The sequence below is a fragment of the Pedobacter sp. BG31 genome, assembly GCF_042464845.1.
Classification (GTDB): domain Bacteria; phylum Bacteroidota; class Bacteroidia; order Sphingobacteriales; family Sphingobacteriaceae; genus Pedobacter; species Pedobacter suwonensis.
Map to the genome: position 1 here is coordinate 1 of NZ_JBHNZK010000013.1, position 57,671 is coordinate 57,671.

The window sequence follows — 57,671 nt, forward strand, 5'->3', positions numbered from 1 at the left end:
AAAACAAAACTCCAGAAATCTTAAGGTCATGCAATCTTTGCACATCGCTAAGCGCCTGGTTTAACCCATATAAATTTGGAACACGTAAATTGGGTGTTCTTAGCGAGACGCTAAGACGAGAGAAGAGCCCTGCCATCCGCTTTACTCGCACCAATTGAAAAAATTGATGCTCCTGCTCGCTCCTGTCAGGTCTAACTGACTCGGGTTAACCTAGGTAACCTAGACCCGACAAAAACGGAAAGCCCGGAGGTTGAGGAACGAAGCCGAGGACTTGAAGTGATGGCGGGACTGCGGTAACCGATAAATACAGGTTTTGCTCTCCAAAAAACAAAACTCCAGAAATCTTAAGGTCATGCAATCTTTGCACATCGCTAAGCGCCTGGTTTAACCCATATAAATTTGGAACACGTAAATTGGGTGTTCTTAGCGAGACGCTAAGACGAGAGAAGAGGAAATTATTCTGATCATAATTAAATTGTTAGATAAATCAAATATCATCATATCCAGACCTTGCAGGTTTTTAAAACCTGCAAGGTCTAAATGCAAAAAAGGCCTGAAGAAAATCCCCAAGCCTTATTCAGTAAATATTAGTTGCACTTACTCTGCCATATTGTGGTAAACTGCCTGCACATCATCATCTTCCTCCAACTTATCAATCAATTTTAATACATCAGCAGCCTGCTCTTCAGTAACCTCATGGTGAGATAAAGCAATGCGCTCCAATTTTGAACTTTTCAACTCAATACCTTTCTCTTCCAGCGCTTTCTGCAAAGAACCAAAGTTTTCGAAAGCACCCTGCGCCACCACGATATCGTTTCCTTCCTCATCGGCCTCCACATAAAGCTCTTCCAAACCAGCATCAATTAATTCGAACTCTAATTCTTCCAGATCCAAACCTTCTACAGGTACAAAACGGAAAATAGATTTACGGTTAAAAACAAAATCAAGCGATCCGGTTTTCCCCAGAGTACCGTTCGTTTTATTAAAATAACTACGTACGTTTGCGACCGTACGGTTGGTATTGTCAGTAGCTGTTTCAATTAAAACGGCTACACCATGTGGTGCATACCCTTCGTATACAATTTCCTCATAGTTAGCCATCGATTTATCAGAGGCACGTTTAATTGCAGCCTCTACCCTATCTTTCGGCATATTTACCGCTTTGGCATTTTGTATCGCTGTACGTAAGCGGGAATTGGTTTCCGGGTGAGGTCCCGATTCCTTTACCGCCATTACAATATCTTTACCAATACGCGTAAACTGAACCGCCATTTTGGCCCAACGCTTAAATTTTCTCTCTTTTCTAAATTCGAATGCTCTTCCCATTATTTTAGTATTGAGATATAAGAGGTGAGAGGTGAGACCTTACGCCTTCAACTTTCCAACCCTCCACCTATATCTTATTTTTTTAAATTATTTAACATATCAATTGTAAGTTTCGATAAATCGAATGCTGGTTTCCACCCCCAGTCTTTTGCTGCATAACTATCATCGATCGAACGTGGCCAGCTGTTTGCAATTTGTTGACGGGGATCGCTATCGCTGTAAGTCAGCGTAAAATCCGGAATATGTTTTCTGATTTCAGCGGCCAAAACCTCAGGTGTAAAACTTACCCCCGCAAAATTATAGCTGCTACGCACTGAAATCTGGTCTGCCGGAGCATCCATTAGCTCAATTGTTCCGCGAATCGCATCATCCATGTACATCATAGGCAGCTCTGTTTCTGCATTTAAAAAACTTTGATAACTGCCTTTTTTTAATGCGTCATGAAAAATGTGGATCGCATAATCAGTTGTTCCACCTCCCGGAGCAGCTTTCCAGCTAATGAGTCCCGGATAACGGATGCTACGAACATCCAATCCGTATTTTTGGTTATAATATTCACACCAGCGCTCACCTGCCAGTTTACTGATTCCGTAAACCGTATTCGGATCCATGATACAATATTGTGAAGTATGATCTTTTGGCGAATTTGGTCCGAATACAGCGATAGAACTTGGCCAATATACTTTTGCCGTTTTATATTCTAAGGCTAAATCTAACACATTTAGCAAACCGTTCATATTTAAATCCCAGGCTAGTTTTGGGTTTTGCTCACCGGTTGCCGATAATAATGCCGCCAGGAGGTAAACTTGTGTGGGTCTGTATTTATGGAAAATGCCATTGATCATTTCTTTATCAAGTACATTCACAAATTCGAAAGGTGCAGAGTTTTTGATATCATAATCCGGCCTGCGTATATCGCACGCAACAACGTGATCATCACCATATATTTTACGTAACGTCGTTACTAACTCGGTACCAATTTGACCGTTAGAACCTAAAACAACAATTTTTTCCTGCATATTTTTTTTGAGATTGAGCAAAGGTAAAAAAATGAGATAAAAGGCAATAAAATATTTTAAGATGACGTTTAAACCTTTAATATCTAAACCGGGAAGTTTATTAACCGGATAAAGGATCAGATCAAGAAAAAATGCTAACCAAAAACTACCAATGCAGTCTGATGAACTTTAATCAATTGTGATTGCTCAAACCGCTAAATTGAAAGCCACGTTATACCTGATTTTTGACTGAAAAAACTTCATTTTTAGATTTATAGGTCAAAAACCCATTTATATATACTAAATGTATTTTTTACACCAAGTAAAATTTAAATAAAAACGCCGTTTAAAACGTCGTTGAGCCACAAATTAATCACTATTTAGAATAATTCTACTCAGTAACAATCATATTTCATACTGTTAATTTAATTTAAAAAATTCATTCTTTACACTATATTTTTGCTAATATTACTAACTCAACACATAAGTAACCAAAATATAAAATCATAAATACGATGCACAGAAGAGAAGCACTCAAAAACGTTGCATTTTTGCTGGGTGGAGCAATCTCGGCAAGTACAATGGGCGTGTTATTTGAAAGTTTTACGCTCCCCGAAAATGAAAAAAACTTTGTAAACTATTCACTGGAAGACGAAAAGATTTTTGCTGAATTTGCTGATATTATCGTTCCTACTACCAAATCATCTGCAGGTGCCAAAGCAGCTGGATTAGGTAAGTTTATTCCGATGATGATGAAAGATTGTTACCCTGCCACCATGCAAACTTCCTTTGCAAAAGGCTTTAAAGATCTTCAGGCAAAATCGATGAAAGATTTTGGCAAAAGTTATCTTGCGTTAACACCTGCCGACCGCACAAAGTTAATGATCGATTTGAGAGCTATTGCACTTGCTCAGAAAGAAAGCAAATCAGAAGACAATAAAGATTTAGCTTATTTTTTCATCACAGCAAGAGATTTAACCCTGCTCGGTTACTATTCTTCAGAAATTGGTTGTACCAAAGCGAGGGAATATGTCCTTATTCCGGGCCGCTATGATGGCAACGCGCCTTTAAAACCTGGCCAAAAATCCTGGGCTACCTCCTAACAACAACTACAAAACATCATGAATTTAAATACGAATTTAAAAGCAGAAAATACTTACGATGCTATTGTTATAGGATCGGGGATTAGTGGCGGCTGGGCTGCAAAAGAACTTACCGAGAAAGGTCTACGTGTACTGATGCTCGAAAGAGGAATGAACATTGAGCACATTACCGGTTACGAAAATGCGATGAAAAATCCATGGGATTTTAAACATGCAGGCAGACTTACCGAAGAGCAAAAACGTACCCACCCGGTACAAAAAAGGGATTATCCATACCAGGAAGCAAACGAAAAATGGTGGGTAAACGATTTAGAATGCCCGTATACCGAAGATAAACGTTTCGATTGGTACCGTGGTTTCCATGTAGGAGGTAAATCATTGATGTGGGGCCGCCAAAGTTACCGTTTAAGTGACCACAATTTTGAAGATAATGCAAAAGATGGGCATGGAAACGACTGGCCGATCCGCTATGCAGAGCTTTCTCCCTGGTACGATTATGCAGAACGTTTTGCGGGTATCAGTGGTTCTAACGAAAACTGGCCAACTTGCCCGGACGGGCAGTTCCTGCCTCCGATGGATTTAAACATTGTAGAAAAATCGGTAAAAGCACGGATAGAAGAACATTATAAAAGAGAACGGATTATGATGATTGGCCGTGTGGCTAACCTCACCGTTCCGCACAAAGGCCGTGGCAATTGCCAATACAGAAACCTGTGCAGCCGCGGTTGTCCGTTTGGCGCTTACTTTAGTACGCAGTCTTCAACCCTGCCTGCGGCAATGGCAACCAAACGTTTAACTTTGCGTCCATACTCGATCGTAAATCATATCATATATGATAAGGATACCAAGAAGGCTAAAGGCGTAATGGTTATTGATGCAGAAACCAATAAAACGATGGAGTTTTATGCAAAAATCATTTTTGTAAACGGTTCTACATTAGGCTCTACATTTATCTTATTGAATTCAACATCAGAAGCACATCCTAATGGACTAGGCAATGGCAGCGGGCAGTTGGGCCATAACTTAATGGATCACCATTTCCGTTGCGGAGCTTCCGGAGAGGCTGAAGGCTTTGACGATAAATACACTTATGGTCGCCGTGCAAACGGTATTTATGTACCAAGATACCAGAACATCGGTAAGGATAAACGTGACTATTTACGTGGTTTCGGTTACCAGGGCGGTGCGAGTAGAAGCAACTGGCAAAATGATGTTGCTGAATTATCGTTTGGTGCAGATCTGAAACAAAAAATGACCACTCCGGGAAAATGGACCATGGGATTGGGCGGTTTCGGGGAAATGTTGCCTTACTACGAAAACAAGGTTTATATCGATAAAACAAAAAAAGATAAATGGGGTCAGCCTGTATTGGCAATTGATTGCGAATACAAAGAGAACGAGAAAAAAATGCGTGTGGATATGATGAATGACGCTGCTGAAATGTTAGAAAGAGCAGGCATAAAAAATATCAGAACATATGATAACGGCTGCTATCCGGGCATGGCGATCCACGAAATGGGTACTGCCAGAATGGGTAACGATCCAAAAACTTCAGTGCTCAACAAATGGAACCAGATGCACGAAGTGAACAATGTTTTTGTAACCGATGGATCGTGCATGCCATCAATCGCTTGCCAAAACCCTTCGTTAACATTTATGGCGCTAACTGCGCGTGCTGCTGATTATGCAGTAAAAGAACTAAAGAAAAAGAATATCTAGAAAGGGTTTAAGGTAGAAGGTTTAAGGTGTAAGGTTAAAAACCCTATGCCCTAAACCTTTAGCCCTATACCCCATAATTCAAACATGAAAAGAAAATTAAGAATGGGCATGATAGGCGGTGGAAAAGACGCCTTTATTGGTGCCGTACACCGTTTGGCCGCTAACATGGATGGCCTGATCGAATTATCTGCCGGAGCGCTAAGTGTAAATCCTGAGGTTGGATATGAATCCGGAAAAATGCTTTTTCTTCCCGATAACAGGATTTACAACAACTATGAAGAAATGCTGACCAAAGAAAGTGAGTTGCCAGCAGACGAAAGAATAGATTTTGTAACCATTGTTACCCCAAACTTTGCCCACTTTGCCCCAGCAATGATGGCATTGGACAAAGGATTTAACGTTGTGATTGAGAAACCAATGACGTTAACTTTAGAAGAAGCAAAAGAACTTCATGCTAAAGTGGAAGAAACGGGATTAACCCTTTGTTTAACCCACACCTACTCTGGATATCCGATGGTTAAGCAAGCCAAACAAATGGTAAGCGAAGGCAAATTAGGTGCTATCCGTAAAATTGTAGTAGAATATCCGCAAGGCTGGTTAAGCACACTTTCTGAACGTGAAGGCAATGCGCAGGCAGCCTGGCGTACCGACCCTTCTAAAACTGGTAAAAGTGGTTGTATGGGCGACATTGGTACACATGCAGCACACCTTGCTGAATATATTTCGGGATTAAAAATCACTAAAATTTGTGCCGATTTAAATATTGTAGTACCCGGCAGAGCCATTGATGATGACGGTAACGTACTCTTAAAATTCGATAATGGCGCCAATGGCGTATTGGTGGCCTCACAAATTGCTGCCGGCGAGGAAAATGCACTGAAAATCAGGGTTTATGGTGAAAAAGGCGGCTTAGAATGGCACCAAATGGAACCCAATACCATGATTGTAAGATGGTTAGATGCACCAGCCCAGATCTACAGGACCGGTAACGGCTATATGGATAGTTTTGCAAAGCACAATACCCGTACACCGGGCGGCCATCCTGAAGGTTATTTAGAGGCTTTTGCCAATATCTATAAAAACTTTGCGCTTACTGTAGATGCAAAATTAAACAATGAACAACCTACGGCAGAAATGCTTGATTTCCCCGGAACCTCAGATGGAATCAGAGGAATGGCATTTATTGAAAATGTAGTGGCTTCTGGCCAATCAGACCAAAAATGGTTCGACTATAAAATATAACAACCCGGCATGACAACAATAAAAGGACCAGCTGTATTTTTAGCACAGTTTATCAGCGACGAAGTACCATTTAATTCACTAGACAGCATTTGCAAGTGGGCTGCAGATTTAGGATTTAAAGGCATCCAGATGCCGACCCTTGATACCCGCTTTATTGATCTTAAACAAGCAGCAGAAAGTAAAACCTACGCTGATGAGTTAAAAGGTAAGATTGCAACCTACGGTTTGGAAATAACCGAACTGTCAACACACCTGCAAGGTCAGTTGGTTGCCGTTCATCCTGCTTACGATGACTTATTTGATGCTTTTGCACCAAAAGATGTACATAAAAACCCAAAAGCCAGAACGGAATGGGCTGTACAACAGATGAAATATGCTGCACAGGCATCGCAGAACCTGGGTTTAAATGCACATGCAACGTTTAGTGGCTCGTTATTATGGCAATATTTTCACCCATGGCCTCAACGTCCGGCCGGATTGGTTGAAGAAGGTTTTGCAGAACTGGCAAAACGGTGGACACCGATCTTAAACGAATTTGACCAATGTGGTGTAGACGTTTGCTACGAAATCCATCCCGGAGAGGATTTATTTGATGGTGAAACTTACGAGATGTTTCTTGCGGCAGTGAATAATCATCCGCGGGCATGCTTATTGTATGATCCATCTCACTTTGTGTTGCAACAATTGGATTACATTCAGTACATCGATTTTTACCACGAACGCATCAAAGCTTTCCATGTAAAAGATGCAGAATTTAATCCTACAGGCAAACAGGGCACTTTTGGCGGATACCAGAGTTGGGCAAACCGCGCAGGTCGCTACCGCTCGCCAGGTGATGGACAGGTTGATTTTAAAACCATTTTTAGTAAATTAGCCCAGTATGATTTTAAAGGTTGGGCTGTAATGGAATGGGAATGCTGTATTAAAAACCAGCAGGATGGCGCCCGGGAAGGTGCAGAATTTATCAAAAAGCACATTATTAATGTAACTGATAAAGCATTTGATGATTTTGCTGCATCGGGCAGTGACAGCGCTTTCAATAAAAGAATATTAGGATTATAAAAATAACAACACACAAAACACACACAACATGAAAAAAACATTTTTAATTTTAGGCGCTGTAGTCATTTTTATGGCGTCGTTTTCAAAGGCTGATTTAGCAAAAGAGAAGGCTGTGCTTGCAACAGCCACTACAACAACCCACGCTGCCTTTCAATCAAATCCGGGCGAAAAGCTGATCAACAAATCAGACTGCTTAGGCTGTCATAATAAAACCAATAAAATTATTGGCCCTGCGTACGTAGATATCGCAAAAAAATATCCGGCTACAGAAAAAAACATCAACATGTTGGCCGATAAGATTATTAAAGGTGGAACAGGTGTTTGGGGCAATATGCCGATGACCGCACATGCTACGCTTAAAAAAGATGATGCCAAACTTATGGTAAAGTATATTTTATCTTTAAAGAAAAAATAGTCGAATTTAGCTAGCAAATCGATTTACTAAATATGAAAACAGAGCATGAAAATAAAAACACGAGTAACCGCCGTGATTTTATTAAAACTTCAGCAATCGCTGCCGCTGCCTTTATGATTGTTCCGCGCCATGTTTTGGGCGGAACCGGCTATTTAGCACCGAGCGATCGCCTATTGGTTGCCGGCATTGGGGTTGGCGGAAAAGGCCAAAGCGATTTGGATATGTTTCACAAAAGCGGAAAAGCAGATATTGCTTTCCTGTGTGATGTAGACGATCGTCGCGCGGCAACTAGCGTAAAAGCTTTCCCTAAAGCAAAATATTATAAAGATTGGCGCGAAATGCTGGATAAAGAGCATAAAAACTTCGATGCTGTCTCTGTTTCTACTCCCGATCATAACCATGCCATACAGGCTTTAGCTGCCATGCAGCTGGGTAAGCATGTTTACGTTCAAAAACCACTAACACACGATATTTATGAAGCGCGGATTCTGACCGCAGCCGCAAAAAAATATAAAGTGGTTACGCAAATGGGCAATCAAGGGGCATCAAATGATGGTCCACGCCAGATGAAGGAATGGTACGAAGCGGGTTTAATCGGTGATGTGCATACAGTTTATGCCTGGACCAACCGCCCGGTATGGCCTCAGGGTATTCCGTGGCCAAGTCAAAAAGCAGAAATCCCTAAAGAATTAGACTGGAATTTATGGTTGGGGACAGCTCCTGAAAAGGACTATGTAGATAAATTGGTTCCATTTAACTGGCGCGGCTGGTGGGACTACGGAACAGGCGCTTTAGGCGATATGGGTTGCCACTTAATCGAAGCTCCTTTTAGCGTATTAAATTTAAAATATGCCAAAGAGGTGCAGGCCAGTGTAGGTTCTGTTTATGTGGATGAATTTAAACGCGGATATTTCCCTGAAAGCTGCCCGCCGTCAAGCCATGTTACCTTAAAGTTCCCTAAAACGGATAAAACCAAAGGTGATGTTACCTTACATTGGATGGATGGTGGGATCCAGCCAGAACGGCCGGAAGAATTAGAAGCGAATGAAACTTTTGGCGATGGTGGTAACGGTACGCTATTTATCGGAACAAAAGGTAAGATGATGGCCGAAACCTATAGTGCAAACCCTAAATTATTGCCTTTAAGTAAAAACAAGGACATTAAAGTTGCGCCAAAATATGCCCGGGTACCGGATGGAGCAAACGGACACTACAAGCAATGGGTTGAAGCGGCAATTGCTGGTTACGGCAAACAAGAAGTGAGTTCGCCTTTCGAAATTGCTGGTCCGTTAACGGAGGCTTTATTGATGGCCAACCTGGCCATCAGAAGTTTTGATGTACAAAAAACGGTAAATGGTAAGACCAGTTACCCGGGCCGGTATATGAAAATGCTTTGGGATAACGATAATATGAAAGTGACCAACTTTGAAGAAGCAAACCAGTTTGTTAAACGCGAATACCGTAAAGGCTGGAATAATTTAACACTTTAATAATTACAAACCCCGCAGGTTTTAAAAACCTACGAGGTTTAATTTAAAAAAAATGAAAAAAATCTTTCTTTCTGCTTGCATTATGCTGGCAGTTACACAAATATCAAAAGCACAAAAAGGCTTTAAACCACTTTTTGATGGTAAAACCACAACTGGCTGGCATACATACAACAAAACTACTGTTGGTAGTGGCTGGCAGGTTCAGGATGGTGCATTACACCTGGATTTGGCTAAAAAAGGTAAAGACGGTGGTGGCGATTTGGTTACCGATAAAGAATATGGTGATTTCCACTTAAAGTATGACTGGAAAGTAGCTCCAAAAGCAAATAGTGGCCTTATTTTTTATGTTCACGAAGAACCTAAATACCATGCTACCTATTCTACCGGGTTGGAAATGCAGGTAATCGATAATGATGGCCACCCTGATGGAAAAATCACAAAACACCGTGCCGGCGATCTTTATGATCTGGTAAAAAGTTCATCAGAACCCGTTAAACCGGTTGGCGAGTGGAATAAAGCTGAGATCATCAGCAAAAAAGGAAAGCTAACTTTAATTTTGAATGGTGTTGAAGTAGTAAAAACAACCCTTTGGGATGATAACTGGAAAAAGATTGTTGCAGGAAGCAAATTTGCCACATGGGAAAACTGGGGAACTTTTAAAACCGGTAAAATTGCCCTACAGGATCATGGAGATGAAGTTTGGTACAAAAACATCTCTATCAAAGAACTATAGGAAACGGAAAATGTAAGAGGGAAAATGTATAATGTGAATTCCGTCTCCCTCTTAAAAATTCAGATGATGTAGCTACAACATCTCCGTAAAAAGAATTAGAAAAATAGAAAATGTAAGAGGGAAAATGTATAATGTGAATTACAAAATCCCTCTTACCAAATCCAGTTAAAATATTATAAAGTTGTAAGATGAGTTACGGGGATACGTCTCCTTCATCCCTCTTACCTTAACCATCTTACATAATTAACAGCCAAATGAATAGCACTACACGCTTTAAACTTTCTGCCATGATGTTCCTTGAATTCTTTATCTGGGGAGCATGGTTTGTAACTTTAGGAGCATTCTTAAACAATAACCTGAAGGCAACCAACTCTGAAATTGGTTCCGTATTTTCAACTCAATCCTGGGGTGCTATTATTGCTCCATTTATAATAGGCCTCATCGCCGACAGATATTTTAACGCTGAAAGAATTTTGGGTGTTCTACACATTATTGGTGCTATTTTAATGTACCAGATGTATAGTGCGCCGGATGTGAGTGTTTTCTACCCTTACGTTTTAGCTTACATGATTTTGTTTATGCCAACCCTTGCGCTTGTAAACTCTGTTTCATTCAACCAAATGAAAGATGCGGAAAAAGAATTTGCTAACATCAGGGTATTTGGTACAATAGGCTGGATCATCGCTGGTTTATTGATCAGTTTTGCCTTCCACTGGGATTCTCCGGAAGGAATTCAAGCCGGATTATTAAAAAGCACCTTTCTGATGGCTGGCATCGCTTCTTTGGTATTGGGACTGTTTAGTTTTACCCTACCTGCAACTCCGCCAAAGGTTGCCAAAGACGAAAAAATAAAAGTAGGCGACATTTTAGGATTAGACGCATTGAAATTGTTAAAAGATAAAAATTTTGCTGTCTTCTTTATTTCTTCCATCCTGATCTGTATCCCGTTAGCCTTTTATTATCAAAATGCAGGCCTTTTCCTGGCTGACATCAAAGTTTCCAACCCAACAGGTAAAATGGCCATTGGTCAGGTTTCTGAAGCATTATTTCTACTGGCTATTCCTGTGTTCTTTTCAAAATACGGCTTCAAGAAAACCATTATAGTTGGTATGCTGGCCTGGGCGGTACGCTATATTCTTTTTGCTTATGGCAATGCCGGCAGCTTAAGTTTCATGCTCATTATTGGTATCGCACTCCATGGTGTTTGCTACGATTTCTTTTTTGTTTCCGGTCAGATTTACACCAACTCAAAAGCAGGAGAAAAATTTAAAAGTGCAGCTCAGGGTATTATCACCCTAGCTACCTATGGCGTTGGTATGTTAATTGGGTTTAAAGTAGCGGGCTTAATTACAGATATGTATAAAACAGGGGATGTAACTGACTGGAAAATGGTTTGGATTATTCCAGCAGGAATTGCAGCTGCAGTTTTCTTATTGTTTGCTTTATTATTTAACGATAAAACCAAATCAGAAGTAGAAGCTAAAACTGTTTAATATGACCTCTAACATCAATAGAAGAAATGCATTAAAGAATATTGTTGCAGGAACAGCAGCAGTTGGTGTTTCTTCAGGCCTCTCCGCCCTAGCCATGAACAAAACAGAATCAAACGAGCCACTCAGGCTAAAAGGAAATATCAACCATGCCGTATGCCGCTGGTGTTTTAGCAGCTTTGATGTTGAAGCGCTTTGCATTGAAGCAAAAAAAATAGGAATCAAAGGAATTGATCTGGTTGGCCCGAACGATTGGCCTACATTAAAAAAACATGGCTTAGAATCAACCATGTGCAATGGAGCCGAGATTAACTTAGTAGATGGTTTTAACGACGAAAAATTCCACGAAAAGTTAGTTCAAAATTACACCAAAATGATTCCGCTGGTGGCTGAAGCCGGTTATACAAACCTGATCTGCTTTAGTGGAAACCGTCGTGGTAAAGACGATGAAACCGGTTGGAACAATTGTGTTAAAGGATTAAAACAGTTAATTCCATTGGCCGAGAAGCACAAGGTGGTATTGGTAATGGAGTTGCTAAACAGCAAAGTAAACCATAAAGATTACCAATGCGACAGGACATCGTGGGGTGCTGAACTCTGCAAACGCCTGGGTTCTGAAAATTTCAAATTGTTATATGATATTTACCACATGCAGATTGATGAAGGTGATGTAATCAGTAACATCAGGCAGTACCACCAATACATTGCGCACTACCACACCGCTGGTGTACCGGGCCGTAATGAAATAGACGATACGCAGGAATTGTATTACCCTGCCATTATGAAAGCCATTGCCGAAACCGGCTTTAAAGGTTACGTTGCACAAGAATTTATACCTAAACATGCAGATAAAATAGCCTCATTGAAAAAGGCTGTATCTATCTGCGATATTTAATCTACATTATGATATCAAGAAGAAATTTTCTAATCAACAGCAGCGTAGCTGCAGCGGCGGCACTGATCGTTCCGTCATTTGCTTTTGCAGCGGATAATAAGAGAGTTGTTGGCCTCCAATTGTATTCTTTAAGAGATGAGTTGCCTAAAGATGTAAAAGGGACGATTGCAAAAATCGCCAAAGCAGGTTTTAAGGAAGTAGAAACCTATGGTTTTTCGATAAAGGATCAGTTTTGGGGTTTAACGCCTAAAGAATTTAAAGCATTGTTGGATGCTCACGGTTTAAAGGCACCAAGTGGCCATTATGGCTTAGGGACTTATTTAAGTGATGGCAACACCACCGAATTAAAGGCTGCAATTGCAGCAGCAAAAGTACTGAAAAGCGAGTATGTAACCATCCCTTGGTTAGATACCAGCCTCAGAAAAAATGCTGAAGATTATCAAAAAATTGCCTCCAGAATAAACGAAGCTGGAAAAATGTGCAAAGCGGCAGGTATTCGCCTGGCTTACCACAACCACAATTTCGAATTCGATAAAATTGGCAATACTACCGGATACGAAATCCTGTTGAAAGGGACAGATAAAAAATTGGTTGATTTCGAACTCGATCTGTATTGGGTGGTACGTTCAGGAAACGATCCTTTAAAACTGTTTAAAGAAAATCCGGGACGTTTTACCATGTGGCATGTTAAGGATATGGATAAAACCAACCCGGCCTTAAACGCAGAAGTAGGCACCGGATCTATAGATTTTAAACCGATTTTTGCACAGGCCAAACTTTCGGGCATGAAACATTTCTTTGTAGAGCATGAAACCAACTACAAACCAAATCCGATGGAATCTGTTGCTGCAAGTTGTGCTTATATTAAAAAAGAGATTATTTAATTTAAGAGATGAATTCAAGAAGGACATTCCTAAAGCAGGCAGGATTAGCGGCCGGAGCAGCATTGCTGATCCCCTCTTTTGCCTTTGATAAAGCCAGCAAAAATGTTGGTTTACAGCTCTATACTTTGCGTGGAGAATTACCGAAAGACGTGAAAGGCGTTATCGAAAAAGTAGCGCAGGCCGGGTACAAAGAAGTGGAAACCTATGGTTTTTCTAACGGAAAATTTTGGGGCTTAACACCTAAAGAGTTTAAAGCATTATTAAATGCGAACGGCTTGAAAGCACCAAGTGGGCATTATGGAATGGACGAATTCTCTAAAACCGGAAAAACCGACAAATTAAAAGCAGATATCGAATCAGCAGCAGCTATTGGCGGTAAATATTTTACCATTGCCGGTGCACATGTTGATATGAGCAAAGGTGTAGATGGCTTTAAGAAAACTGCCGACGATTTTAATAAAGTGGCTGAAATTGCAAAGGCATCAGGCTTAAAGTTTGCCTACCACAACCACGATTTCGAATTTAAGAAATTGGGTGATACCACCGGTTATGATGTTTACTTAAGCGAAACCGATAAAAACCTGGTCAACTTTGAAATGGATTTATATTGGGTTGTGCGTTCAGGTAATGATCCATTGGCTTTGTTTAAAAAATATCCTGGCCGTTTCCCGATGTGGCATGTTAAAGATATGGATAAAACTAATCCAGCCTTAAATGCTGAAGTAGGTACCGGTTCTATAGATTTCAAACCGATTTTTGCTGAGGCAAAACTTTCTGGTATGCAGCATTTCTTTGTAGAACATGAAACCAACTACAAACCAGATCCGATCGGCTCAATCAAAACCAGCTGCGATTATATTAAAGCGAACTTGATTTAAACTTATCCAAACCTCGCAGACTTTTGAAACCTGCGGGGTTTAACACATCCTTGTCGTCCTCTCGACTGAAGCGAAATGGAGAGAGCTATCTTCATAAATCACATCCCCTCCTATTCTTCCATAACCCAAAACTCATCTATTATTGCGAGTATTATCCGTGTTTATCTAAACCTGACAACAATTCTTTTTAATGGCAGTAGCTATAATCCTATTGTCTGTAAAATTTATTTGACAATACATTTTAGTGGATTGAAAACCCCGACGAATAGTCATTCCCCATTCGATTGGGAACCAAAGAAAGTCTTAAAGCCTTTTTTATTAAGATTCCCGCCTGCGCCTATCGTTTAGACACATCTTTTTAAAAATGGTTTGGGCATCCTGTTAGCTGGCTTTAATAAACCCCAGTCTTTACCGAAGGACGCCGTCAATCCCAAGTGGCTGGAGAATCAAAAAACAGGTGCACAATGGCTCAAATTGCACTGCCAAACCTGAAACGCAGTGGTTTTGTGTTCATCATTAGATTGAATTTAAAATTTAATATAAATTGAACACAAAACGAAGTGCCACTGTTTTTTGATGTGCGTGGGCGGTGTGTAGCCACATTGCTGGATTGACAAGGCGCTTTGGGTACTTTGGCGCTCCAAAGTACCATGCCCCGCGGCAAAGAGCGGAAAAAATCAACATTTATCCCCAAAACTATTGCTTCTTAAGGAATGAGGACCAGTTAATGGCAGGAAAGATGCTGAAATAAATTCAGCATGACGATCGCCTTCGGAATATATCCTAAACCAATAATAGTTAATATAAATGTGTCCTCACTATAGGCCTGCCCGGCATGATAGCCATCCTACCGAGCATTGCTAAATAGAATTAGCGATTTAGCGATTAACCATATTTTCTATGGAAAACCAAAAATTTTAAATATAAAAAGCAAATTTAATTAGCAAGAATAGGGATATCAGCTTAATTTTTAGCATATTTGAACTCATATCAAATAATTAATAATATTAAAAAAAATTAAAATGAAAGTAGCAGTAGTGGGTGCCACCGGGTTGGTTGGCACTGTCATGTTAAAAGTATTGGAGGAAAGAAATTTCCCTTTAACAGAGTTAATTCCCGTAGCATCAGAAAAGAGTGTTGGTAAGGAAATTACTTTTAAGGGTAAGAAGTTCCCAATTGTTAGCATGGATACTGCCATCAGCATGAAACCGGATATTGCTTTGTTTTCAGCAGGTGGAAATACTTCATTGGAACATGCACCGCGTTTTAAAGAAGCCGGAACAACAGTTATCGATAATTCTTCGGCATGGCGAATGGATCCCGCAATTAAGTTAGTTGTACCGGAAGTTAATGCACATGAACTGTCTATTGATAACAAAATCATTGCTAACCCAAACTGTTCTACCATTCAGATGGTTGTGGTTTTAAAACCTTTGCACGATAAATACAAAATCAAACGTGTAATCGTTTCTACCTACCAATCGGTTACAGGCACAGGGGTTAAAGCGGTTGATCAGTTGATGAACGAACGCAAAGGCATTGATGGCCCAAAAGCTTATCCATACGAAATCGACTTAAATGTGCTTCCTCACATCGATGTTTTCACTGATAACGGATACACCAAAGAAGAAATGAAAATGGTGAAGGAAACGAACAAAATCATGAGCGATAATAACATAAAAGTTACCGCTACCACAGTTCGGATCCCGGTTATGGGTGGTCACTCAGAATCGGTTAATATCGAGTTCGAAAATGATTTCGATTTAGCCGAAGTGCGTAGTATTTTAGAAAAAGCGCCAGGCGTAATTGTTGTGGATGATGTGGCTAACCTCAAATACCCGATGCCAAAAGATGCACATGAAAAAGATGAAGTTTTTGTAGGCCGTATCCGTAGAGATGAATCGGCACCAAAAGCATTAAACCTTTGGATTGTTGCGGATAACTTACGTAAGGGTGCAGCAACCAATGCTGTACAGATTGCCGAATACCTGGTTCAAAAAGAATTGGTTTAATTCATAAATTAAGTAAAAGCCTCGATTTATCGGGGCTTTTTTGTGCGCGTTCCGTCATGAAACATATTCCAATCTTTTTAATTTATTCCAGGTTACTTATCGGTTTTGGAATTATTCTGTTAAGCGTTTTCCATGTTAGGCATTATTCTTTTTTAGCCGTTACTTTATTATCTGTTGGTTTATTAACCGACGTGTTTGATGGGATTATCGCCCGTAAGCTCAATATCTCATCTGAAAAACTGAGGCGCCTGGATTCTGGCATAGACCAGGTATTTTTTATTTCTGTAGCAATTGCCACCTACATCCAATGTCCTGATTTTTTTAAAACCAACCTTATAAAACTGATTATACTGGGTACTTTTGAGGCCTTTACCTATATACTATGTTATATCAAATTTAAAAAAGAAATTGCTACCCACTCTATCGGTGCTAAAATCTGGACACTTACTATATTTGCCACCCTGGTTGAGATTATGGTGCAGTGCGAATCGGTCGTGCTTTTTGAAATTTGTTTCTGGCTCGGCCTGGCTACAAGGTCAGAAATACTCGCTATTATACTCGCCCTCAAAAAATGGACAAACGATGTACCATCGATTTATCATGCCATAAAACTCAGACAGGGAAAAGAGATTAAACGGAATAAGCTGTTTAATGGCTAAGTTCTGAGTTAGTATAATTTAGCGATCGTAATTACTAAATTATATCTAAAAAGAGATCATAATCACCAAATTATATATAATTTAGTGATTTCCACTGCACACAAATGAAATTTTTCACACTCCTTTTCATCTTCCTGTCTTTCTTCTTTACCCAGAGCTTTGCCCAAAACAGAATCCAAAATATAGAAAAAGCTTTTAATAATCTATTAAATGATGAACAGGCCAGACATGCGATGGTTTCGCTATGCGTTTTGGATGCCAATACGGGCAAAACCTTATATGCTAAAAATGAACAGATAGGTTTGGCTACCGCTTCAACCTTAAAAACCATTACCGCCGCTACTGCATTTAGTATCTTAGGAAAAGATTTCCAGTACCAGACTACTTTGGCTTACACCGGTACGGTTACCAACGATGGAACCTTAAAGGGTAACATAATGATAATCGGCAGTGGAGACCCCACTTTGGGTTCATGGCGTTATCAAAACAAAGAAAATACTGTTTTAACGCAATGGGTTGCTGCCATAAAGGCGGTCGGAATTAAGAAAATTGATGGCGCTATAATTGGTGATGACCGTATCTTTGGCACACAAACCACGCCTGAAGGTTGGGTTTGGCAGGATATAGGCAATTATTATGGCGCAGGAACATCTGGCTTGGCCTGGCGGGAAAATCAATTTGATATTCACCTTAGGCCTGGTAGCAGCACAGCTGACGAGGTAAAATTTGTAAAAACAGTTCCGGCTACTCCATACATTCAGATTATAAACGAGCTGAAAACCGGCTCGTCTGGTACCGGCGACAGAAGTTATGCCTTTCTCCCACCCTATAGCGATGTGGCTTACCTGCGCGGGAGCTGGGGAATGGGGGTTGCTAAAACAGGCATTTCGGTTGCTTTGCCCGATCCTGCGTTTGATTGCGCTTACCGCTTGGAGGATACATTGAAAAGACTGGGAATTTCTACCAGCCGGCAAGCCACCACCACCAGGTTGATGACCCTGAATAATCAGGTTATTCCTCCTGTTACACAGAAAATAAACACCATCAGTTCGCCAAGTTTAAGCGACATTACCTATTGGTTTTTAAAGAAAAGTATTAATTTATATGGCGAATCACTTTTGAAAACCATTGCAATAAAATCAGGCAAAGAAGCTATAACAAGCAAGGGTGCAGAAACTGAGATTAATTTTTGGGCAAGTAAGGGAATCGATAAAACGGCACTTAACATTATTGATGGCAGCGGACTTTCTCCGGGCGACAGGGTCACGACCTCTGCCATGGCTAATATACTTTTCCAGATCCAAAAAGAAAACTGGTTCGCTGACTATGAAAAAGCCCTACCGGAATACAATGGCATGAAAATTAAAAGCGGAACCATTAATGATGTTTCGGCATTTGCAGGTTACCATACTGATGCAGCAGGCAACAAATACGTTGTCGTGATCAATATTAATAATTACAGCGGAAACAGTATCAACAAAAAGTTGTTTAAGGTATTAGATGAACTAAAATAACCCCTGTTTACTATTATGACTTTTTTTGTAAAAAACCTGCAAACGGTTGACGGATTGATTTCAAACCTGTACAGGGATATTTCTGTTGAGGAAATGACTAGAAAAATTACCGGGCTTTTTGAATTACAAGGCTATAAGGTAATAGATCAACAATTCGGGAATTTAATTTTAGAAAAAGGCAGCCGCATAAAAAGACTATTATTGAGTGCATTTACAACCTACTACAAATTCAGCGTAACCATGATGCCAGGAGAAGAAAATGAACTGACAGTAAATGTTTTTCAGCAATCAAGCGGCATGTCTGGCGGTTTAATTGGCATGAACCAGATTAAAACGGAATTACAGCGTTTAAATTTTATTTTTGCCAACATTTAGCTTTACATTCGGCAGATCATAATCTAAACCAATGCAATTAATTTTACGCCCTTACCAAAAAAGTGATATTGAAAATTTGGTTAAACATGCTAATAACTTTAACATTTCCAAATACCTGACCAATAAATTTCCTTTTCCTTACGAGAAAAAAGATGGAGAGGCTTTTATTCAATTGGCTTCGAGTCACGATCCCTTACAGATCAAAGCCATTGTATTTAACGATGAAGTAATAGGATCGATCGGCGTACATCAACTGGCAGACATCTACAGCAAAAGTGCAGAAATAGGATATTGGATTGGGGAAGAACATTGGGGTAAAGGCATCGTTGCGCTTGCGATAAAAGAAATGCTACAATATGGTTTCAAAACATTTGAGATCGACAGAATTTTCGCGAGGACTACCCATACCAACCTGGCTTCACAAAGGGTCTTACAGAAATCTGGTTTTGTGTTCGAAGCCGAATTAAAGGGGACCATTTTTAAAAATGGTGAATATTTTGATGAACTGATTTTTGGTTTCAGAAAAAACCAACTGATTTAGAGTTGATATTAAACTTTTGTTAAAGCCGGAGCTTATTGCGTAAATTCGCAATAAGCAAAAACAACAAAATAATGAAATTATCGATCAAATCATTAATGCTATCTGTTGCACTTTTAGGTGCTGCACATTTCGCCGGTGCCCAGGATGCAAAATTCCCTCAGCCAAGTAGTGGCCAAACCTTAATCCAGGATTTTGGATTGGGCAAAATAACCTTAACCTATTCCCGTCCGAATGTAAAAGGCCGCAAAATTTTTGGTGGTATAGAACCGATGGGTGTGGTATGGCGTAACGGAGCAAACGCTGCTACGCGGGTTAAATTTACCGATGACGTTAAAGTTGAAGGTAAAGATTTACCAGCAGGGGAATATAGCTTGTTTAGTATTCCTGGTAAAAATGAGTGGACCGTCATTTTCAATAAGACTGCCGATCAGTGGGGTGCATACGATTATAAGGAAAGTGACGATATACTTCGAGTTAAAGTAAAAACGATGGCTCTAAAGGATAAAGTTGAAACTTTGACCATGCAGTTCTCCTCTGTCAGCGAAACTTCTGCAACTTTAAACATGATGTGGGAAAATAGCGCGTATGCTGTTAATATCACCACTTCTATTGATGAAAAAGTAATGGCCAATATTGCTGAAGCCATGAAAGGTGAAAAGAAACCCTATTTTGCAGCTGCACAATACTATTTTCAGCATGGAAAAGATTTAAAACAGGCTTTGGAATGGGCGACTGAAGCAGAAAAATCAGATCCAAAGGCACCTTGGTTTAAACTTTGGAAAGGCCGTATTCAGTTAAAAATGGGCGATAAAGCTGCTGCTGCAATTACAGCGCAACAAGGCATTGACGCCGCTAAAGCCCAAAAGATTGATGAATATGTACGCCTGAATTCAGAACTTTTGGCGGAGGCTAAAAAATAAAGAGACTCTATTCGGTCGGTGAGACACCGACCGATAAATATCACCATTCCAATGCCTCCTGATCTTACAGCTATAGCATCGGGATGACGGCATCTTCAGCACGGGCATTGTTTCCTATAATTTACCGAACCTAAGTAATTTAAACCCGATTGAAATGAAAAGCCCGCAATCCCGATTTTTCATCGGGAGAGGACTTGTAATGAAAAGCGGGGCCAACCCCAACAGAAGTAATACTGCAATTGCTTTTCAAATCAACATCAGTACTCAATACCTGTTAAGCTGCAACCTACATCGGTTTCGCCGCTAATATAAACTTAAATTAACCATCTGTTAACTCAGTCAACTATCGTAACATTAACCCTCAAAACGCTTTATTTATTTAAAAATTATACTAACTTTGATGTTGGGCTTAGTAATTGTACTTTGTACACTAAGCAGGTTAAGAAATCAACAAAAATTAAAATAAAAATGAGCATAATCGTTAATGTCCATGCGAGACAAATCCTCGATTCAAGAGGAAATCCAACAGTAGAAGTAGAAGTTGCAACGGAAGCAGGTGCATTTGGCCGTGCTGCAGTACCAAGTGGTGCATCTACCGGACAATATGAAGCTGTTGAATTACGTGATGGAGATAAATCTACATATTTAGGAAAAGGCGTTTTAAAAGCAGTAGAAAATGTAAACACCAAAATTGCTGATGCATTAAGGGGTATTGATGTTTTTGAACAAAACGCAATTGACAAACTTATGTTAGACCTTGATGGTACCGAGAACAAAGGTAACTTAGGCGCTAATGCTATTTTAGGTGTTTCTTTAGCGGTTGCAAAAGCTGCTGCTGACGAAATTGGCCAGCCATTATACCGTTATATTGGCGGTGTTAATGCAAACACTTTACCTATCCCGATGATGAACATCATCAATGGTGGTTCTCACTCTGATGCTCCTATTGCATTCCAGGAGTTTATGATCATGCCAGTAGGTGCACCTTCTTTCTCTGAGGCGTTACGTTGGGGAACTGAAGTTTTCCATAGTTTGAAAAAAATCCTTCACGATAGAGGTTTATCTACTGCGGTAGGTGATGAAGGCGGTTTCGCCCCAACTTTTGATGGTACTGAAGATGCAATTGAAACGGTATTAAAAGCTATTGAAACTGCTGGTTACCAACCAGGTTCACAAATCTGTTTAGCGCTAGATTGTGCATCATCTGAGTTCTACAAAGATGGTAAATACGATTATACCAAATTTGAAGGCGATAAAGGTGCTATACGTTCAAGCGAAGAGCAAGCACAATATTTAGCTGATCTTTCTGCCAAATATCCAATTATCTCTATCGAGGATGGTATGGATGAAAACGATTGGGCTGGTTGGAAAACTTTAACTGATAAAGTTGGCGACCGCGTTCAATTGGTAGGTGATGATTTGTTTGTAACTAACGTAACCCGTTTACAACGTGGTATCGATGAAGATACGGCAAACTCTATCCTGGTAAAAGTAAATCAGATCGGTTCATTAACTGAAACGATTAATGCGGTTACTTTAGCACAAAACAGTGGTTATACTTCGGTAATGAGTCACCGTTCTGGTGAAACTGAAGATGTTACCATCGCTGATTTAGCTGTTGCATTAAACTGCGGACAGATTAAAACCGGTTCAGCTTCACGTTCGGACAGGATTGCAAAATACAATCAATTGTTACGTATTGAAGAAGAATTGGGCGAAAACGCACGTTTCATCGGTTCGAAATTCAAATACGCGAAAAAATAACCCTTATGATGAGTGTCATTCTGAGCTTGCCGAAGAACTTTTCGATAGGTGTTTAGACGGGCTCAATATGACAATCCAATTTGGTGTTACCAAGTTGAAAAACTTATTTGCGAAACATCCGGAGATTTTAAATCTTCGGATGTTTTTATTTAATACTATATTTGCTCAGCAAACCTTACAGGTTTTAAAAACCTGCAAGGTTTAATAACGGTTTTCGAGAAAAATATGAAACGTTTAATAGATCTTTTCCGCAATAAATATTTCCTTGCAACGGTCGCTTTCGCGATGTGGATGCTATTTTTCGACAAAAATGATATGATGTCGCAATATGAATACCGCAGTCAGGCGAATAAACTGCAGGAAGAAAAAGAATATTTCGAGAAAGAAACCGCCCAGGTTAAAAAGGATTTAAACGAACTGAACACCAACTTAAATACTGCAGAGAAATTTGCACGCGAAAAATATTTTATGAAGAAAGATAATGAAGATGTTTTCGTGATTATCAGGGAGGAGAAGAAAGATTAGTTTTCAGTTGGCAGTGTGCAGTATTCAGTTGACAGTATTTAGTTTAAAGTTCAACTGTTAAACAATTGGCCGATCAATTAACCGATTAAACCGTTACATTCGAATGCTCCATATCCTCTACATTATAGCCATAACTGCCGAGGCCATGACTGCTGCATTATCTGCCGGCAGGCGCGATATGGATTGGGTTGGCGTTTGTATTATTGCCTGGGTTACGGCTCTGGGTGGCGGAACGGTTAGAAATGTATTATTTGGACATTACCCCATGAGTTGGGTAGAACATCCCGAGTATTTAGTGATTACTGCGGCGGCGGCCTTATTTGCTGCTTTTATTGCGTCCATCATGACCAGGCTCAAAAAACTTTTTCTTTACCTGGATGCTTTGGGTTTGGTGGTGTTTACCATTATCGGGTGCCAGGTAGCGCAACAGATTCATTTACCTTATTTGATTGTACTTTTTAGCGGAATGATCACCGGTTGTGCAGGTGGCGTGCTTCGTGATGTACTCTGCAATGAAGTGCCTTTTCTTTTCCGCAAAGAGATTTATGCCAGTGCAGCAAATGTTACCGGCTCTGTTTACATCGGGATCGAACATTTTCATGGATCCGAAATGCTTGCAACTGTTTTTGCTGCCATAGTAGGTTTAACATTGAGACTGCTTTCTATCCGTTTCGAATGGCATATGCCTAAGTTTGTTTACCGGGATGAATGGCACTAACTCAGTTTGGAGTTTTTAGTTCGGAGTTACGAGCCTCCAAACTTAAAGCTCCCTATTCCTTTTCCTTTCCGTGGTGTCAGAAGTACCTTTTTTTGTGGTGTCAGATGTTACCATCTGGCACTATCAAAGTTAAAACACCTTCAATTATTTACAAAAAATATCTATCAGTCAGATGGTAACATCTGACTGCACATCCATCTAACTGCACATCCACCTAGAACTATCAACCAAAGATCTCTAGTTTTCGTGGTGTCAGATGTTACCATCTGACACAAGTTCCAATTCAATCAAAAATATCCCTGTAATCAGTTAGCTTAATAATATCGTATTCGTTACCAAGATAAAATGCTGCACTGCTATAATTATAATCTTCAGGATATTCACTTAAACTCCACTGAGCTTGCAAGGGGTTTTGATGAATATATTCCAGTTTAACTTCTTTTTCGTGGTGTCAGATGTTACCATCTGACACAAGTTCCAATTCAATCAAAAATATCCCTGTAATCAGTTAGCTTAATAATATCGTGTTCGTTACCAAGATAAAATGCTGCACTGCTATAATTATAATCTTCAGGATATTCACTTAAACTCCAGTGAGCTTGCAAAGGGTTTTGATGAATATATTCCAGTTTAACTTCTAGAAGCTCTCTATTACCGATCCAAACATCATCAAATCTATCATTCCAAACCTTAAATACTTGCTTCTCATTTTCAATCCTGATCCGATTCAGTAAAAGACTTTCATTGGTTTCAAGGTATTTCCTTATTTCAAATGCACAAAACTTTTTCAAATCACGCATGGCATCAGATAATTTATTTTCTTCGTTGAAGTAAAGCAGAATATGAAAGTGATTGGGCATGATTACATACCCAAGGATTGAAATATTGTATTTAACCGCCACGAAGTTCATGCTATTCGCAATAATTAGTTTACAAAAATCACTTTCGAGCAGCTTTATGTGCTTATAGCAACTTGTGGTCAAAAAAAGCATTTTTTCTCTAAAAATAAATTTCTGTTTCTTAACCCCATAACTATTGCACTTTATGTGTCGGTATGTTAACACCCGCACTTTTCAGATTAATCAAATACCATCAGTTATTACCAAACATAATCGCCCTGTCAGATGGTAACATCTGACAGCACCTATATCATTTTATTTATCCATTTCAAAATAATTACTAAGTCAGATGGTAACATCTGACTGCACACCAAACTCACAACACCCAACTCCAAACTTAGAGTTCCCCGTTTCTTTTCCTTAAAAACCATTCGGTTCCAAGCAAGATCATGATTAAACCAAACAACCATTTCATATTAATCAACTCATCATACTTACGGTCTTCATAGCTGATGGTTTTGATGTTCTCATTTTTCAGGATTTCATCAGCTATTTTAAGCAGGTTTTCGGGCATAAACAATTTACCATTGCTTTGTTTAGACATGGTATTTAAAAGCTGGTGGTTGGCTGTCGTTTCCTGGTATTCAGCAATTAAAGCGTTTACATGAAAACTTCCGGTAGCCGTGTATTTCTTTCCGCCGAGTGCTGTATTGGCCACATACGAATAATTACCAGCCGGCATGGTACCTGCATCCAATTGATAAGCCGTTTCCGTTTTGTAGAAAGTATAATTGAACAGCTTTCCCGCTTCATTTTTAACCTGCAGATTTACCTCGGGCTCATTAACCGCCTGGTAGCTGTCGTTATAAAGTGTTGCATTAAACTGGATACTTTCATTTTCATCATAAGCGGCTTTAGCAGTAAAAACCTTAAACCTACGTTTATCATCTTTAACAGAAAGGTATTGAACGGTTTTTGAAATCAGATCATTTAAAACGGATTTTGGCGCCTCGTTTTCAGCTTCAGCAAGTTTCCATCGCCATAACCCCTCCCCCATTAAATAACCGGTTTTTAAGCCGTTTTCGTTTGCAAAAAACAGCAATGGTTGCTGCGTATTTACTTTACCAATGCGTTGATTAAACACCGGAATTGCTCCTGCATTTACGGTTAACCTGCCAAAAGGACTCAGTAAAGGATCGAAAGATGAAACCTGCTTTTTATCCTCATCCGTCAGATTGAAACTGGTAAACCCATTGGCAAAATCGGCATATACTTCCTGAACAGAACCATTGGCGGAGCTCAAATTAACTTGATTTTGGATCTGATTAAAAGCATTTACATTGCTCTGCGCCCCCACAATGTACCAGACTGGCTTTTTTAACCCGGTTAATTTCTTTAAAAAGGCTGAAGAAATGTTCTGCACATCGGGCAACTGATACAAAACAATTAAATCGAATTTAGACGGATCTGTCGCGTTTAAATCATCGGCAAGGGCAAGTTTAACTTCGTAGTGTTTATTGAGCGAAATAGCCTCCTTTAAAACACCCAGATCAGGGTGAGGTGAAGCAGCAGCAAGCAATACTTTCTGCCTGCCGTCAATAACCTCTACATAAAAGGTCTGAATGTTATTTTGCGTGGTAATTTCATTTGCTAAAGCGCTTAATTGAACCGTGTACTTCTGCACACCGATTTTGCCTGCATGTAGCTTTACCGGAATGGTTTTAACAAAGGAAGCGGCATTAATCAAGATATTCTGTTGCGCTATCTTTGCACCATTTTCGCTAATGGTTAATGATGTGGTTTCACCGTTGCTTTGAAAAGCCTGTACCTGTACTTCGACCGTAAAATCATCATCCAGGTATACAATGTTATTGTAATTTACATTCGAGATCAATACATCGCGCCTGGGAATACTATCACCCAGCGCAATGGTGTAAATTGGGGCATTGATCTGATTAATGCTGTATAATGGGTTGCCACCATGGTTAAAAATCCCATCGGTAGCCAAAACAACTGCCCCGACATTGCGGTTGGTATATTCATCTCTGATTTTCTGAAAAAATGCAGAAGCATCGGTCAATTTTCCCCGGTTTTTAAAGTCGAAGCCATCAGCAACCTGATCGCCAAAATGAAGCACTTTTACTTCGTATTTGCCTGCGAGTTCATCCCTTAACCTTTCAAGGTTTTGTTCGTATCGTTTTTGACCGAAACCTGCTGCTTTAACCTGACCAACTGATAGTGAATTATCCTGTCCGATGATGATTACAGGCTTATCTAAAGTATAATTTAAGGTTTTAATGAGTGGTGCAAACAGGAACCATGAAATCGTAGTAACAACCACAATCCTTAACGCAGCCAAACCATATTGAAGTTTTTTATCCAGATTTTTATTACCGCGATAAAGCAACCAGGCATAGAGTATGCCTAATGCCAGGCAACCCAGAAAAGACAAAATAGAAGCCCCTGAAAAAAAAACGTTCATAATTCATAAAGATGGTAAATTTAGGTAAATTTTCAAGGTTGTTAATCATAAAGAATTATGCTAAAGCTAAAACACCATTCGTTTAACCACCGTGTGCACTGAGTTTTGCACTGAGGATCATGGAGTATCTAAACCTTTTTAAGCACCGAACTCTGTGTACTTCGCGTCTTTTCTCTGTGACCTTTGTGGTAAAAAAAGAGAACGCTATACGCTCTGTGGTTAATTACCTATCTTTAAAACCAAATCGATCTTATGAAATTAATCTTTTTAACGTTACTGCTATCTCTAAGCTTTATGGTAAATGCCCAAAATAATTTCAAAGCAACTCAAATCAAATTTGAAAGAGTAGAAAAGGCATACAGCGAAAAGTGGGAAACATTAAGAAAATTTATCCTGGCTGAAGGTTTTGGTGATCAATTTTCGATGGTAATCAATGCTTATAAGAGTGAAGGTAAACTGGAAGTTTGGTTAAAGGCTAATACTGATAAAAACTACAAATTATTCCGCACTTATGATTTTTGTGCACATTCGGGTACACTGGGGCCAAAAGTAATGGAAGGCGACGGACAAACACCTGAAGGATTTTATTACATCAATGTTTTCAACCCGATGAGCAAATTTCATTTATCAATGGGTATAAATTATCCGAATACGATAGATGATGTTCGAACTGGAAAAGACCGAAAACCGGGAAGTGATATTTACATCCATGGCGATTGTGTTACGGTTGGTTGCATTCCGCTAACGGACGAAAAAATTAAAGAAGTGTATATTCTAGGCGTTGAGGCAAGCAATGCTGGTCAGGAAAAGATTCCGGTAAACATTTATCCCTTCAAAATGACCAATGGAAACTTAAAAAAGTATTCAAAGCAATTTCCTGATCAGGCCAGTTTCTGGAAATCGTTACAACCTGGCTATTTAGCTTTTGAGAAGAATAAAAATCAAGCCGATGTAAGTGAAGTGAAGGGGAAATATCTTGTGAAGTAACAAAAAAAGTCAAGTTTTTTAAAACCTTGACTTTTTTATCGCTTGTTGAACTAAACCTTCCGCCTTAAGCCTTAAACCTCTTAGAGCATTCCACCGCAAACTGATAAGGTTTGTCCGGTTACGTAAGCGCTCATATCTGAAGCCAGGAACACGCAAACATTTGCAATATCTTCGGTTTCGCCGGCACGTTTTAACGGAATATCTTTTTCCCAGCCTTCAACTACTTTAGGATCTAAAACATCTGTCATTTCGGTACGGATGAAGCCTGGCGCAACCACGTTAGCACGGATATTTCGCGATCCCAGTTCTTTAGCTACCGATTTGGTAAAACCGATAATACCAGCTTTAGAAGCGGCATAATTAGCCTGACCAGCATTACCTGAAACACCTACTACTGAACTCATGTTAATGAAAACACCTTTACGGGCTTTCATCATCACTTTAGATGCTGCCTTAGTTACGTTAAAGATTGATTTTAAGTTGACGTTGATTACATCATCCCAGTTTTCTTCGCTCATCCTCATCAATAAACCATCTTTGGTAATACCAGCATTATTTACCACAATATCAAGAGCTCCAAATTCTGCAACGATATCACTGATCAATTGCTCAGCCTCATCAAATTTAGAAGCATCAGAACGATAACCTTTAACTTTGGTACCAAAACCTTGCAACTCCTGTTCTAAAGCCTGACCTTTTTCTACTGATGATAAATAGGTGAATGCTACATTAGCACCTTGCTCTGCAAATTTCTCCGCTATTTTACGACCGATTCCTTTTGATGCGCCGGTAATTAACGCTGTTTTTCCTTCTAGTAATTTCATTATGAAATATTGTAAAATTGAAATGTTTTAATGTTGTAAAGTTATAATTTAAAGCAATAAAAGATTATGCTTTTTTCTGGCTAAGCTGAAAAACATTCCCTTCAATATCTTCTCCATCACAAAAAAGATAATCAATACCTTCAAAAGATTTGATATCTTTCATTTTTGCACCTCTTTCTATAAGTCGTTTTCGAACCTCTTCAATATCTTCTTCAATACTGAAAACCATTTTCAAATTACTTTCTGCACGAAAATTATCGTCATTTCTGAATGATTTCCCAATTCGATGAAACGCAATTTCGATGGCTCCTGCGTTGAAAACCAACCACTCGTTTTCAATTTCCTCTATTAACGAAAAATTAAAAATGGATTGATAAAAGTCCTTTAGTGCACTAATATCATTACCGAATAAAATTATTCTGCTCAGTTTCATATCAATAAATTATAACGCTGGTTCCTGCTGGCTTAGACAATGGAAACTTCCCAATCCCCAAATAATATCGACTGAGTTAATTCCAATCACCTTGCGATCGGGGAAACAGCCCTGGATAATGTCTAAAGCTTTCTGATCGTTGACATCATCAAAAACCGGAACAATAACTGCTGAATTGGCGATGTAAAAATTGGCGTAAGAAGCTGGCAAACGGGTATCATCATAAATCACTGGCGAAGGCATTGGTAACTCAATAATATTTAATGAGCGACCATCCTTTAATCTCATCGCCTTTAACGCGTCTAAATTTTCTTGCAATAAAATATAGTTGTCATCCAAGGGATTACTTTCTACAACAGTTAAAACGGTATCCTCGTTTACAAAACGGGTAATATCATCAATATGGCCATCAGTATCATCCCCCACAATGCCATCGCCGAGCCACAATACCTGATCCTGACCGTAATATTCAAGCAGGTACTTTTCAATCTGTTCTTTGGTTAAATGTCGATTGCGGTTCTCGTTCAACAAACATGCAGTAGTGGTTAAAACTGTACCGGCGCCATTAAACTCTACCGAACCGCCTTCCATTACAATATCGGGATTGAATAATGGCAAATTAAAATGTTTTGCAATTTTAGTTGGCACTACATCATCCAGATCAAACGGCGGGTACTTACCGCCCCAGGCATTGTAACCCCAATCCACCACTGCTTTTTCATTGCCTTTAAGCACAAATGCCGGCCCATGATCTCGGCACCAGGCATCATTGGTTTCGTTGAAATAAAATTCAATCTGCGTTAAATCGGCATCTGCTTTTTGAAGTTCGGCAATGGCAAAGGCTTTCATTTCTTCGTCTTTTACATTGATACGCACTTTTTCGCCCTCAGCCACCACTTTAATAAACTGGCAATAAGGAGCGTAAATGGTTTCGATCTTACCCGGCCAACTGGCCTCTTTGTGCGGCCAACTTAACCAGGTTGCTTCATGTTTAACCCACTCAGCAGGGAAAGCATAACCTTGCTGCTTAGGTGAATAATCGAATTGATTGATATTTAAGTTTTCTCTGGGAGGGAAATTTGACATATGTTTTAGTCCGAAGTCGGGTGTCCGAGGTCCGGTGATTTAGTGTTAATAAAGTCCGAATGTCGGATGTCCGAAGTCGGATGATCTAGTGTTTTATTTTTAGTCCGAAAGCCAGGTATCCGAAGTCCGGTAATTAATGTGTTGTTTTTTCAAAGTCCGAAAGCGAAGTCCGAATATCTAGTTCGTTAGCCATGGCTGGAATATTTTCAGACTTCGATCTTCCGCCTAACTTAATTTAGCGATTTAATTAAAGCTGAAATCATGATCAAAACCTCTTCACATGCCTGATAGTGCTTTCGAAAGATTTCCTCAGTAATATATCCTCGCCTGATAGCTAAATGCAAACAATTCACGACTTCTATATCTGATCTTAGGGCATAACCTAAAAATCTTTTAAATTCAGGGTTACTCTGGCCAGTGCTTCCTTCGGCAATGTTCATTGAAATGGAGTCAGCAGCACGTTTCGCTTGCGATGTCAGAACATAAATCTCTTCTTTTGGAAAAAATTTTGTCAATTTATCTATTTCATCTGCAAGGTCTAAAGCTTTTTGCCAAACCTTAAGTTTTTCAAATTTGAATGCCATTTTTAGTCCGAGGTTAATGATCTGAAGTCAGATGCTATTGTTTGAAATTATTATAACAACAAGTTACAACATCCTAAATTTCAAACCAAATCTTTATGATCTATTTATCCCACTCAAAGCTCTCTACAGTTACCAGTATCTAACTTCTTACGCGCTATTCAGATTTAGGCAGTCTGCAGCTGTGCTCTTTGGCCTCCGACTTCGGTCTACTGACCTCCGACTTTCTTAATCCCCATCAATATACCTTTTCGTAATCGGCTGGTAAGAATCAATTCTTCTATCTCTTAAAAATGGCCAGTGCTTGCGCATAAAATCACTTTGATCGAGGTCCAGTTCCACTACTTCTGTTTCTTCCTGATCATGTGATGCTAAATAAATCAACCTACCCTGTGCATTGGTTGCAAAACTGCCGCCCCAGAATTTCATGGCACCATCTTGTTCAAAGCCAACACGGTTTACACTCACCACCGGAACGCCATTGGCCACAGCATGTGAGCGTTGAATGGTTTGCCAGGCATTGTATTGATCTTGATTGGTCTCTTCATCCTGATCAGTCGCCCAGCCAATTGCAGTTGGATAAAACATGATATCAGCACCCATTAAGGCCGTAATGCGCGAAGCTTCAGGATACCATTGGTCCCAGCAAATCAAAATGCCGATCTTCGCAAACTTGGTTTCGAAAACCTTATAGCCTAAATCGCCTGGTGTAAAATAGAATTTTTCGTAAAAAGCAGGATCGTCAGGAATATGCATTTTACGGTATTTGCCTAAATATGATCCATCAGCATCTAAAACAGCAGTGGTATTGTGGTACAAACCTTCAGCACGTTTCTCAAACAAAGAAGCGATAATTACCACACCCAATTCTTTGGCCACCACCTGCAAAGCATCCGTTGATGGGCCCGGAATAGCTTCTGCAAGGTCGAAATTATCATAATCTTCCACATCGCAGAAGTATAGGGATGTAAAAAGTTCCTGCAAACAAACAATCTGTGCACCCTTTGCAGCGGCTTCCCTTACTTTAGCAATAGCTTTATCTAAATTTTCCTGCTTATCTTTAGTACAACTCATTTGCACTAAGCCAACTTTTACTTTCTTCATATTTTTTGAAAAATGAGAGAATGAGAGAATGATCAAATGATTGAAGGCCATGTAAAGTCATTCATTCATTCAAAAATCAATCATTCAAAATCTGGCTGCAAAGTTACTATTTTGTTTAAAAGTAGAATGGCATAAAATTGTAAATGTTACTTTAAATTATGTTTAATCATTTGTGCTTGAAGTATGGACTTATTTAGAAACACTTATTAGAAACAATGAGATGTGCCAAAGTATTCTCTTTATTATTGCGAACTTTGCTCTCAAATCAACTTATTCGCCTTCTTCTCCCCCGTTTTTCATTTTCATCAAAATTGCATAAGCATTTTTTGTTACCACATTACCTGGTTTTTTATTCGTTTTAACTTCTATAAATCCATCTATAGCTTTCCCAATTTCCACAGGCAACATTTTAAATCGCTTATTACCAAGTTCTTCAAAAATATAATATTTATTTTCCCATTTAACAACGGCATCTTCTGGTAAAGCATCAACTTTTGCTGCACCAATAGAAATCGCTGCATTTAAAAATGTACCAGGCAATAATTTATGATCAGAATTTTGGATATCACAATGAACACTTGTAGTGCGGTCGTCTTCTATGTTTGGGGTGATCAAATGTACCTTCGCTATGTATTTTTTTTCTGGATTTGCAGTAGTGTTGCAGATCACTTCCTGTCCTGTCTTTAAATTTGCAGCATCTCTTTCAAATACAGTGAGGTTTGCATGCAATTCTCCGGGGCTGATCAATTCAAATAAAATATCAGTTGCAGTAACAAATTTACCCGTGTTTACATTAACCTTGGTTACGTAACCACTAATAGGCGAACAAACTTTAATGTTACGGGTTATCGAATTTTCATTTAAAGTTCCAGGATTAATACCAATCAGCCTCAGTTTTTGGGCTAATGCTTTGACCAAAACTTTTTGGTTATTATAATCACTCTCTGTTTGCTGGAAGATTTTATCACTCGTTGCTTTTGTTTGATTTAATCCCTTTTGTCTTGTATAATCTGCAGCTAAAAACTTTAACCTGTTCACCGAAGTCAGATAATCTTGCTGGAGCTGAATATATTGTTGATCTTCAACCAGCGCTAAAACTGCTCCCTTTTTAACCAGCATTCCGGGCATCATAATCATTTTTTTTATATAGCCACCCATAGGAACACTAACGGAATACGTGTTTTCTGGCGGCACATCCACAACTCCATTCACATTAATGGTGCTGTGCATCGCCCTTTGCGCTATTTTACCAATTAAAATTCCAGCGTTTTTTGCTTGTTCATCTGTTAATTGCACCTCATCCGTACTTATAACTGCGGTTTTTTCTGCCTTTACAGCTTCTTTTTTATCTTTACCATTGCAAGCCATCAAAAGCGACAAGCAAACTAATCCTGCTAATATTTGAGTTTTCATTTTATCTTATTTATCTGTGACCGTAATACGTTCAATTTCAAAAGCAGCTTCATTAAATTGCTGCACTTTATCATAATATTCTACTTTAAGCTGTATAGACTGGTTAACCAGGATTACCCAATCCAAGTAGGCAATTTCGCCCGCATTAAGTTTATCAGATGCTGTTTTAACGATATCAGCTGCATTTCTTAATGCAATTTTCTGGTAAGAGCTGATAAGTTTTTCAAGCCGGGTATAACGTTCAACAGCACTTGTTAAGTTATTATCCAGCGTTTTTTTAGTCAGCGCCAATTCTTTTTCGCGCTGTTGTATTAAAATACCATTGGCTTTAATACGGGAATTTTGTGCGCCGAAAAAAATCGGAATTCCAACACCAACACTAACCGAAGAAAATCTTTTGCTTTTATCAAAATACTGTTCTGCGCCAATACTATTGGTTTGCCAACCAATAATACTCGAATTGTTGTAACCGAAACTAAGGGTGGGCATCAATTTACTTTTTTCGAGTGTCTTTTGTTGCCTGGCCAACACCAATTGTTCTTCTCCTAATTTTAGCAAAGGGTGGTTAATTTGTTCCCGTCTAAATAAAGGCCCAGCAGAGTAAAGTAGACTATCAGCCCTTGGCTGCAGGGTTTCATCCGTATTTAACAAAAACTTAAACCTGTTTTGCATCAGCACATTATCTGTTTTCAGTAGCTCGAGTTGATTGCTGATTTGCTGCTTTTGATTTTCTGCAGTACGAAGTTCCAGCAAATCAACATCCCCTGATTTAAAACGCTGATTGGATTTATCCAGAAATGCGCTATAAACGCTATCGGCCCAAAGTAACAATTTCTGTTTTTCATTTAACAATAACAGATTATAGTAGGCTGATTTTACTTCGGTTTTCAGATCGAGCTGGCGGACATCAACTTCAATCTCGCTGATGCGCAAATTTGTTTTATGGGTGGCAAATTGCCTTGCATAAACGGTCGGAAAATCAAGTGTTTGTACAACAGAAAATTTATTGTCATTCTCCAGACTGTTGAATTTGCCATAATCGAAACCAATTGCTGTTTTTGGTGCGTCAAAGCTACTTTTAGCAATCTGCTGATAATACTGAACGTTGGTTTTGGCAACCTGCAACGAAATGTTGTTTTTAACGGCAGTATCTAACGCCGCTTTTAAGCCGATGGACTTCTGCGCATTCGTATTTAAGGCTCCAAAAAGTATGATGAGTACAGTTAACGCAAGTTTATTTTTAGGTTTGAAATACGAAAAGCCCTTTTCAAATAATATGTATAACATGGGCAAAACAAATAATGTTAATAAGGTAGAAATTAATAAACCACCAATAACCACTGTAGCCAATGGTTTTTGAACCGCACCGCCTGCACCAGTACTGATGGCCATCGGAATAAAACCAAGTGATGGGACCAATGCCGTCATTAAAACGGCACGAAGTTTTGATTTTGTAGCATGGATGACAATTCTTTTTACATCTGTCCAGCCCTCTCTTTTTAACCGGTTAAATTCTGAAACCAGGAGAATTCCGTTTAATACGGCTACACCAAAAAGGGCAATAAAACCTACACCGGCCGAAATACTAAAAGGCAAATCCCTGATCCATAAAGCAAATATGCCACCTGTTGCGGAAAGTGGAATAGCGGTATAAATTAAAAGTCCTTGTTTAACAGAACTGAAAGCAAAATAAAGGAGCAAGAAGATCAGCAATAAGGCGATCGGTACTACAATTGCCAATCGTGATTTCGCTGCCGTCATATTTTCAAAAGAGCCGCCATAAGAAATGGTATAACCTTTAGGCAAGTTAAGTTTTGCAGCTGCTTTATGCTGTAGTTCTTCTACAATCGACTGCACATCCCTATCCTTCACATTAAACCCAACAATGATCCTGCGTTTGGTATCTTCTCTTTGAATCTGGTTGACTCCTTCCACTTCTTCAATATTAGCAACCATACTTAAAGGCACCTGATTACCGGATTTGGTTAAAACCATCAGGTTTTCTACATCTTTAATATTTTTCCGGGCTGCTTCATCAAGGCGTACCACCATATCAAAACGTTTTTCCCCTTCGTAAACCTGACCAGCCACCTGTCCTGCAAAAGCAGTATTAACCACCCGGTTTACATCGCCTACGTTTATGCCATATTTAGCCATTCCGTCGCGGTTGTATTTAATTACTACCTGAGGCATTCCCGTAACTTGCTCTTCGTAAACATTGATAGCTCCTTTAACGGTACCGATTATGGTTCCTAAACGTTTGGCATAACCAGCCAGCGAATCCAGGTCTTCACCGAATATTTTACAAACTACATCCTGCCTTGCTCCGGTCATCAGTTCGTTAAACCGCATTTGTACCGGAAATTGAAAACCCACGGTAATACCAGGAATTACTTCAACCGCTTTGGTCATTTTGGCACTTAATTCAGGAAATGATTTAGCAGAAGTCCATTCTTTTTTAGGTTTTAAAATTACCATCATATCCCCTGCTTCAAAGGGCATGGGGTCTGTTGGTACCTCGGCACTTCCTATTTTGGTTACGATCTTTTGCACCTCAGGAAACTTATCCAGCAGAATTTTCGATGCTTTTTGTGTAGTTTCAATCGTATTGTTCAGGTTACTACCGGTGAGCAAACGGGTTTCAACGGCAAAATCGCCTTCTTCCAGCTGTGGAATAAATTCCCCACCGAGGGTACCCATTATAAAAATAGAAATAGCGAACAAGGAAAGTGTAACGACCAGAATGGTTTTTGGAAAACGGAGTACTTTACTTAAGATAGGTTGGTACTTTCTCTCTATCCATGCCATCAGCTTATCGGTTAAATTTTTCTTGTGGCTGATGGTTTTATTCAGGCATAAAGCCGACATCATCGGCACATAAGTGATGGACAAGAGAAATGCGCCAAGAATAGCAAAAGCAATGGTCCAGGCCATGGGTTTAAACATTTTGCCTTCGATGCCTTCCAGCGATAAAATAGGCAGGTAAACAATCAGTATGATAATCTGACTAAATACTGCCGATTTAATCATCGATCCGGTTGATTTTTCCACCTCATTATCCATCTGGTTTTGGTCTATCTTACCAATAGCCCTAAAGTGTTTACTGTGCGAAAAGCGGTGAAGGATGGCCTCGACCACAATTACAGAACCATCTACAATTAAACCGAAATCTATCGCTCCAAGCGACATCAGGTTTCCGCCAACCCCAAACTTATTCATCAATATGATCGCAAAAAGCATAGATAGCGGGATCACAGAGGATACGATCAGGCCTGCACGAAGATTCCCTAAGAAAAACACCAGTACAAAAATCACAATCAGCGCACCTTCCATTAAGTTGGTCTCTACGGTACTAATGGCATTGTCGACCATTTTTGTTCTATCCAGAAAAGGCTCAATCACCACGCCATCGGGAACCATTTTTTGAATTTTCGCAATTTTATCTTTAACCCGTTTTACTACCACAGAAGAATTTTCACCTTTTAACATCATCACCACAGCACCTGCAACTTCACCCTGGGCATTATAGGTCATCGCGCCATAACGTATTGCCGAGCCATACTGAACCTTGGCAACCTGGCCCATTAAAACAGGCATTCCGTTATCAAGCGTTTTTACCACAATCTTTTCAATATCGGCCAGATTGGTTGTTAATCCTTCGCTTCGGATATATAAAACAGTTGGTCCCTTTTCAATGTATGCCCCGCCTGTATTTTCATTGTTTTTTTCAAGGGCATCGAATATTTCGGCAATGGTTAATCCATAGGCTTTAAGTTGGTCTTGCCGCACCGCAACTTCGTATTGTTTCAGCCTGCCGCCAAAACTAGATACTTCCGCGACTCCCGGCGTACCCAAAAGCTGTCTTCTCACTATCCAATCCTGAATCGTACGCAATTCCTGTTCATTAAATTTGCCTTCGTAACCTTTTTTTGGCCGAACTACATATTGATATATTTCGCCTAGGCCTGTTGAAACAGGAGCCATTGCCGGCGAACCTATGCCCTGCGGAATTTCTTGCTGCACCTGCTGTAAGCGTTCAGCAATTTGCTGTCTTGCCCAGTAAACATCGGTTTCTTCAGTGAAAACGATGGTAACCAAAGAAAGTCCGAAACGTGAAAAACTCCTGATCTGTTTAAGTCCGGAAATACTGCTACAGGCTTGCTCAATAGGAAATGTAATGAGGCGCTCAATATCCGGTGCGCCCAATGATGGAGAAACGGTAATAACCTGCACCTGGTTATCGGTAATATCAGGAAGTGCATCTATCGGTAATTTAGTAACCTCGTAAGTACCCCAACCAATCAGTGAGCATACGAACAAAGCAATAATCAGTTTATTCCGGATGGAAAAACCGATGATTTTATTTAACATCATAACTTAAATTAAAATAACAGACATATCCAGAAGCCATAGGAAATGGTTCTGAAAAATTTGAACAATAAATTTTAAGCTATGGCAATGGGTGGGCGAAACAGGCTTCCGAAAGCAGGATTACTATAAGAATTGGTGTAACTGAAAGCTTTCCTGGTATGTATATTCAGGCATACTGCTTTTAGTAAAATAAATTTTTCTGCCGGAACACCGATTGAAATGATATGATGACCATCAATCTTTTTGAAAGGAAGTTTCATATCCTCTTCATCATCATGATCATCCAGGTCATGCCCGAAGTAATGCATTTCAAGAAAGTCCATAAAACTGATTTCAGCATTGAGCTGATGGTGTTGTAAAAAGTGAAGAACAAGTTGAGGTGCCTTTATTACTTCGCGAACGGAGGTATTAAAAATGAGTACCGGGAAAAGTAGCAGGAGGACAACTTTATTCACCTTGCAAAGATAGTAAAGGTTTCAAAATAATTCAAACCTGCGCGTTTATCAGATCTGTTACTTACCGAAAAAGAACGGTAATTAAGCCGGTATTTAAAAAATGTGTCCAAAATGCTCAGAAATCGATATCAAAAAAAGCAGATGAACATTTTTAGTACTGTTCACCTGCTTTTTTAAAATTGTTTAGGGATTGATATTATCCTTTTTCGGCTTCGTTTTGGTTTCTACAATTTCGGCAACCGCAACCACTTCCTTACGTTTTTCAGGATCCATTAACTCCATTAGTTTTAACCCTAATAAACCATCCATTGCTGAACCGCCCGCACTGGCATTTCCACCAATCAATACATCCGGGATCAGTTTCACATTGCCTTTGGATAACTCTTCAGTAATTTTGTAACGGGTAAAGTTTTCGCCTCCCAAAGCTTTAACAGCAAGTTCGTAAGCCTCTGCTGTAGATTTACCTACCGCTAAAATTTTACCTGCTTCAGCGCTACCGGTTAACGAAATCTGTTCTGCTTCTGCTGATGCCCGTAACTTAATTGCTTCAGAATCGGCTTGTGCACGTGCTTTCGTAGCCTCAGCTTCAGCATGAGCACGCATTTTGGTAGCCTCAGCCTCTGCTCCTACCGCTAGTTTTACTCCCGCTGCATCACCTTCCGATTTTTTCACTGTTGCACTTGCGGTACGTTCCGCAATCTCCACACTTTGCTGTGCCTTCACAATATCTTTTTGCATATCGGCAATGGCAGTTTCTTTCTCCATTCCCTGGCGGGTTTCCTGTGCTTGTTTTTGAGTTTCGTATGTCACTTTTTGCTCCTCCGCAATTTTACGGTCGGTTAGAGTTTTCATTAGCGATTCTGGTGGAACAATATCACCAATCAAAGTATCAACCGCATTTACGTTATATTCATCAAGTACCTTACGGATATGCTCTTTTGCCGATTCCTGACGTTCTTTACGGGTACTTAAGAAAGCAATTACATCGCTGCCCTGCGCCGAGTTACGAAAATAGTTACCAATAGTAGGCTCCAAAACCTGCGAAACCAGATTCACCATGTTTCCAAAACGGGCAATCACTTTTGGTGCTTCAGTAGTGGGTACATGGATAATCTGTGCCACATCCAGGTTAAACGGGAAACCATCTTTGGAGCGCACGGTTATAGTTGATAGATTTTTATCCAGGTTATGTGCTTCACTACGTGCCGATGCCCAGTTGAGTACCAGATTAGTTGTAGGAACCAGCTCTACCTTCATAATGTATTTGTTAATGGGATATTTTCCTGGTCCAAGCGGTTCCAGCCAAACGCCTTTGGATCCTTTAGCTACAATATTACCATGTTTAAAATCAGCACCAGTTAAATCATCACCTTCTTTACCAATAAACGAAATCACCACGCCTACATACCCTATGGCAATCTCAGTCATGGGAATTTCTTCTAACTGGATAGCCCAGGGGTTTAAGTTGTACGAACCTGCCAGAATTACCTGTGGTTGCAGCCCGCGATTACCACCATGCCTTATAAAAGCATCAAAATCCTGAAAATTATTGTGGCCTTCTACCAGTTTACCCGCAATCTGGTTAGCTTCGATTGGTAAACCATCCAGCGTAGTTACAATTCCCACCATACTTTCCTGAATGCGGACCATATCGGTAACGGAAACCTGAAACAACATGGTATTGATCCGGTACGAACCGGAAGTAATGTAAGCGGTTTGCCTCCCCCGCTGACCACCGTTTTCGAGGAACTTTACGGCATCCTGAAAATTATCAGACTCTACTTTTTGCCCCAGGATATTGCCCGTTGGGATTTCGGCCCCGTCTTTAGCCATAATAAGTCCGATTTTCCCTTCAGGGATGATGGTAAATTGCTCCATGCTTACACTGTACTGCCAAAACCACATCCCGAAATATAAGCCCGGCGCCAAAGTTTTTCCCTGGAAACCAGCCTCGCCTTTAATCGCGATAATACGTCCGTCCGGTAATTCCCTTGCCGATCCAAAGAGCACAAATTTTTTGGTAATCAACCCGATCCTGTCTTCAGGTACGATGACCATACCGAATAGGAAACGTAAAATATATTTGTATAAAACGATACACAACAGTGCCACTAAAACCCACCAGTAATTAGAAATGAGCGCTTCCATAATCTTTTATATTTTTCTTTTTTTTAAGCCTGATAAACCATTTATCAGGTGCGATATGGATATCAAATGATGTGCTTTATTATCATTTTCAGCGCTTAATTTGAAACTATTTTTTATCGCTTTTAAGGCCTCAAAAACGACTCAGGATCCATTGAGTGCAAAATGTCATCTGCAGATGAGATTTCCTGGAATAAGCTGACCGAACGCTTATAATGAGCAAAATCCGGGCATTTTGATTTGTACAAATAGCCACAGAAATTTTAAATGTATAAATTACAATTAATGCGAAAAATATGTACTTTTTTTAGACCTAAGAAGCCGACCTAACCGCAGGACAATGCTCATAAAGCTGGACAATGCAAACAATATGGATATTAGTTAACCGAACGCGTTTTTGGGACAACTTTATCAATGCGTTGGTGTGTAGCTACAGATCAGTATATAAATTGGAAAGCAACAATTAATTAAAACTTATACCCCTATTGCTTCTCTGTATTCCTGTTGCAGTTCGAACAGGCATTTGGCACAAAGGCAGCCATCGTAGAGTTCGGAGATATACTGTACTTCGTTAATGCTGAGTTGCACCACACTGCACTGGCATTTAGTATAGGAATTTGCCTTGCATTCAATAGCGCTTCCGCATCTTTCGCAGGGAATGATTTCGTGTTTGCTATGTTTCAAGGTTGAAGGCATAAGGAGTAAGGTTTAAGGTGAAACCTATTGTAATACAAAAATATAAACAAAAAATAAGGTTTTGAGCGTTTGCCCAAAACCTTACTTAAATTAGATAGTAATATGAAAAACTAAAATTTTCGGAATATAGCTTTTTAAAGTTTTTGAACTAATTCCTCTATAGTACTTTTACATAATTCCCTTTGCTCTTTAGCAACTTGGATCACCTCTCCATACACTTCATAAGTATGTTTATCCATTTTACTTAATGGTAACCCTTGATTTGCCGCAACGACTCCTGCACTATTAAAATCTCTCAATTCTATACTATAACTTGCTTCAAAGTCTGCAATATTATGTATTTGGTGATCAGTAGCTTCAAATTTATCAGGGTTTTTAATAAACTCATCATACATCTTATTCAATGCTTCATTTGATAATGCTTTAAATGCGTGGGCTGCACCTTTCTTTTGTGTAAAACGATTTCCAAGTAAATAAGTAATTTTTGGAAGCGGTAATTTATGGGCTTTTGCTTTAGATGCAAATGTATACTTACCATATACAGGATGCTCCACAGATGTTCCCCAGATCAAATTAAATAATCCAGTTATAGCAAAAATAGACGAATCATCAGCATTTATTGGAACTAATAAGCTACTTCCACCGACAATTGCAATTTGAGTATAAATAGAAAAACTTGGGTTTGTATCTATAAAATAAACACAATCTCGGCCTTCATTTAACTTCTTTTTAGTTAAATTTCTTACTATTGAGTGTATTTTAACCCATGGATCATCTCTTACAGAAAGTGGTGTTGCATCAGCTCTTTCCGAAAGTAATGGAGCAATTAATTCAAGATTGCCATCTCCAGCAATTAAATAAATATTTTCTGAGAGGTTAGAATTAACTGTACTAAGCTTAGTTATATATTTATTAATATCAGCGTCACCTAGTAAGGTTGCTTCAGTCAGATAGCCTACTATAGACTGAGGCTCTTCTTTTGAAATTAAATCTTGTAGCTTTTTTTCACTATCCTTCCCTCCTCCCATTAGCATTGAAGATGAGTTTGCCTGGGGACACATGTCTACAACAATAATATCTTTATCAGGATTGAGTTCAGCGTATACCGATGCAATATGAAACGTAATAGTGCTTTTTCCAACACCACCTTTATTATTCCACATTACATAGCTTTTATTTTCAGACATCGTAGTTTGTTTAAATTTTTAACATTATTATATTAACTATAAACCAGACTAGCCTGAACAACTGATACAACCTTCTTCCATTGAACAAACTGGCCCGTCAACGATTTCTTCTGCCACCTGATCTTGTGGGATTTGAGCAGGAATAACGGCTTCAATTGCTTTACCACCCTGGTTTTCTACTGTAAATTTAACCGCTTGCGAAGCTGCTTGTGTACGTAGATAATACATACCGGTTTTTAAACCTTTCTCCCATGCGTAGAAGTGCATTGAAGTTAATTTTGATGTATTTGGTGCATTTACGAACAAGTTTAACGATTGCGACTGACAGATATAAGCACCACGGTCGGCAGCCATATCGATGATGTTACGCATTTTGATTTCCCAAACGGTTTTATACAATTCTTTGATGTAATCTGGAATGGTATCGATAGCCTGGATTGAACCATTAGCCAATATGATCTGATTTTTCATATCGTTGTTCCATAAACCTAAGGCTACCAAATCTTTCAATAAGTGTTTGTTTACCACTACGAACTCTCCGCTTAATACACGACGGGTGTAAATATTAGAAGTATAAGGTTCGAAACACTCGTTGTTACCTAAAATCTGCGAAGTAGATGCAGTTGGCATCGGAGCAACCAATAATGAGTTGTACACACCATCTTTAACTACTTTTTCGCGCAATGTATCCCAATCCCAACGGCCGCTATCTGGCTTTACGTTCCACAGATCGAACTGGAATTTACCTTCAGATAATGGTGAACCTTTAAACGTTTGGTAAGGACCATGTTTTACTGCTAAATCGTGCGAAGCCGACATCGAAGCAAAATAAATGGTTTCGAAGATATCTTTGTTTAAACGTTTAGCCTCATCGCTTTCGAAAGGTAAACGCAACAGGATAAAGGCATCAGCCAGACCTTGCACCCCTAAACCAACCGGACGATGGCGCATGTTGGAGTTTTCGGCTTCCTGAACAGGATAATAGTTGTGATCGATGATCTTATTCAGGTTTAAAGTAGCCTGATAAGTTACATCATATAACTTTTGGTGATCAAAAGCACCGTTGATTACAAAACGAGGCAATGCCAATGAAGCTAAGTTACAAACCGCAACCTCATCTTTAGAAGTATACTCGATAATTTCCGTACACAGGTTAGAACTTTTAATGGTACCTAAGTTCTGTTGGTTAGATTTGCTGTTCGCGGCATCTTTAAACAACATGTAAGGTGTACCGGTTTCGATCTGAGAATCTAATATAGCAAACCAAAGTTCCTGTGCTTTAATGGTTTTACGGCCACGGCCCTCGGCTTCATATTTAGTATACAATTCTTCAAATTCCTTACCGAAACAATCTGCCAAACCTGGTGCTTCGTGCGGACAGAATAAGGTCCAGGTACCATTATCCTTAACACGTTGCATAAACAAATCGTTGATCCACAGGGCATAGAACAAATCGCGCGCCCGCATTTCTTCTTTACCGTGGTTTTTACGTAAATCTAAAAATTCGAAAACATCCGCATGCCAAGGCTCCAGATAAATCGCAAAAGCACCTTTACGTTTACCTCCACCCTGATCTACATAACGGGCGGTATCGTTAAATACACGTAACATTGGAATGATTCCGTTACTGGTACCATTTGTACCGCCAATGTATGAACCGGTAGCACGGATGTTGTGGATGCTTAAGCCGATACCACCTGCACTTTGCGAAATTTTAGCAGTTTGCTTTAAGGTATCGTAAATGCCTTCGATGCTGTCATCCTGCATGGTTAACAGGAAACATGAAGACATTTGAGGTTTTGGTGTGGCCGCGTTGAACAACGTTGGTGTTGCATGTGTAAACCAACGCTCGCTCATTAAATTATAGGTTTTAATAGCGCTTTCGATATCTTCTTTGTGGATACCAACCGAAACACGCATAAACAAATGCTGAGGGCGCTCCACAATCTGACCGTTAACTTTTAACAGGTACGATTTTTCGAGAGTTTTAAAACCAAAATAATCGAAACCGAAATCGCGGTCGTAAATGATCGAACTATCTAAAATATCCTTGTTTTTTTCAATGATCTCATAAATATCGTCAGCGATAAGAGGAGCCTCTTTCTGCGCTTTCGGGTCGAAATATTCGTACAACATCTTCATCGTACCCGAGAATGACTTGGTGGTGTTTTTATGTAAATTGGAAACCGCAATGCGTGAGGCCAGCAAAGCATAGTCAGGATGTTTGGTGGTTAACGAGGCAGCAGTTTCTGCAGCAAGGTTGTCCAACTCCGACGTGGTTACCCCATCGTATAAACCTTCAATTACCTTTTTGGCAACGTCAATCGGATCAACAAGATCTGAATTTAAACCATAGCAAAGTTTTTGAATACGCGCTGTGATTTTGTCAAATTGCACCGGTTCTTTCCGGCCATCTCTTTTTAGTACGAACATATTTTATGAGATTTAAGTTTTGTATTAGATAGCTTGTATCAAGTATCAAGACTTGATGATCGCTTTATATTTTTGTAATTTAATTAATTGGTATTAAGTAATGAGTATCAGGTATCGAGATTACAACAACCTTCCACCCTCAACCTTCTAACCTTCCACCTTAGAAGTCTTCATCTAAAGAAAACGCCTGTGCTTTGTTATCTGCAGCAGTTAACACACCGCTTTTCTGATAATCGCCAACACGTTTTTCGAAGAAGTTGGTTTTACCCTGCAACGAAATCATTTCCATAAAATCGAAAGGATTCGTTGCATTGTATATTTTTTTGTAACCTAATTCCTGTAACCATCTGTCGGCTACAAACTCGATATACTGGCTCATTAATTTTGCATTCATGCCAATCAGGGCAACCGGCAATGCATCGGTAATAAATTCTTTTTCAATCTCAACTGCATCGCTGATAATGCCATGCACTTGTTCTTCACTCAATTTATTGCTCAACATGCTGTACAACAAGCAGGCAAATTCGCAGTGAGAACCTTCATCTCTTGAAATCAACTCGTTACTGAATGTTAAGCCCGGCATTAAACCACGTTTCTTCAACCAGAAAATTGAACAGAAACTACCGCTGAAGAAAATACCTTCAACCGCAGCAAAAGCTACTAAACGCTCAGCAAAGGTTCCGTTATCAATCCAACGTAACGCCCATTCGGCCTTTCTTTTTACTGCCGGAACAGTATCGATGGCATGGAACAAACGATCCTTTTCTTCCGGATCTTTAATGTAGGTATCGATTAATAAAGCGTAGGTTTCTGAATGGATATTTTCCATCATAATCTGGAAGCCATAAAAACAGCGCGCTTCCGGAATCTGAACTTCGCTCATGAAATTTACTGCAAGATTTTCGTTTACAATACCGTCACTGGCTGCAAAAAAGGCTAAAATATGAGATATGAAATGCCTTTCACCGTCATTAAGGTTCTCCCAATGCTTCAGGTCATCAGAAAGGTCGATTTCTTCGGCGGTCCAAAAACTGGCTTCCGTTCTTTTATACATCTCCCAAACTTTCGGATACTTAATCGGCAAAAGCACAAACCTGTCTTTGTTTTCTTGTAGTAATAATTCCTGTTCCATACGCTGATGTTTTTAAATCTTATTTTTTTCAGAGCCGACGAAGACATGCATCCATCAGTTTTAATATGATGATTGTAATGTCTTGATCAAAACGCTGCTGTGAAAGTGTTAACCCTATTGCCTGGCAAACAACTGAGTTTTTAGTTGCGAAAATTTAGAATGGTAATCTGAGAGATCTACTTATAATTAACTAAAAACTAAGCTTTTATATTTGTTTCCAAACGCAAGAAGTTAAAGAACTTTGTTATAACAAATATATATACGGGGGCTATTTTTTGTGAACCAAAGTTGTTAACACACCATCCAATTGCTGGGGAAAAACGATCAGCCTAATATCATTTTCAAGCAAAAAAAAAGCTAATTGTTTCTTTTAAAGGCTTTAACAAACGAAAATGAGTGTTAATAACTTAAATTTTAGGGGTATTTTGAGCTGTAAATAGAGCTAAAAGGAGTATTATTCAACTGTATAACTGAGTTCTACTTTACCTATGCCTTTGCGATAAATACCTATCTGTTTTGCAGCACGTTCAGACAAATCTATAGCCAATCTTTTAGAGAAAGGGCCACGGTCATTTACCTTAACTACTACAGATTTTCCGTTATCCGGATTGGTTACTTTAACCATGGTGCCGAATGGCAGGGTACGATGTGCAGCTGTTAGTTTTTTCGACCGGTACTTGGCGCCGCTGGTGGTTCGGTGCCCTTCGAATTTTCTGTGGTAATAAGTCGCGAGAACTGTTTTTTTGATACGATCCGGTTCATTTGATGAACCAGAACTTTGTGCTTTACCTTGTAAAAACAGGAAACAAAAACTTAATAACAGCAGATACTTCATAGGCTAAATTTTCTTTATCGAGCCAGCAAATATAAGCATTTAGTTTATAATCAATAATTTGTGGAAAAACAGTCCATTTTTGTGCATTAAAAAGGCGTAAAGCTTATTGCCTTACGCCTCTACCTAACCCATCTACATCCACCTTATTTTTGATCCGGCACAAAGTTCATGGAAATCGAATTTACGCAATGACGGGTGTCTTTATTGGTAAATCCCTCGCCCAAAAACACGTGACCCAGATGCGCACCACAATTGGCGCAAACAATTTCTGTACGTAAGCCGTCGGCATCCGGAATACGCTTAACAGCGCCTTTAATTTCATCATCAAAAGCAGGCCAGCCACAATGGGCATCGAACTTACTTTCTGAGCGGTATAGCGGGGCGTTACAACGTTTACACGTATAAGTTCCTTTATCTGTAGTATGTTCATATTTACCTGTACCAGGATATTCGGTACCCTTATGTACAATTACCCTTTCTTCTTCGGGCGTTAATGGATTCCAGTTCATCTTTTTCTTGGGTATAATTTGTGTCGCTTCTTTTGCCTGTTTTGTTTCTTTCTTATCCTGCTTTTGTGCGCAGGCAGATAGCCCTGTAGTTAAAACAACAGCAGAAAGCAAAAATAGTTTATTTAACATCGTTTTCATACCTCAATATACGCTATAGATATTGTTTTGGTTTGCTGGTTTAAAGGTTTGAATTAGTGTTTACCTCACCCTGACAAAGTTTGATGCTTATCATCTTCGGTGCTGTCCCTCTCCTAAAGGAAAGGGAAACAAAATGAAGTGGTTTTAACCGGAAGCTAAACTTAACCAAAGGCATTAAGATTCCTGCCTGCGCAGGAATGACGAAGTGAAACCAAAAAAGAATAATAAAGTCCAACTTTGTGTTCTTTACACCTTTGGTGATAAAAACCAATCTTTGCGAATTTTGCGGTTAAAAATGAGACCTACTAAAGCCTCCTACTTCTCTGTGCCAACCTCTGTACACTCAGTGGTTAATAAAACAAAAAACTTTGCGTGCTTTGCGTCTTCTCTTTGCCTTCTTTGCGGTCAAAAACAAAAAGCGTCCCGAACTTAATCGAAACGCTTTTCTATAACGAGATTTTTAAATCTTACTTTGCCAATTCTTCTGCCATCGCAGCACCGATTTCAGCAGGACTTTCCACTACACGGATACCACACTCGCGCATGATTTTCATTTTTGCAGCTGCAGTATCGTCGGCACCACCAACAATAGCACCAGCGTGGCCCATTCTACGTCCCGGAGGCGCAGTCTGACCAGCGATAAAACCAACAACAGGTTTAGTTCCGTTTTCTTTGATCCAACGTGCAGCTTCAGCTTCCATTCCACCGCCAATTTCACCAATCATGATGATACCATGCGTTTCAGGATCGTTCATTAATAATTTTACTGCTTCTACGGTTGGGGTTCCGATAATCGGATCACCACCAATACCAATCGCAGTAGTAATGCCTAAACCAGCTTTAACCACCTGATCTACTGCTTCGTAAGTTAAGGTTCCTGATTTAGAAACCACACCTACATGACCTTTTTTGAAGATAAAACCTGGCATGATACCAATTTTGGCTTCATCAGCGGTAATTACACCAGGGCAGTTAGGACCAATAAGCGTTACGTCACGATCTGCAATATATTCTTTAACCTGAATCATATCCTTTGTAGGGATACCTTCGGTAATACAAACAATAACTTTAATACCGCCTTCAGCAGCTTCCATAATGGCATCAGCAGCAAAAGCCGGCGGTACAAAAATGATCGATACATTTGCACCTGTTTGATCAACGGCATCTTTAACAGTATTAAAAACAGGCTTTTCTAAATGTAATTGCCCACCTTTGCCAGGTGTTACACCACCAACTACGTTTGTACCATAGGCCAGCATCTGCTCAGCGTGGTAAGTTCCTTCGTTTCCGGTAAAACCCTGAACGATAACCTTAGAATCTTTATTTACTAAAACGCTCATGTATCAATATTTTTTTGTGCAAAGCTAATATTATTGAACTGGAATTCAAATCTAAAACCATATTATTTAGTCCGTTTTTTCAGTAAAATGTAAGGAAATGGTTTTAAGCTGAAAGGGGAAAGATTAAAGCTAAAAGCCTAAAGCAAATCAACGATTGTCTTACTGTCATAAAAAAGATGCTATCCGGTTATCAACATCAACCGCAGCCTCCGATTTCTTCTATCGGAGTCACGGTGTGGGGCAAGGTTAGCGACCGAAGAACCACAAATCGCTCATTTAGAAAAAAATATTGGTTCTTTGATTAGGAAATGAGCAGTCCCGTTCTTTTGGAGGGCTTCAGCCCCGCTCCCGTTCCTGCTCCGATGAAAATCCTATAGTGTGGACACATCTTTTTTAAGAATGGTATAGGGGTTTTGCTAACCAACTTTAATAAAGCACGGATTTTAGCTAAGGACGCTGTCAATCCCAGGAGCCGGGAAATCAAAAAAACAGTAGCAGTCCAGATAAACTTGCACTAGCAAACCTGAAACGCAGTGGTTTTGTGTTCATGAGGATGGATTTAATTTTTTAAAAAAAATTGAACACAAACCCCGTAGGGCTCAATCAGACCAAAGAAAACATAAGCAATAACTGATTAAACGAAGTGCCGCTGTTTTTTTGATGTGCATGGAATTGTGCAAAAGGCTCATTGCTGGATTGACGAAGCGCTTTGGGTACTTTGGCGCTCCAAAGTATCATGCCCCGCGGCATAGAGCGGAAGAAAAATACCGTAATTAATTGTGTCCACACGGTAGGATGAAAATCGGGAGCATCCACTAAGATCGGGTTTAATAACAAAGGCCAGGTGCTTTTTGGCAACATATCCCGAAGCAGCCCCCTCGGTAATAAACCTGACAGCAGCGAACACGTAGTGCAACGGAGTAAAGCGGATGGCAGGACTAAAGACAGCCAAGAATTACTGCACGTCCGTTTCCAAATTAAAAAAAATATGCTTAGGGTAAGGGACGATGAACAGTCACAAAAACCGGGGCCACTCCGATCACGTTTAGTAACAAGTTTAAGTGATATTGGCTACAATAGGACAAAACATTTAAATTTACCTTAAAGACTAAAAGCGGAAAGATAAGCTTAAGCCAATAACCTACATAAAAAATGAACCACAAGAGTTACCGGACATTAGCCGTACTATTTTTTATCCTCTTTGTTTCAATTGCCGCGAAGGCTCAAACAACTGATACCAGTAAATACATTTTGCAAAATGATACTGAGGTAGCTAAGGAAGAAACAGGAACCCACAATGGCGGAGGTAAAACCATAGGCTTTAACTTTTTCTCCAATGCCAAAAATCTGAAAACAGCCTTTAGGAAAAGAATCCTGAAACCGGGCTCATCGATTGGTTACCACCTGCAAAAGGAGGATGAAATTTATTATGTGATCAGCGGACAAGGAACCATGCAAATGAACGGAAAAACTTTTGCCGTTAAACCTGGCGATGCCATTTTAACCCGTCCGGGCAGTTCACATGGGATTGCACCCGATGCAGGCAACGACCTAACCATTTTGATTGTTTATGAAAAAAAATGATTGGCAGTTTTCAGTTGGCTGTTTACAGTTGGCTGCTTACAGGCAGTTTAGTAAGCAGTTAATGAAGTAATTACAAAAAAATGCCGAATGATGATATCCACTCGGCATTACTATACCATCTGATTGGATTATGCACCCAAAACTAACAACGCCAAACTGCGCAATCCAAACTCAGACCTTCCATCCTTTTACCCATTCATCCTGTGCTCTTTCATCCTGAAAAGTCCAGGCTACAAAGCGGCTTATTTTCTGGCCCTGGCTCATGATAACGGTACGCACTTCAAAAGCATTTGCTTTAACCAAAGCATTATAAATACTTTTTAGGTTTGCGCTTTTTGAAACGAGTGAACTGAACCATAACACCTGGTTTTTAATCTGCGCACTCTGGATAATCATCTGCTCCACAAAGGCACGTTCGCCTCCCGGGCACCAAAGCTCGGCTTTATTGCCTCCAAAGTTTAATACATGTTTTACTTCTTTTTCATTTCCGCCCAGGTTGCGCCATTTTTGGCGGGTACCCTGCTCAGCTTCTTTTAAGGAAGAATGGAAAGGTGGATTACAAACCACGGCATCAAAACGCTCAATTCTACCTACAATCCCCCTAAAAATACCCATTTTAGATGATTGCTGGCGGATTTCTATTGCACCCTGCAATGGTTTGTTGGCTTCGATAATGCGTTTTGCCGATTCAACTGAAAGTGGATCAATCTCCGACCCCACAAAACTCCATCCATACTCCTGATGACCGATAATCGGGTAAATGCAGTTAGCGCCTACACCAATGTCCAACACATTGATTTTAGGTCCTTTGGGATTTTTACCTTTATTGCTTGATCCAAGCAGGTCGGCAATGTAATGGATGTAGTCTGCCCTGCCGGGAATAGGCGGACAAAGAAAATCCTGTGGAATATCCCATTGCTGGATATCGTAGAAATATTTCAACAGCGCCCTATTTAGTGCTTTTACGGCGTTTTGATCAGCGAAATCGATTGAATCGTCGTTATGTTCGTTTTTAAAAACAAAACGTCTTAATTCTTTTGAAGCGGCAGTAAGTTGTTTGAAATTGTAACGCGAACGGTGTTTGTTGCGCGGATGTAACTCGCTTTTTTCTTTGCGGTTACTTTGTTCTTCTTGAGCCAATGTATTATGGATTAACTAAACAAGCTGTGTTGCCTGTTTCTGCTGCAAAGATACGAAAAAAGGTTGAGGGCGGGAAGGTTAAAGGTTAGAAGGCTTGAAAAACAATCGAATTAGCTTGGAGTCGGGAGTTTTTGGTTGGACTTAGCAGGCAAATCAGACACATAAGAAGGTTGAAGGCGGGAAGGTGAAAGATTGGAAGACTTGAAAAATAATCGAAATGGTTTGGAGTTGGGCGTTTTTAGTTGGGAGTAACAACTGCAGAAATAAAGCGATTGCCACTTTGATCCGATAGCTGTTGAATTTGTTTCAATAAATAAAAAGGTTGAAGGCGAGAAGGTTTTATGGATTGTCGTATGCTGAATTTATTTCAGCACCTCTCTGTCTATTAAGACCCTGAAATGAATTCAGGGTGACGACCATTTCAAATTAGGACCTGGTTTAGGTTCCAAAAGGGTACACCTATCGAACTCAGCTTAAAAATCACTTTTTTTGGAGCGCAAGACCTGTAGCTACAATTAAACTCGGTTCCCGTGCTTCGCTATATCCCTAGCTGCGCTTCGGGGATACCGCTGCGCCCGGGGCTATATCGAACTGTTAATGCAAGTCACAAAGTACAAAATGGCTAACAATTTGCAAATCGTTGCTTGGTTTCTTACAAGCCCCACCTTCAATAAACCTTATTGAAGCGGCTATCCTTTTTGGTGCAGAAACAAAAAATGTGCCTGCAAACCCTCACAAAAAGATAATAGCGGAAAGAAGGACTGATCTAACCGAAAGGCAACAAACCCTCATTTACAGAAAACCTGATTCGTCAGTATTTCTCTAATAGTAAAGATCCTGAAATAAATCCAAACCATAGGATCAGGGTGACGCCTCGAGGGAGAACTCCAAACTAACCGTTTGCTTTCGACTTCCTGATCGCCTTACGCCAAACGCTCAACTCCAAACTAACCTTCCTCACCCTTTTCTATGGTTACAGGTTGAATGGCCTTCAAATATTTTTCTTCATCAAACTGGTTTTCACTTTTGGCAACCACAATAGTGGCCACGCCGTTTCCGATTACGTTGGTAATGGCCCTGGCCTCGCTCATAAAACGATCTACACCAATTAAAATAGAAATGTGCTCAATCGGCATCATTTTTAAGGCGGTGAGGGTTGATACCAATACAATAAAACCACTTCCGGTTACACCTGCTGCCCCTTTTGAAGTGACCATAAGTACCCCTAAAACAGTAATCTGCTGTCCTAATGTTAAATCGACATGAAAAACCTGGCAGAGAAATATCACTGCCATGGCCAGGTAAATGGCTGTACCATCGAGATTAAAAGAATAACCCGTTGGAATAACCAAACCCACCACCGATTTATCGCAGCCAATGCTTTCCATTTTCTGCATCATACTGGGCAAGGCCGATTCGGAAGAAGAGGTGCCCAACACAATCAATATCTCCTGACGGATGTATTTCAGATATTGCCAAAGGCTAAATTTATAGTATCTGCAGATTCCGTTTAACACAATAAAAATAAATAAAATGCAGGTTAAATAAACTGAGCCCATCAACTTTGCCATTCCGAAGATACTTTCCAGGCCATGCGTACCAATGCTGAAAGCCATCCCACCAAAAGCTCCTATTGGCGCTAACCGCATAATCAGCTTCATAATTTTAAAAAGCACCTTCGAGATTTTATCGAAAGCATTTAAAACACTGGTTCCATCAGCCCCCAGCTTGTTCAATCCATAACCAAAAAGAATGGCAAACAGCAAAATCTGCAGAATATTTCCCTCTGCAAAAGCAGCCATTACATTATGTGGAATGATGTGAAGGAAAAATTCTCCCCAATTCATCTCTTTTGCCTGCTCGGCATATCCTGCGATTTTTGTAGCATCACCAGTTTTGGCTACCATTCCTGCACCCGGTTTTAAGATATTCGCCACGAGCAAACCAATGGCAATGGCAACCGTGCTTACAATTTCGAAATATAACAGTGCCTTACCGCCAACCCGGCCAACCTTTTTCATATCACCCATGTGTGCGATGCCCAAAACGATGGTAAAAAATATAATCGGGGCAATTAACATGCTAATGAGGTTGATAAACCCCTCACTGATCATTTTGGCTGTTGGTGCGAAGCCAGGAAAGTAAGTACCCACACAGATCCCTATGAAAATAGCGACCAAAACCTGAACTGTTAAATTGGAGAAAATCTTTTTCATTTCTGATTTAGGAAAAATGAAAGATAAGTTAATTTTCCTTTTGTTAAACAGTTTGTTAATTTTTGAATTAAAAATAAAAGCCTACCTTAATTTCTCAAGATAGGCTTTCCCTGAAAGCGATGGAATCGCCATGTTATTTGCGCACTCGTAAAAATGCGATCGCAAATGCATTAAGGCTTAATATCAATCACATCACCTGCGGTAAAAATACCAAAATCGGCGTGTTTAAATTTTAGCAAACCTTTACCGGTTTTTGTAAGTGATTTTGGATTGGCCAGACGAACGACCTGACTTTCGCCTGCAATTGTTGCCTTATTGCCGTGAACGACGATTGCAGTGCTTTCATCAATACCTATGCAAACCATATTGGGATGCGCTGCCAAAGCAGAAATTAACCGGTTATAACGGTTACGTTTTAAAAAATGCTGATCAATGATGATGTTTTGCAACAAACCCATTCCTTCAGCAAATTCGATATTTTTATCCCATAGTTTATTGAAGGTTTCTTTATAAACGGTATCTAAAAGTTGTTTGCCGGTAATCATATACTTACTCATTACCGCAGCGCCAGCACTTGTTCCGGCAATAGTAGCTCCATTTTGATAAGCCTTATGAATAGCAGCGTAAACCGGTGTATTCAGTACCGATTTCATAAAACGGTTCTGGTCTCCGCCTAAAATGTAAATCAGTTTTGCCCCGGCTAGCGAATCAATCCAGTTTTTATCATTCACATCATGTTTGTTGAAGTTAAAATTCCTGATCGTCCGGTTGTCAAGCTTCTTTAGCTGAGTAGAAAGGGTTCCGAAGCCTACATCAGGCACCTCGCTAGCCATTGGCAACACAATAATATAATCGTTTGCTTTTAGTGAAGCAGTATTCAGCATTTCTTGCATCAACGCATCGGACCGATCGCCACCTCCGATGATAAACAGCTTACCTTCAGGCTTTCCCTGGGCAGCCGCCATTAATGAAAGGCTGACCAGACATGTCATCAAAAATAGTTTCTTCATTATTTGTAAATATTTACCTCAATTTTTCCATCTGCGGTTATGGTGCCCCTGTACATGCCTTCAGTATTAAAAGGCATGGCTACATTACCTTTTTTATCTAATGCGATCAAACCACCGTCGCCGCCCATTTTGCCTACTTTATCCAATACAATTTTCGAAGCTTCTGCTACCGAAATACCTTTGTATTCCATTAAATCGGAAATGGTTTTGGCTACCACATTGCGGATGTAAAATTCGCCCCAGCCGGTACACGAAATACCCGCTGTTTCATTGTTACAATAAGTTCCTGCACCAATAATCGGCGCATCGCCTACCCTTCCATATTTTTTGTTAGTCATACCACCTGTTGATGTTCCTGCCGCCAGGTTGCCTGCCTGATCTAAAGCCACACAGCCTACGGTACCGAATTTATAATCGTGGTTTTTGATGCCAAGCAATCCTGATTTTTTACTGCCATGATCTAAAACTGCTTTAGTAGAATCCTCTTTAATGGCTTCCTGCAAACCGTTCCAACGTTCCTTTGTCCAGAAATACTTAGGATCTACAATTTCCAGTCCGGCATCTTTTGCAAACAGATCGGCCCCCGAACCCACCATCATCACATGTTCTGATTTTTCCATTACCGCCCTTGCTGCAGAAATGGGGTTTTTAACGGTTGTGACACCAGCAACGGATCCTGCCATCAAGGTTTTTCCGTCCATAATGGCGGCGTCCAGTTCATTTCGGCCATCATGAGTAAAAACTGCACCCTTACCGGCATTAAAATGCGGATCGTTTTCCAAAACATGGATGGTTGCCTCAACTGCGTCGAGACTTGATTTACCTGCTTTAATTTCTGCATAACCGGCCTGCAAAGCCTTTGTTAAAGCGGCTACATAGGCAGCTTCTTTCTCTGGTGTCATGTTTTTCTTTAAAATGGTACCTGCACCACCGTGAATCACCATTACATATTTTTTCTGTTGTGCATTAACATTCAATGCCCATACAGCACATAACAATACTGTAAATAATTTCAATGCTTTCATTTTATCTATTGATCTTTTTTATTTAAAACTCCGTTATCTATCCACCAAGCGTACCATTTGCCACCGCTGGCTTCATTTACTTTAAAGGTAGCAACATTAAAACTTCCACCACCATCAACCGAGGCAGCAATTTCATAAACAGAAAACGCTTTTCCGCCATTGTTCCAGTTTACACTTTGGTTTGCCTCAAACCGCTCCGGCTGTTTAGTCGCATCAGGAACAATGAAATATGCATAACTATAAGCCCTCGTGGCCGAATAATCACCAAAAACCTGTGCTTTTCCATTTTGATCGATACAAACAGCTGTGCGCTCATCAACAGCAATACATTTAGCCTGAACCGAAAAGTCCTTATTAATCCTTCCTAGAAATACCAGAGACCTTCCCTCACGATCGCGGGTTAAATAGTGCTGGTCGGTAATTACATTTTGTAAATAAGGTGCTTTCAGAAAATCGTTATTGTACAAAGTAACATTAGCATGGTACGGATTTGCCAATGCCTGCGCAGAAGTTAAGCCACCGGTTTCGCCACTGTAATAAAAACCACCCAAAACAGCACAACCTGCGCTGGTGCCGCCAACTGGTGCTTTTTTATCGTTTAGCAGAAAATTTAAGGCCTGTTCGGTCTTGGTGCCTTTCCAATATTTCATATAGTCAGACTGGTCGCCACCGGCAATGAAAACCATCTCTGCATTGCGGATCATGTAAGCAACGGTATCGTTGTTCGCCAGTTCTCTCGTATTAATAAGCAGCGTCTCTACAGAATTGACACTTCCCAAGCCATTGATGTACCGGTTGTAAGCGTCTGTTCCTGTAGCACGTAAAACCACCACATCGCCTCCACCGTTTCTTTCCATCATCCATTTAAAAGCGGCATCCACATCATTTCCGCCACCCATTAAAACCATACCGCCACTCGTTGATCTGACCACATTGGCACTATCACCAACAATTCCGATTGATGCTGGCCTACGTTTGGCAACAGGTGTATTTATACCATTGCCTGTTGAAGGAGGTACTACAGTTTCGGTTGCTTTACTACATCCCATAACAGAAAAACAGTATGCCATTAAAATGATAAGAAAGGATTGTTTCATTGTAAAAATTCAAGGGACACATCTATTGGCGTTTCGGCAAGCTCAACGTGATCAGGGTCAAAAACTATTTCTTTAATAATTAGGATTTTGAACGGTTTGTTTGTTTACTGAAATTTCCGCTGCAGGAATCGGGAATGCATATTGCGCCTGAGTGACCGGCAGGGTGATTGCTCCGGATGCATTTGCAGCATCGGCCGCCAACCTGACTACGTGTAAATTTCTTCTTTTTAAATCGAAAAAACGGTGTCCTTCGAAAGCCAGCTCTTTGTAACGCTCTTGTAAAATAGCAGCGATTAAAGTTGCTTTGTCGGTGAAAGCAGCAGTAACATACCCGTTGATGCGGGCACTACGTAAGGTGTTTAAATCTCCAACGGCATCACCTGTCGACTCTGCTTCTGCCTCAGCTTTAATCAGGTACATTTCTCCTGTGCGGAACAATTTAATATCAGTTAAACCAGGCGCTGTTGTAGTACCACCAATATATTTATTAACCAGGTATTGCGATCGGGTTCCGGTTCTTGTCGCGTCAAATCTGATATACGCACCATAACGGATATCGTTTACTTTATCAAAAGCATTGATCAATTTAAAAGCCGGAGCGTATAAAACAATTCCTCCTGTCTGCCGGAAATAAAAATCGCCCATACGTGAATCTGTTGTGCCAACGCGTTTTGCTTTCCAAATGACTTCACTATCATTCGCATCTGTCCAGATACCTGGAAATTGCACTTTTGTAGCAAGCGGAGTAGCCGCAATAGCTTCGTTGGCGTAAGTAATTGCCTCACTCCAGTTTTTTTCGTACAAAGCTAATCTGGCTTGTATAGCTGAAACAGCAGCTTTTGTAATACGGGTTTTATCTGTAAAAGTTGTTGGAATTAACGGTTTAGCGGCTACTAAATCTGCTTTTGCATTAGCAACAACTACTTCAAAATTGTCTCTTGCAGGATAAATAATTGCAGAAGCTTTCATGTAAGGCACACCTAAAGCACCAGTTTGATAAGATGAGGCATAGTTACGGAGCAGCTCAAAGTGAAAATAAGCGCGCAAAGCAAGTAATTCTCCACGATAGCGTGCACCGGTTGCCACGTCTGCTCCTGTTAGCATTAATGCATCTAAACCTGCCAGGGTTCTGTTTATACGGTCTATCGCAACATAAAATGTATAATATTGAGACGTCACGGATCCACTACCTGCATTGTAAAGCCACCTGAAAGCATCGCTATTTCCAACCGTATTTTCTGTTGGAAACGTAGCTTCATCAGAAACGGTAGAAACTACACCAATGGTACCGCCGTCTAAAAGGGCGTAAGCACCAAGAACACCTAAATTGATATCATTGATATTTC

48 protein-coding genes (1 of these 48 running past the window's edge) are annotated in these 57,671 nt (G+C 39.9%); 22 read left to right on the forward strand and 26 right to left on the reverse strand.

Annotation, left to right across the window (positions count from 1 at the left end):
• Positions 1-597: 597 nt before the first annotated feature.
• The gene (locus ACFE6N_RS15430; RefSeq protein ID WP_090986162.1) at positions 598-1,326 is read right to left on the reverse strand and encodes a YebC/PmpR family DNA-binding transcriptional regulator; all 729 of its coding nucleotides are present in this window, start codon (positions 1,324-1,326) and stop codon (positions 598-600) included.
• 74 nt (positions 1,327-1,400) lie between these two features.
• Positions 1,401-2,345 (reverse strand): NAD-dependent epimerase/dehydratase family protein, encoded by a 945-nt coding sequence (locus tag ACFE6N_RS15435; protein ID WP_378937867.1) that lies wholly within the window; start codon positions 2,343-2,345, stop codon positions 1,401-1,403.
• A gap of 494 nt (positions 2,346-2,839) precedes the next feature.
• Between ACFE6N_RS15435 and ACFE6N_RS15440 the strand changes: the two genes are divergently transcribed.
• The 20 genes from ACFE6N_RS15440 (at position 2,840) to ACFE6N_RS15535 (ending at position 23,263) form a co-directional block, all read left to right on the forward strand.
• On the forward strand, positions 2,840-3,427 hold the full coding sequence (locus ACFE6N_RS15440; RefSeq protein ID WP_090986166.1) for a gluconate 2-dehydrogenase subunit 3 family protein: 588 nt from the start codon (positions 2,840-2,842) through the stop codon (positions 3,425-3,427).
• An 18-nt stretch (positions 3,428-3,445) separates the two neighbouring features.
• Positions 3,446-5,146: a GMC oxidoreductase gene (locus ACFE6N_RS15445; RefSeq protein WP_145860219.1), complete on the forward strand. Its 1,701-nt coding sequence runs from the start codon at positions 3,446-3,448 to the stop codon at positions 5,144-5,146.
• A gap of 84 nt (positions 5,147-5,230) precedes the next feature.
• On the forward strand, positions 5,231-6,388 hold the full coding sequence (locus tag ACFE6N_RS15450) for a Gfo/Idh/MocA family protein (protein WP_090986169.1): 1,158 nt from the start codon (positions 5,231-5,233) through the stop codon (positions 6,386-6,388).
• Between the two features lie 9 nt (positions 6,389-6,397).
• Positions 6,398-7,450: a sugar phosphate isomerase/epimerase family protein gene (locus tag ACFE6N_RS15455; protein ID WP_378937870.1), complete on the forward strand. Its 1,053-nt coding sequence runs from the start codon at positions 6,398-6,400 to the stop codon at positions 7,448-7,450.
• Between the two features lie 28 nt (positions 7,451-7,478).
• A complete protein-coding gene (locus ACFE6N_RS15460; RefSeq protein ID WP_090986173.1) occupies positions 7,479-7,865 on the forward strand; it encodes a c-type cytochrome in 387 nt (128 codons plus the stop codon).
• A gap of 32 nt (positions 7,866-7,897) precedes the next feature.
• Complete coding sequence (locus tag ACFE6N_RS15465) at positions 7,898-9,355, forward strand: Gfo/Idh/MocA family protein (protein WP_378937873.1); 1,458 nt, start codon at positions 7,898-7,900, stop codon at positions 9,353-9,355.
• A 52-nt stretch (positions 9,356-9,407) separates the two neighbouring features.
• The gene (locus ACFE6N_RS15470; RefSeq protein WP_090986178.1) at positions 9,408-10,088 is read left to right on the forward strand and encodes a DUF1080 domain-containing protein; all 681 of its coding nucleotides are present in this window, start codon (positions 9,408-9,410) and stop codon (positions 10,086-10,088) included.
• A 254-nt stretch (positions 10,089-10,342) separates the two neighbouring features.
• Positions 10,343-11,581, forward strand: coding sequence for a nucleoside permease (locus ACFE6N_RS15475; RefSeq protein ID WP_378937875.1), 1,239 nt, complete (start codon positions 10,343-10,345; stop codon positions 11,579-11,581).
• Between the two features lies 1 nt (position 11,582).
• On the forward strand, positions 11,583-12,473 hold the full coding sequence (locus ACFE6N_RS15480; RefSeq protein ID WP_378937877.1) for a hydroxypyruvate isomerase family protein: 891 nt from the start codon (positions 11,583-11,585) through the stop codon (positions 12,471-12,473).
• Positions 12,474-12,481: 8 nt separating this feature from the next.
• On the forward strand, positions 12,482-13,357 hold the full coding sequence (locus ACFE6N_RS15485) for a sugar phosphate isomerase/epimerase (RefSeq protein WP_145860204.1): 876 nt from the start codon (positions 12,482-12,484) through the stop codon (positions 13,355-13,357).
• 8 nt (positions 13,358-13,365) lie between these two features.
• On the forward strand, positions 13,366-14,235 hold the full coding sequence (locus ACFE6N_RS15490; RefSeq protein WP_378937879.1) for a sugar phosphate isomerase/epimerase family protein: 870 nt from the start codon (positions 13,366-13,368) through the stop codon (positions 14,233-14,235).
• A gap of 1,022 nt (positions 14,236-15,257) precedes the next feature.
• On the forward strand, positions 15,258-16,247 hold the full coding sequence (locus tag ACFE6N_RS15495) for an aspartate-semialdehyde dehydrogenase (RefSeq protein WP_378937881.1): 990 nt from the start codon (positions 15,258-15,260) through the stop codon (positions 16,245-16,247).
• Between the two features lie 56 nt (positions 16,248-16,303).
• A complete protein-coding gene (locus tag ACFE6N_RS15500) occupies positions 16,304-16,906 on the forward strand; it encodes a CDP-alcohol phosphatidyltransferase family protein (protein ID WP_378937884.1) in 603 nt (200 codons plus the stop codon).
• A 104-nt stretch (positions 16,907-17,010) separates the two neighbouring features.
• Complete coding sequence (gene dacB / locus ACFE6N_RS15505; protein WP_378937886.1) at positions 17,011-18,420, forward strand: D-alanyl-D-alanine carboxypeptidase/D-alanyl-D-alanine-endopeptidase; 1,410 nt, start codon at positions 17,011-17,013, stop codon at positions 18,418-18,420.
• A gap of 15 nt (positions 18,421-18,435) precedes the next feature.
• Positions 18,436-18,795, forward strand: a complete 360-nt coding sequence (locus ACFE6N_RS15510) for a hypothetical protein (protein ID WP_378937888.1) — start codon at positions 18,436-18,438, stop codon at positions 18,793-18,795.
• Positions 18,796-18,826: 31 nt separating this feature from the next.
• Positions 18,827-19,336, forward strand: a complete 510-nt coding sequence (locus ACFE6N_RS15515; RefSeq protein WP_378937890.1) for a GNAT family N-acetyltransferase — start codon at positions 18,827-18,829, stop codon at positions 19,334-19,336.
• A gap of 71 nt (positions 19,337-19,407) precedes the next feature.
• Positions 19,408-20,256 (forward strand): DUF2911 domain-containing protein, encoded by an 849-nt coding sequence (locus ACFE6N_RS15520; protein ID WP_378937892.1) that lies wholly within the window; start codon positions 19,408-19,410, stop codon positions 20,254-20,256.
• A 468-nt stretch (positions 20,257-20,724) separates the two neighbouring features.
• On the forward strand, positions 20,725-22,020 hold the full coding sequence (gene eno / locus ACFE6N_RS15525) for a phosphopyruvate hydratase (protein ID WP_145860189.1): 1,296 nt from the start codon (positions 20,725-20,727) through the stop codon (positions 22,018-22,020).
• 225 nt (positions 22,021-22,245) lie between these two features.
• Complete coding sequence (locus ACFE6N_RS15530) at positions 22,246-22,545, forward strand: septum formation initiator family protein (RefSeq protein WP_029286805.1); 300 nt, start codon at positions 22,246-22,248, stop codon at positions 22,543-22,545.
• A 103-nt stretch (positions 22,546-22,648) separates the two neighbouring features.
• Complete coding sequence (locus tag ACFE6N_RS15535) at positions 22,649-23,263, forward strand: trimeric intracellular cation channel family protein (RefSeq protein ID WP_378937895.1); 615 nt, start codon at positions 22,649-22,651, stop codon at positions 23,261-23,263.
• Positions 23,264-23,745: 482 nt separating this feature from the next.
• On the opposite strand, the gene ACFE6N_RS15540 is transcribed toward ACFE6N_RS15535, so the two are convergent.
• Both ACFE6N_RS15540 and ACFE6N_RS15545 read right to left on the reverse strand, forming a co-directional pair.
• Positions 23,746-24,255 carry a transposase gene (locus tag ACFE6N_RS15540; protein WP_378937897.1) on the reverse strand — a complete coding sequence of 170 codons (510 nt, stop codon included), beginning with the start codon at positions 24,253-24,255 and terminating at the stop codon, positions 23,746-23,748.
• 244 nt (positions 24,256-24,499) lie between these two features.
• The gene (locus ACFE6N_RS15545; RefSeq protein WP_378937899.1) at positions 24,500-26,584 is read right to left on the reverse strand and encodes a hypothetical protein; all 2,085 of its coding nucleotides are present in this window, start codon (positions 26,582-26,584) and stop codon (positions 24,500-24,502) included.
• A gap of 252 nt (positions 26,585-26,836) precedes the next feature.
• On the opposite strand from ACFE6N_RS15545, the gene ACFE6N_RS15550 reads away from it, so the two are divergent.
• A complete protein-coding gene (locus ACFE6N_RS15550) occupies positions 26,837-27,571 on the forward strand; it encodes a murein L,D-transpeptidase family protein (protein WP_378937901.1) in 735 nt (244 codons plus the stop codon).
• Between the two features lie 80 nt (positions 27,572-27,651).
• Here the strand turns inward: ACFE6N_RS15550 and fabG are convergent, their stop codons facing one another.
• The 16 genes from fabG to sucD form a co-directional block, all read right to left on the reverse strand.
• Positions 27,652-28,395, reverse strand: a complete 744-nt coding sequence (gene fabG, locus ACFE6N_RS15555; protein ID WP_378937903.1) for a 3-oxoacyl-[acyl-carrier-protein] reductase — start codon at positions 28,393-28,395, stop codon at positions 27,652-27,654.
• A gap of 64 nt (positions 28,396-28,459) precedes the next feature.
• Positions 28,460-28,828, reverse strand: coding sequence for a VOC family protein (locus tag ACFE6N_RS15560; protein ID WP_378937905.1), 369 nt, complete (start codon positions 28,826-28,828; stop codon positions 28,460-28,462).
• A gap of 9 nt (positions 28,829-28,837) precedes the next feature.
• Complete coding sequence (locus ACFE6N_RS15565; protein WP_378937907.1) at positions 28,838-29,914, reverse strand: agmatine/peptidylarginine deiminase; 1,077 nt, start codon at positions 29,912-29,914, stop codon at positions 28,838-28,840.
• A gap of 230 nt (positions 29,915-30,144) precedes the next feature.
• Positions 30,145-30,498 (reverse strand): four helix bundle protein, encoded by a 354-nt coding sequence (locus tag ACFE6N_RS15570; protein WP_378937909.1) that lies wholly within the window; start codon positions 30,496-30,498, stop codon positions 30,145-30,147.
• 225 nt (positions 30,499-30,723) lie between these two features.
• Positions 30,724-31,599 carry a carbon-nitrogen hydrolase gene (locus ACFE6N_RS15575; RefSeq protein WP_378937911.1) on the reverse strand — a complete coding sequence of 292 codons (876 nt, stop codon included), beginning with the start codon at positions 31,597-31,599 and terminating at the stop codon, positions 30,724-30,726.
• Positions 31,600-31,869: 270 nt separating this feature from the next.
• The gene (locus ACFE6N_RS15580; RefSeq protein WP_378937913.1) at positions 31,870-33,012 is read right to left on the reverse strand and encodes an efflux RND transporter periplasmic adaptor subunit; all 1,143 of its coding nucleotides are present in this window, start codon (positions 33,010-33,012) and stop codon (positions 31,870-31,872) included.
• 6 nt (positions 33,013-33,018) lie between these two features.
• Positions 33,019-37,386 (reverse strand): CusA/CzcA family heavy metal efflux RND transporter, encoded by a 4,368-nt coding sequence (locus ACFE6N_RS15585; RefSeq protein ID WP_378937915.1) that lies wholly within the window; start codon positions 37,384-37,386, stop codon positions 33,019-33,021.
• 71 nt (positions 37,387-37,457) lie between these two features.
• Positions 37,458-37,838: a hypothetical protein gene (locus ACFE6N_RS15590; RefSeq protein ID WP_378937917.1), complete on the reverse strand. Its 381-nt coding sequence runs from the start codon at positions 37,836-37,838 to the stop codon at positions 37,458-37,460.
• A gap of 183 nt (positions 37,839-38,021) precedes the next feature.
• Positions 38,022-39,986, reverse strand: coding sequence for an SPFH domain-containing protein (locus ACFE6N_RS15595; RefSeq protein WP_378937919.1), 1,965 nt, complete (start codon positions 39,984-39,986; stop codon positions 38,022-38,024).
• 471 nt (positions 39,987-40,457) lie between these two features.
• On the reverse strand, positions 40,458-40,679 hold the full coding sequence (locus ACFE6N_RS15600) for a cysteine-rich CWC family protein (RefSeq protein WP_378937921.1): 222 nt from the start codon (positions 40,677-40,679) through the stop codon (positions 40,458-40,460).
• Positions 40,680-40,813: 134 nt separating this feature from the next.
• Entirely contained in the window at positions 40,814-41,866 is a 1,053-nt protein-coding gene (locus ACFE6N_RS15605; RefSeq protein ID WP_378937923.1) for a ParA family protein, read from the reverse strand.
• A gap of 48 nt (positions 41,867-41,914) precedes the next feature.
• The gene (locus tag ACFE6N_RS15610) at positions 41,915-44,299 is read right to left on the reverse strand and encodes a ribonucleoside-diphosphate reductase subunit alpha (RefSeq protein ID WP_378937926.1); all 2,385 of its coding nucleotides are present in this window, start codon (positions 44,297-44,299) and stop codon (positions 41,915-41,917) included.
• 160 nt (positions 44,300-44,459) lie between these two features.
• Positions 44,460-45,431, reverse strand: a complete 972-nt coding sequence (locus tag ACFE6N_RS15615; RefSeq protein ID WP_090771670.1) for a ribonucleoside-diphosphate reductase small subunit — start codon at positions 45,429-45,431, stop codon at positions 44,460-44,462.
• Between the two features lie 454 nt (positions 45,432-45,885).
• Entirely contained in the window at positions 45,886-46,266 is a 381-nt protein-coding gene (locus tag ACFE6N_RS15620; RefSeq protein ID WP_378937928.1) for a septal ring lytic transglycosylase RlpA family protein, read from the reverse strand.
• Positions 46,267-46,409: 143 nt separating this feature from the next.
• Entirely contained in the window at positions 46,410-46,913 is a 504-nt protein-coding gene (locus ACFE6N_RS15625) for a methionine-R-sulfoxide reductase (RefSeq protein WP_378937930.1), read from the reverse strand.
• Between the two features lie 467 nt (positions 46,914-47,380).
• The gene (sucD, locus tag ACFE6N_RS15630; RefSeq protein WP_090984694.1) at positions 47,381-48,253 is read right to left on the reverse strand and encodes a succinate--CoA ligase subunit alpha; all 873 of its coding nucleotides are present in this window, start codon (positions 48,251-48,253) and stop codon (positions 47,381-47,383) included.
• Between the two features lie 1,152 nt (positions 48,254-49,405).
• Between sucD and ACFE6N_RS15635 the strand changes: the two genes are divergently transcribed.
• Positions 49,406-49,837 (forward strand): cupin domain-containing protein, encoded by a 432-nt coding sequence (locus ACFE6N_RS15635; RefSeq protein ID WP_378937933.1) that lies wholly within the window; start codon positions 49,406-49,408, stop codon positions 49,835-49,837.
• 171 nt (positions 49,838-50,008) lie between these two features.
• Here ACFE6N_RS15635 and rlmF read toward each other — a convergent pair whose 3' ends face one another.
• The 6 genes from rlmF to ACFE6N_RS15665 form a co-directional block, all read right to left on the reverse strand.
• Positions 50,009-50,977: a 23S rRNA (adenine(1618)-N(6))-methyltransferase RlmF gene (rlmF, locus tag ACFE6N_RS15640; protein WP_378937935.1), complete on the reverse strand. Its 969-nt coding sequence runs from the start codon at positions 50,975-50,977 to the stop codon at positions 50,009-50,011.
• A 947-nt stretch (positions 50,978-51,924) separates the two neighbouring features.
• On the reverse strand, positions 51,925-53,193 hold the full coding sequence (gene dctA / locus ACFE6N_RS15645; RefSeq protein ID WP_378937937.1) for a C4-dicarboxylate transporter DctA: 1,269 nt from the start codon (positions 53,191-53,193) through the stop codon (positions 51,925-51,927).
• A gap of 170 nt (positions 53,194-53,363) precedes the next feature.
• Positions 53,364-54,203, reverse strand: coding sequence for a cyanophycinase (locus tag ACFE6N_RS15650; protein ID WP_378937940.1), 840 nt, complete (start codon positions 54,201-54,203; stop codon positions 53,364-53,366).
• Positions 54,203-55,228, reverse strand: a complete 1,026-nt coding sequence (locus ACFE6N_RS15655; RefSeq protein WP_378937942.1) for an isoaspartyl peptidase/L-asparaginase family protein — start codon at positions 55,226-55,228, stop codon at positions 54,203-54,205. Before ACFE6N_RS15655 ends, ACFE6N_RS15650 begins: the two co-directional genes overlap by 1 nt.
• A gap of 5 nt (positions 55,229-55,233) precedes the next feature.
• Positions 55,234-56,325: a cyanophycinase gene (locus tag ACFE6N_RS15660; protein ID WP_378937944.1), complete on the reverse strand. Its 1,092-nt coding sequence runs from the start codon at positions 56,323-56,325 to the stop codon at positions 55,234-55,236.
• A gap of 72 nt (positions 56,326-56,397) precedes the next feature.
• Positions 56,398-57,671 carry the 3' portion of a RagB/SusD family nutrient uptake outer membrane protein gene (locus ACFE6N_RS15665; protein WP_378937946.1) on the reverse strand. It continues 118 nt past the right edge of the window, so only the last 1,274 of its 1,392 coding nucleotides appear in the window; its start codon lies beyond the right edge, outside the window; its stop codon occupies positions 56,398-56,400.

Bases quoted from the DNA above. Each gene is read 5' to 3' on its own strand.
- ACFE6N_RS15430 (WP_090986162.1), bottom strand. From the start codon at position 1,326: ATGGGAAGAGCATTCGAATTTAGAAAAGAGAGAAAATTTAAGCGTTGG.
- ACFE6N_RS15435 (WP_378937867.1), bottom strand. From the start codon at position 2,345: ATGCAGGAAAAAATTGTTGTTTTAGGTTCTAACGGTCAAATTGGTACC.
- ACFE6N_RS15440 (WP_090986166.1), top strand. From the start codon at position 2,840: ATGCACAGAAGAGAAGCACTCAAAAACGTTGCATTTTTGCTGGGTGGA.
- ACFE6N_RS15445 (WP_145860219.1), top strand. From the start codon at position 3,446: ATGAATTTAAATACGAATTTAAAAGCAGAAAATACTTACGATGCTATT.
- ACFE6N_RS15450 (WP_090986169.1), top strand. From the start codon at position 5,231: ATGAAAAGAAAATTAAGAATGGGCATGATAGGCGGTGGAAAAGACGCC.
- ACFE6N_RS15455 (WP_378937870.1), top strand. From the start codon at position 6,398: ATGACAACAATAAAAGGACCAGCTGTATTTTTAGCACAGTTTATCAGC.
- ACFE6N_RS15460 (WP_090986173.1), top strand. From the start codon at position 7,479: ATGAAAAAAACATTTTTAATTTTAGGCGCTGTAGTCATTTTTATGGCG.
- ACFE6N_RS15465 (WP_378937873.1), top strand. From the start codon at position 7,898: ATGAAAACAGAGCATGAAAATAAAAACACGAGTAACCGCCGTGATTTT.
- ACFE6N_RS15470 (WP_090986178.1), top strand. From the start codon at position 9,408: ATGAAAAAAATCTTTCTTTCTGCTTGCATTATGCTGGCAGTTACACAA.
- ACFE6N_RS15475 (WP_378937875.1), top strand. From the start codon at position 10,343: ATGAATAGCACTACACGCTTTAAACTTTCTGCCATGATGTTCCTTGAA.
- ACFE6N_RS15480 (WP_378937877.1), top strand. From the start codon at position 11,583: ATGACCTCTAACATCAATAGAAGAAATGCATTAAAGAATATTGTTGCA.
- ACFE6N_RS15485 (WP_145860204.1), top strand. From the start codon at position 12,482: ATGATATCAAGAAGAAATTTTCTAATCAACAGCAGCGTAGCTGCAGCG.
- ACFE6N_RS15490 (WP_378937879.1), top strand. From the start codon at position 13,366: ATGAATTCAAGAAGGACATTCCTAAAGCAGGCAGGATTAGCGGCCGGA.
- ACFE6N_RS15495 (WP_378937881.1), top strand. From the start codon at position 15,258: ATGAAAGTAGCAGTAGTGGGTGCCACCGGGTTGGTTGGCACTGTCATG.
- ACFE6N_RS15500 (WP_378937884.1), top strand. From the start codon at position 16,304: ATGAAACATATTCCAATCTTTTTAATTTATTCCAGGTTACTTATCGGT.
- dacB (WP_378937886.1), top strand. From the start codon at position 17,011: ATGAAATTTTTCACACTCCTTTTCATCTTCCTGTCTTTCTTCTTTACC.
- ACFE6N_RS15510 (WP_378937888.1), top strand. From the start codon at position 18,436: ATGACTTTTTTTGTAAAAAACCTGCAAACGGTTGACGGATTGATTTCA.
- ACFE6N_RS15515 (WP_378937890.1), top strand. From the start codon at position 18,827: ATGCAATTAATTTTACGCCCTTACCAAAAAAGTGATATTGAAAATTTG.
- ACFE6N_RS15520 (WP_378937892.1), top strand. From the start codon at position 19,408: ATGAAATTATCGATCAAATCATTAATGCTATCTGTTGCACTTTTAGGT.
- eno (WP_145860189.1), top strand. From the start codon at position 20,725: ATGAGCATAATCGTTAATGTCCATGCGAGACAAATCCTCGATTCAAGA.
- ACFE6N_RS15530 (WP_029286805.1), top strand. From the start codon at position 22,246: ATGAAACGTTTAATAGATCTTTTCCGCAATAAATATTTCCTTGCAACG.
- ACFE6N_RS15535 (WP_378937895.1), top strand. From the start codon at position 22,649: ATGCTCCATATCCTCTACATTATAGCCATAACTGCCGAGGCCATGACT.
- ACFE6N_RS15540 (WP_378937897.1), bottom strand. From the start codon at position 24,255: ATGCTTTTTTTGACCACAAGTTGCTATAAGCACATAAAGCTGCTCGAA.
- ACFE6N_RS15545 (WP_378937899.1), bottom strand. From the start codon at position 26,584: ATGAACGTTTTTTTTTCAGGGGCTTCTATTTTGTCTTTTCTGGGTTGC.
- ACFE6N_RS15550 (WP_378937901.1), top strand. From the start codon at position 26,837: ATGAAATTAATCTTTTTAACGTTACTGCTATCTCTAAGCTTTATGGTA.
- fabG (WP_378937903.1), bottom strand. From the start codon at position 28,395: ATGAAATTACTAGAAGGAAAAACAGCGTTAATTACCGGCGCATCAAAA.
- ACFE6N_RS15560 (WP_378937905.1), bottom strand. From the start codon at position 28,828: ATGAAACTGAGCAGAATAATTTTATTCGGTAATGATATTAGTGCACTA.
- ACFE6N_RS15565 (WP_378937907.1), bottom strand. From the start codon at position 29,914: ATGTCAAATTTCCCTCCCAGAGAAAACTTAAATATCAATCAATTCGAT.
- ACFE6N_RS15570 (WP_378937909.1), bottom strand. From the start codon at position 30,498: ATGGCATTCAAATTTGAAAAACTTAAGGTTTGGCAAAAAGCTTTAGAC.
- ACFE6N_RS15575 (WP_378937911.1), bottom strand. From the start codon at position 31,599: ATGAAGAAAGTAAAAGTTGGCTTAGTGCAAATGAGTTGTACTAAAGAT.
- ACFE6N_RS15580 (WP_378937913.1), bottom strand. From the start codon at position 33,012: ATGAAAACTCAAATATTAGCAGGATTAGTTTGCTTGTCGCTTTTGATG.
- ACFE6N_RS15585 (WP_378937915.1), bottom strand. From the start codon at position 37,386: ATGATGTTAAATAAAATCATCGGTTTTTCCATCCGGAATAAACTGATT.
- ACFE6N_RS15595 (WP_378937919.1), bottom strand. From the start codon at position 39,986: ATGGAAGCGCTCATTTCTAATTACTGGTGGGTTTTAGTGGCACTGTTG.
- ACFE6N_RS15600 (WP_378937921.1), bottom strand. From the start codon at position 40,679: ATGCCTTCAACCTTGAAACATAGCAAACACGAAATCATTCCCTGCGAA.
- ACFE6N_RS15605 (WP_378937923.1), bottom strand. From the start codon at position 41,866: ATGTCTGAAAATAAAAGCTATGTAATGTGGAATAATAAAGGTGGTGTT.
- ACFE6N_RS15610 (WP_378937926.1), bottom strand. From the start codon at position 44,299: ATGTTCGTACTAAAAAGAGATGGCCGGAAAGAACCGGTGCAATTTGAC.
- ACFE6N_RS15615 (WP_090771670.1), bottom strand. From the start codon at position 45,431: ATGGAACAGGAATTATTACTACAAGAAAACAAAGACAGGTTTGTGCTT.
- ACFE6N_RS15620 (WP_378937928.1), bottom strand. From the start codon at position 46,266: ATGAAGTATCTGCTGTTATTAAGTTTTTGTTTCCTGTTTTTACAAGGT.
- ACFE6N_RS15625 (WP_378937930.1), bottom strand. From the start codon at position 46,913: ATGAAAACGATGTTAAATAAACTATTTTTGCTTTCTGCTGTTGTTTTA.
- sucD (WP_090984694.1), bottom strand. From the start codon at position 48,253: ATGAGCGTTTTAGTAAATAAAGATTCTAAGGTTATCGTTCAGGGTTTT.
- ACFE6N_RS15635 (WP_378937933.1), top strand. From the start codon at position 49,406: ATGAACCACAAGAGTTACCGGACATTAGCCGTACTATTTTTTATCCTC.
- dctA (WP_378937937.1), bottom strand. From the start codon at position 53,193: ATGAAAAAGATTTTCTCCAATTTAACAGTTCAGGTTTTGGTCGCTATT.
- ACFE6N_RS15650 (WP_378937940.1), bottom strand. From the start codon at position 54,203: ATGAAGAAACTATTTTTGATGACATGTCTGGTCAGCCTTTCATTAATG.
- ACFE6N_RS15655 (WP_378937942.1), bottom strand. From the start codon at position 55,228: ATGAAAGCATTGAAATTATTTACAGTATTGTTATGTGCTGTATGGGCA.
- ACFE6N_RS15660 (WP_378937944.1), bottom strand. From the start codon at position 56,325: ATGAAACAATCCTTTCTTATCATTTTAATGGCATACTGTTTTTCTGTT.